The sequence below is a fragment of the Quyinboa mangrovi genome (assembly GCF_042219825.1).
Taxonomy (GTDB): Bacteria; Bacteroidota; Bacteroidia; order Bacteroidales; family UBA5342; genus JBHJHP01.
The window spans coordinates 57,672-115,342 of the sequence record NZ_JBHJHQ010000005.1 but is presented as its reverse complement, the minus strand read 5'-3'; the positions used below and the strand labels follow the sequence as shown (position 1 = coordinate 115,342).

38 protein-coding genes and 1 tRNA gene (2 of these 39 cut by a window edge) are annotated in these 57,671 nt (G+C 38.1%); 22 read left to right on the top strand and 17 right to left on the bottom strand.

Annotated features, from left to right (window positions below; translation table 11 throughout):
- Window positions 1-560, bottom strand: the start of a protein-coding gene (pnp, locus tag ACE1ET_RS11790; RefSeq protein ID WP_375728612.1) for a polyribonucleotide nucleotidyltransferase. Its footprint begins 1,585 nt before the window's first position; only the first 560 of its 2,145 coding nucleotides appear in the window; the start codon lies at window positions 558-560; its stop codon lies beyond the left edge, outside the window.
- 382 nt (window positions 561-942) lie between these two features.
- Here pnp and ACE1ET_RS11785 point away from each other — a divergent pair, with 382 nt between their 5' ends.
- A complete protein-coding gene (locus ACE1ET_RS11785; protein ID WP_375728611.1) occupies window positions 943-1,392 on the top strand; it encodes a hypothetical protein in 450 nt (149 codons plus the stop codon).
- A gap of 139 nt (window positions 1,393-1,531) precedes the next feature.
- Complete coding sequence (locus ACE1ET_RS11780) at window positions 1,532-2,038, top strand: DUF4494 domain-containing protein (protein ID WP_375728610.1); 507 nt, start codon at window positions 1,532-1,534, stop codon at window positions 2,036-2,038.
- A gap of 6 nt (window positions 2,039-2,044) precedes the next feature.
- Here ACE1ET_RS11780 and ACE1ET_RS11775 read toward each other — a convergent pair whose 3' ends face one another.
- The 7 genes from ACE1ET_RS11775 to prmA are packed head-to-tail and all read right to left on the bottom strand — an operon-like array spanning window position 2,045 to window position 7,264.
- Window positions 2,045-3,031 (bottom strand): hypothetical protein, encoded by a 987-nt coding sequence (locus ACE1ET_RS11775; protein ID WP_375728609.1) that lies wholly within the window; start codon window positions 3,029-3,031, stop codon window positions 2,045-2,047.
- A 60-nt stretch (window positions 3,032-3,091) separates the two neighbouring features.
- Window positions 3,092-3,958 carry a nucleoside phosphorylase gene (locus tag ACE1ET_RS11770; RefSeq protein WP_375728608.1) on the bottom strand — a complete coding sequence of 289 codons (867 nt, stop codon included), beginning with the start codon at window positions 3,956-3,958 and terminating at the stop codon, window positions 3,092-3,094.
- Window positions 3,955-4,524 (bottom strand): nicotinate (nicotinamide) nucleotide adenylyltransferase, encoded by a 570-nt coding sequence (gene nadD, locus ACE1ET_RS11765; RefSeq protein ID WP_375728607.1) that lies wholly within the window; start codon window positions 4,522-4,524, stop codon window positions 3,955-3,957. The genes ACE1ET_RS11770 and nadD overlap by 4 nt, the downstream gene beginning before the upstream one ends.
- Before the next feature lie 11 nt (window positions 4,525-4,535).
- Complete coding sequence (gene gmk / locus ACE1ET_RS11760; protein ID WP_375728606.1) at window positions 4,536-5,102, bottom strand: guanylate kinase; 567 nt, start codon at window positions 5,100-5,102, stop codon at window positions 4,536-4,538.
- A 1-nt stretch (window position 5,103) separates the two neighbouring features.
- Window positions 5,104-5,979, bottom strand: a complete 876-nt coding sequence (locus ACE1ET_RS11755) for a YicC/YloC family endoribonuclease (RefSeq protein WP_375728605.1) — start codon at window positions 5,977-5,979, stop codon at window positions 5,104-5,106.
- 53 nt (window positions 5,980-6,032) lie between these two features.
- On the bottom strand, window positions 6,033-6,419 hold the full coding sequence (locus ACE1ET_RS11750) for a (deoxy)nucleoside triphosphate pyrophosphohydrolase (protein WP_375728604.1): 387 nt from the start codon (window positions 6,417-6,419) through the stop codon (window positions 6,033-6,035).
- 5 nt (window positions 6,420-6,424) lie between these two features.
- A complete protein-coding gene (gene prmA / locus ACE1ET_RS11745; protein WP_375728603.1) occupies window positions 6,425-7,264 on the bottom strand; it encodes a 50S ribosomal protein L11 methyltransferase in 840 nt (279 codons plus the stop codon).
- A 59-nt stretch (window positions 7,265-7,323) separates the two neighbouring features.
- Between prmA and ACE1ET_RS11740 the strand changes: the two genes are divergently transcribed.
- The 3 genes from ACE1ET_RS11740 to mgrA are packed head-to-tail and all read left to right on the top strand — an operon-like array spanning window position 7,324 to window position 12,145.
- On the top strand, window positions 7,324-10,314 hold the full coding sequence (locus ACE1ET_RS11740) for a serine hydrolase domain-containing protein (RefSeq protein WP_375728602.1): 2,991 nt from the start codon (window positions 7,324-7,326) through the stop codon (window positions 10,312-10,314).
- Window positions 10,311-11,117, top strand: a complete 807-nt coding sequence (gene pgeF / locus ACE1ET_RS11735; protein WP_375728601.1) for a peptidoglycan editing factor PgeF — start codon at window positions 10,311-10,313, stop codon at window positions 11,115-11,117. Before ACE1ET_RS11740 ends, pgeF begins: the two co-directional genes overlap by 4 nt.
- An 11-nt stretch (window positions 11,118-11,128) precedes the next feature.
- The gene (gene mgrA / locus ACE1ET_RS11730; protein WP_375728600.1) at window positions 11,129-12,145 is read left to right on the top strand and encodes an L-glyceraldehyde 3-phosphate reductase; all 1,017 of its coding nucleotides are present in this window, start codon (window positions 11,129-11,131) and stop codon (window positions 12,143-12,145) included.
- Between the two features lie 125 nt (window positions 12,146-12,270).
- Here mgrA and ACE1ET_RS11725 read toward each other — a convergent pair whose 3' ends face one another.
- The 5 genes from ACE1ET_RS11725 to ACE1ET_RS11705 all read right to left on the bottom strand — a co-directional run bounded on the left by ACE1ET_RS11725 (window position 12,271) and on the right by ACE1ET_RS11705 (window position 18,340).
- Entirely contained in the window at window positions 12,271-14,925 is a 2,655-nt protein-coding gene (locus ACE1ET_RS11725) for a cytochrome ubiquinol oxidase subunit I (RefSeq protein ID WP_375728599.1), read from the bottom strand.
- A complete protein-coding gene (locus tag ACE1ET_RS11720) occupies window positions 14,922-15,974 on the bottom strand; it encodes a hypothetical protein (RefSeq protein WP_375728598.1) in 1,053 nt (350 codons plus the stop codon). The genes ACE1ET_RS11725 and ACE1ET_RS11720 overlap by 4 nt, the downstream gene beginning before the upstream one ends.
- Before the next feature lie 108 nt (window positions 15,975-16,082).
- Window positions 16,083-17,198, bottom strand: a complete 1,116-nt coding sequence (locus ACE1ET_RS11715; RefSeq protein ID WP_375728597.1) for a glycoside hydrolase family 53 protein — start codon at window positions 17,196-17,198, stop codon at window positions 16,083-16,085.
- 140 nt (window positions 17,199-17,338) lie between these two features.
- Window positions 17,339-18,028, bottom strand: coding sequence for a PKD domain-containing protein (locus ACE1ET_RS11710; protein WP_375728596.1), 690 nt, complete (start codon window positions 18,026-18,028; stop codon window positions 17,339-17,341).
- A gap of 227 nt (window positions 18,029-18,255) precedes the next feature.
- Window positions 18,256-18,340: transfer RNA gene (locus ACE1ET_RS11705), tRNA-Ser, on the bottom strand.
- Window positions 18,341-18,749: 409 nt separating this feature from the next.
- Between ACE1ET_RS11705 and ACE1ET_RS11700 the strand changes: the two genes are divergently transcribed.
- Together ACE1ET_RS11700 and ACE1ET_RS11695 are read left to right on the top strand one after the other, a co-directional pair.
- Window positions 18,750-19,070: an RNA recognition motif domain-containing protein gene (locus ACE1ET_RS11700; protein WP_375728595.1), complete on the top strand. Its 321-nt coding sequence runs from the start codon at window positions 18,750-18,752 to the stop codon at window positions 19,068-19,070.
- Between the two features lie 161 nt (window positions 19,071-19,231).
- On the top strand, window positions 19,232-19,831 hold the full coding sequence (locus tag ACE1ET_RS11695) for an acyl carrier protein phosphodiesterase (RefSeq protein WP_375728594.1): 600 nt from the start codon (window positions 19,232-19,234) through the stop codon (window positions 19,829-19,831).
- Here ACE1ET_RS11695 and ACE1ET_RS11690 read toward each other — a convergent pair.
- Window positions 19,828-21,321, bottom strand: a complete 1,494-nt coding sequence (locus ACE1ET_RS11690) for a sensor histidine kinase (RefSeq protein WP_375728593.1) — start codon at window positions 21,319-21,321, stop codon at window positions 19,828-19,830. The two genes, ACE1ET_RS11695 and ACE1ET_RS11690, sit on opposite strands and share 4 nt — an antisense overlap.
- A 318-nt stretch (window positions 21,322-21,639) precedes the next feature.
- On the opposite strand from ACE1ET_RS11690, the gene ACE1ET_RS11685 reads away from it, so the two are divergent.
- From ACE1ET_RS11685 to ACE1ET_RS11620, 14 genes are all read left to right on the top strand, one after another.
- On the top strand, window positions 21,640-22,350 hold the full coding sequence (locus tag ACE1ET_RS11685) for a succinate dehydrogenase cytochrome b subunit (RefSeq protein ID WP_375728592.1): 711 nt from the start codon (window positions 21,640-21,642) through the stop codon (window positions 22,348-22,350).
- Between the two features lie 21 nt (window positions 22,351-22,371).
- Entirely contained in the window at window positions 22,372-24,315 is a 1,944-nt protein-coding gene (locus ACE1ET_RS11680) for a fumarate reductase/succinate dehydrogenase flavoprotein subunit (protein ID WP_375728591.1), read from the top strand.
- Between the two features lie 16 nt (window positions 24,316-24,331).
- Window positions 24,332-25,087, top strand: a complete 756-nt coding sequence (locus ACE1ET_RS11675) for a succinate dehydrogenase/fumarate reductase iron-sulfur subunit (RefSeq protein WP_375728590.1) — start codon at window positions 24,332-24,334, stop codon at window positions 25,085-25,087.
- A 571-nt stretch (window positions 25,088-25,658) separates the two neighbouring features.
- Window positions 25,659-28,277, top strand: coding sequence for a hypothetical protein (locus ACE1ET_RS11670; RefSeq protein ID WP_375728589.1), 2,619 nt, complete (start codon window positions 25,659-25,661; stop codon window positions 28,275-28,277).
- A 1-nt stretch (window position 28,278) separates the two neighbouring features.
- Window positions 28,279-31,545, top strand: coding sequence for a SusC/RagA family TonB-linked outer membrane protein (locus ACE1ET_RS11665; protein WP_375728588.1), 3,267 nt, complete (start codon window positions 28,279-28,281; stop codon window positions 31,543-31,545).
- 12 nt (window positions 31,546-31,557) lie between these two features.
- Entirely contained in the window at window positions 31,558-33,150 is a 1,593-nt protein-coding gene (locus tag ACE1ET_RS11660; RefSeq protein WP_375728587.1) for a RagB/SusD family nutrient uptake outer membrane protein, read from the top strand.
- A gap of 41 nt (window positions 33,151-33,191) precedes the next feature.
- Window positions 33,192-35,078 carry a fasciclin domain-containing protein gene (locus ACE1ET_RS11655; protein ID WP_375728586.1) on the top strand — a complete coding sequence of 629 codons (1,887 nt, stop codon included), beginning with the start codon at window positions 33,192-33,194 and terminating at the stop codon, window positions 35,076-35,078.
- Window positions 35,079-35,112: 34 nt separating this feature from the next.
- Window positions 35,113-36,678 (top strand): fasciclin domain-containing protein, encoded by a 1,566-nt coding sequence (locus tag ACE1ET_RS11650; RefSeq protein WP_375728585.1) that lies wholly within the window; start codon window positions 35,113-35,115, stop codon window positions 36,676-36,678.
- 21 nt (window positions 36,679-36,699) lie between these two features.
- On the top strand, window positions 36,700-39,912 hold the full coding sequence (locus ACE1ET_RS11645; RefSeq protein WP_375728584.1) for a SusC/RagA family TonB-linked outer membrane protein: 3,213 nt from the start codon (window positions 36,700-36,702) through the stop codon (window positions 39,910-39,912).
- Window positions 39,913-39,949: 37 nt separating this feature from the next.
- Window positions 39,950-41,620 (top strand): RagB/SusD family nutrient uptake outer membrane protein, encoded by a 1,671-nt coding sequence (locus tag ACE1ET_RS11640; protein ID WP_375728583.1) that lies wholly within the window; start codon window positions 39,950-39,952, stop codon window positions 41,618-41,620.
- Between the two features lie 349 nt (window positions 41,621-41,969).
- Window positions 41,970-45,341 carry a LamG-like jellyroll fold domain-containing protein gene (locus ACE1ET_RS11635; RefSeq protein WP_375728582.1) on the top strand — a complete coding sequence of 1,124 codons (3,372 nt, stop codon included), beginning with the start codon at window positions 41,970-41,972 and terminating at the stop codon, window positions 45,339-45,341.
- 158 nt (window positions 45,342-45,499) lie between these two features.
- Window positions 45,500-48,565 (top strand): LamG-like jellyroll fold domain-containing protein, encoded by a 3,066-nt coding sequence (locus ACE1ET_RS11630; protein WP_375728581.1) that lies wholly within the window; start codon window positions 45,500-45,502, stop codon window positions 48,563-48,565.
- A 225-nt stretch (window positions 48,566-48,790) separates the two neighbouring features.
- Entirely contained in the window at window positions 48,791-51,841 is a 3,051-nt protein-coding gene (locus tag ACE1ET_RS11625) for a LamG-like jellyroll fold domain-containing protein (RefSeq protein WP_375728580.1), read from the top strand.
- 181 nt (window positions 51,842-52,022) lie between these two features.
- Window positions 52,023-52,610 (top strand): YqgE/AlgH family protein, encoded by a 588-nt coding sequence (locus tag ACE1ET_RS11620; protein ID WP_375728579.1) that lies wholly within the window; start codon window positions 52,023-52,025, stop codon window positions 52,608-52,610.
- On the opposite strand, the gene ACE1ET_RS11615 is transcribed toward ACE1ET_RS11620, so the two are convergent.
- Genes ACE1ET_RS11615 through ACE1ET_RS11605 form a run of 3 tightly spaced genes read right to left on the bottom strand, consistent with a single transcriptional unit; the run spans window position 52,607 to window position 56,738 of the window.
- A complete protein-coding gene (locus ACE1ET_RS11615; protein WP_375728578.1) occupies window positions 52,607-54,055 on the bottom strand; it encodes an aminoacyl-histidine dipeptidase in 1,449 nt (482 codons plus the stop codon). The genes ACE1ET_RS11620 and ACE1ET_RS11615 overlap by 4 nt on opposite strands.
- A gap of 54 nt (window positions 54,056-54,109) precedes the next feature.
- Window positions 54,110-55,210, bottom strand: coding sequence for a DUF4831 family protein (locus ACE1ET_RS11610; RefSeq protein ID WP_375728577.1), 1,101 nt, complete (start codon window positions 55,208-55,210; stop codon window positions 54,110-54,112).
- Window position 55,211: 1 nt separating this feature from the next.
- The gene (locus ACE1ET_RS11605; RefSeq protein WP_375728576.1) at window positions 55,212-56,738 is read right to left on the bottom strand and encodes an NAD(P)H-hydrate dehydratase; all 1,527 of its coding nucleotides are present in this window, start codon (window positions 56,736-56,738) and stop codon (window positions 55,212-55,214) included.
- Window positions 56,739-56,869: 131 nt separating this feature from the next.
- Here ACE1ET_RS11605 and ACE1ET_RS11600 point away from each other — a divergent pair, with 131 nt between their 5' ends.
- Window positions 56,870-57,671, top strand: the 5' portion of a protein-coding gene (locus ACE1ET_RS11600; RefSeq protein ID WP_375728575.1) for a lactate utilization protein B. Its footprint extends 578 nt past the window's final position; the window shows 802 of its 1,380 coding nt (coding positions 1-802); its start codon is at window positions 56,870-56,872; its stop codon lies off the right edge, out of view.

Sequence of the window (57,671 nt, the reverse complement as noted above, 5' to 3'; positions counted from 1 at the left end):
ATGTTGTCAATAGTAGCAGCAACCATGATATCAAGATCGGCTTTTTCAAGTTCTTCAAAGGTTGGGTTAATTTTCAGTTGGCCATCAATTCTGGCTACACGAACTTCTGAAATTGGTCCGTTGAATGGAATGTCTGATACAGCTAATGCAGCAGATGCTGCCAATCCGGCAAGCGCATCCGGCATATCAACACCGTCAGCTGAGATCAGGTTTACAGTAACAAAGGTTTCAGCATGAAAATCATCCGGGAAAAGCGGTCTTAACGCTCGGTCAACCAGACGGCTTGTCAGAATTTCTGCATCGGATGCACGGCCTTCTCTTTTAAGAAAACCACCGGGAAATCTGCCGAATGAAGCATACTTTTCTTTATAATCCACTGATAAGGGCATAAAGTCAACATCTTCACCTGCTTCCTGTGCTGCTACGGCAGTAGCCAAAAGCATTGTATTACCCATTCTGACAACAACAGAACCATCAGCCTGTTTGGCTAATTTTCCTGTTTCAATTGTGATGGTTCTTCCATCACTTAATTCAATTGTTTTCGTTTTTACTTGTAACATTTCTTTTTCTAATTACGCGTTACGTTTTTTAATATATCTCCTTTAAATCGTGGCAAATATACAATTTAATGCGGCAAGTTAATTGTTTTAAATCATTTTATAGGCGTCAAAATATATATAAACAAGATCATTTTCAGGTCTTTTATTTAAACCGTCAATTTTTTTAACAAATTTTAATTCAGTCTAAATTACAGAATTTGAAGTCTTTGTCTAAATATGTTTTAAAATCATGTTTTATAATTATGTTGTAAAACATATTTATTGTATCTTTGAACTGTCAAAAATAATGTTATGAGAATCTCGAAATAGCACAGATGGTGGAAGAAGTAGAAATTCGAGTAAGTTGTTTTTAGAATTAGGTTTATATTTAAACAGTAACATTATGAAAAAGAGAAGTTTATTTTTAGGTTTAAGCTTGCTGTTAGCAGTTTTACCTTTTGGAAGTATGAATGCGCAATTTGCAGGTAGTGACAACGATTTTTATCTGGCATCTAATATTGAAATCCAACCAATCGAAGTTAATGATTCCAAATCTTCATCTGTTGCCAGTGAAGAGAGCGAATCAGCACTCAGGTTAATAGAAGAGCCGGGAAAAATGGTTATGTATTATTCTGAGGATGTTCTTACTTTGAGCTATGTAAACAGTAGTAGGGAAAGGGTATTCTTTTCAGTAAACGATGAAGATGGAAACATGCTTTATTCAAAGTATTTCAGGGATGAACCAATGGTTCATAGTCGTGTACTGATGAATAAACTGCCTGGTGGAGAGTATGTTGCAGTGCTGAGGACAGACAAAGATCTGATCAGAAAGTCTTTTGTCATTAATCAGTAATGGTATTGGTCTTTACCATTACCTAAACTCTAACCTCCTTATTTACAATTAGAAAATTTATTAATATTCAGATAATTTAATAAAGGTTTTTCCCGCCGGGAAAAACCTTTATTTTTGCACGCTTAAATCAGAAATAATTATGAATTGGTTTGAAGTAAAAGTAAAGTATCAGAAAATTGATGAGCAGGGAAAGGAAAAGAAAATTTCTGAGCCCTACCTTGTAGATGCAGTTTCATTTACAGAAGCAGAATCACGGATATATGAAGAGTTAAAGCCTTATCTTGGTGAAGAATTTAACATTCTGAATATTAAAAGGGCGAACTATTCCGATTTATTTTTTTATGATTCAGGTGATCGTTGGTTTAAGTGTAAAGTTGTTTTTGTAACGCTTGATGAAGAAAAAGGTGTTGAAAAAAAGACATCCAACTATATGTTGGTTCAGGCAACGAACATTGATGAAGCTCTGTCGAACTTAACTGAATCTATGAAGGATTGTACAGTAGACTATAGTGTTCAGTCGGTTCAGGAAACACCCATTATGGATGTATTTCCTTACTTTAAAGATGATAATGGAACAGAAGACATTGCCGGCTTAACACCGGTGAGTGATCTTGAGCCAAATAAAGAGTTTGATTCTGAGGTATAGTCAGAATCAAACTTTATCAGCATATTTTGAGTAATTCTTTTTAAAGACGTAAATCAGCAGTAAAATAACATAGCCCAGTAAGGCAACTTTTATTACTGATATGATGATATCCATTAAACTTGATTCCATTTTTGTTGTCACAATAGGGAAGTTGTCAATTATTGTTACAGGATCAGTATACAAATTAAGTTCAGTAACAAACGGTTTCTTTTGGTTTTCTAATCGTAATTTATAAATGTGAAAAAGTTGTTGCCTGTTTTCACCTAATATTAGTCCCTGGCGGTTGCTGAACTGTAATTGCTGTAAATCTGTTGAGCCGTTAAAATAACTGAAATTTTGCAGACTGTCCAATAACCGAATTTCATGATTAAATGAAGCAACTTTATAATTAACTTCCTTTAGTCTGTAATCGTTAATTCGGATTATTGATGGTTTATTATTAAGGTAAGTGACAATTTTTTCTCCAAGAACTTCAAATAGTGCAGGATCTTGCACCCTAGCTTCTATGCACATGTAGGTTGAATCAAGGACGTTTAAAGTGTCCCGGGTAGAATGGTTATCTTTAATATCCAGTTCATCTATAATACCGTCCCCCCAATAATCAATATAAAAATGAGGCTTTACGGCAGTGATTTTACTTATCTCTGACGAATCTGAGTTTAAATTTTTTTCAAGAATTGGGTAAGTAAAACTATTTTTATTACTAATGTAAGTATTTATTTCAGAGATAAATGGTTTAAGATCCCTCGTTGTCATAGCATTCGATCGGATTTTCATAAAGGACTGATAAACATCTTTTGAATTCATCGTAGAATATATTCCCCAACCCAAGCCAATGATAACAAAGATGATCATGAAAATGTAGTTTTTTACTCCAAAAACTATAAACCACCACATGGCATTATATAGAAAAATAAAGAATTTAGCAATTGATCTTCCAATGGATTGAAGCAGATCGAGCAAATCAATCTCTTTTGTTTTGTCCTCTTTCATATGTGTTGAGATAATAATTTATTAAAGCAAAAATATATTTTAAATCTTAATTCTGAAAACTTATATCAGTTCCAATACATGTTCAATTAATTGACTGATTACTATCTTATAGTCTTTGCTGTATTTTTTTGTTACCCTGTTGGCAATTATGGCACACAAAGTAACAGCATTGTGACCGAGTAATTTTGATAGTCCTGCAATTGCAGAGCTTTCCATTTCGTAATTAGCTATAATAGATCCGTTAAAATTAAACGATTCAATTATTTTATTTATTTCCCGGTTTGAGGTCTTGAGCCGGAGTTCTCGGCCTTGAGGCCCATAAAATCCAGGTGCAGAAATTGTGCAGCCTTTTATAATATGCTCACTATCCAGCCTTTTAATAAGTTCTTCGGATGCATGAACCACGTAGGGTGAAGCCAGTTCCGGAAGCCATTTCAATTCCTTTTTTAAATATGATTCAAATTTCAAATCCGAAATTTCATTTCTTCCTTCATAAAAATTCAGCAGCCCATCAAATCCAATGGATCTTTCCGACATGACGATGCTATCAACCGGAATATCTTTATGAAGTCCTCCCGACGTTCCAATACGAACGATATCAAGTGATGTAAGATTTGACTTTATTTCGCGGGTCTCAAAATCAATATTGACAAGGGCATCCAGTTCATTCACCACAATATCGATGTTATCTGTTCCAATTCCTGTAGAAAGAACAGTAATATGTTTCCCTTTATAGTAACCTGTTTTAGATACAAATTCCCTGTTTTCTGCTTCTGATTCTATGCTGTCAAAATGTTTCGTAATAGTTTCTACTCTTCCCGGATCGCCAACTAAAATTACTTTTTCTGCAAGTTCTCCAGGTTTAATATGTAAATGAAATGCTGATCCGTCGACATTAATAATTAATTCTGATTCAGGTATTCTCATGACTGGTACAATTTGTTTTTGGTTATAAATTTAAGGACTTTGCTGTCAATTCTGGTATCCTTAGACGCATTGTTCTGTAAGTTTTCTCGTATCTCTGTACTTGAGTAGTTAAGTAATGGCGCTTTAATTAATTTGATATTGAGGCTTTTATCTGTATCAGTGGTCTGGTTTCGGGGATATGCCCAAACCTCATATTCAGATAATATTTTTTCATAATTTCCCCATTTTCGGAATTCCGCAAGGTTGTCTCCGCCAATGAGTAAAACAAAGTTATTATCAGGATATTTAGAGCTTAAATACCGTAAGGATTGGTATGTATAAGATGGTTTTGCAAGTTGTTCCTCAAAGTTTGTAGCTCTGAATCCCGTTTTATTCTCAATGGCAAGCTGAACCATTTTAAGTCTTATTTCGGACGATGGTTTCTTTTGTTCTGTTTTCCATGGATTTTCAGGTGATACCACAAACCAGATTTCCTCCAGATCGCTGTTTTTTAAAATAAATTCTGCGATTTCAACATGTCCTTTATGAATTGGATTAAATGAGCCGAAGAATAAACCGGTTTTCAAATGGTACTTTTTTATTTTAAAAAATCTGTCAGAAGCTTTTCCGCTTTTGCTTTAGCCTGTTTCAGGTCGTCGTTCACAATAATAACGTCAAATTTATCGGCGTATTTTAATTCCTGTGCTGCCTTGGCAACACGTTTTTCAATGGTTTCCGCATCATCTGTAGCTCTTGCTTTCAGTCGGTTTTCAAGTTCTTTTACCGAAGGAGGCTGAACAAAAATTGCCAGTGCCCTGTCGCCATAAAAGGATTTTATATTTAATCCGCCTACTACGTCAACATCGAAAATAACATTGTTGCCGCTTTCCGTAATGCGCTCAACTTCTGATTTCAATGTGCCGTAACAGATATCTTTATAAACTTCTTCCCATTCCAAAAATGCGCCCGATTCAATTTTTGTCCTGAACTCTTCCGGACTTAAAAAATAGTAATCTTTCCCGTGTTTTTCCGTTCCTCTTGGTTTTCTGCTTGTGGCTGAAATTGAAAATTCCAGTTTGAAATTCTGGTTCAATAAGTGTTTGATAATGGTTGTTTTGCCTGAACCCGAGGGAGCAGAAAAAATGATCAGTTTGCCGTTTTGCATTCTATAACACGTTTAATACCTGTTCTTTAATTTGTTCCAGCTCGTCTTTCATTTGAACCACCAGTTTCTGAATATCGTGGTGATTTGCCTTGGATCCTAAGGTATTTATTTCCCGGCCGATTTCCTGAGAAATAAACCCCAGTTTTTTACCCGAAGATTCTTTAAGATTCAGTGTTTCAATAAAATAATTCAGATGATTTTCCAGTCTCACTTTCTCTTCACTGATATCGAGCTTTTCGATATAGTAGATCATTTCCTGCTCAAAACGATTCGGATCAAATTCCATGGATGATTTCAGATCATTCAGGTTGTCTGTAATTCGCGCACGTACTCTTTCAATTCTTTCTTTTTCATATTGGGGTACTTCTTTGTGCAATGACCTGATGTTTTCAATTTTTTCAATCAGATGTTCTTCCAGTGATTTTCCTTCCTGAATTCTGAACGCAATCATCTGTTTCAGTGCTTCCTGAAGAGCGGCTAAAATTGTATTCCATTCTTCGTCATCAATTTCTTCAATTTCCGTTTTCAAGGCATCCGGAAGACGTAATATGGTTGAAAACAGATCCTCAGGAACCGGTACGTTGCAGGTTTTTGAAATTTCCTGTATCTGTTTTTTGTAGTTTTCAAAAATATTGGGATTAATGACAGTAGATGTATCATTTCCCAGATTTTCAACATACAAAAACATATCAACCTTACCTCTCTGAAGTGTTTTTGAGATGGTGGATCTGATCTCAACATCCTTATCCTTATATATACCTGGAATTCGGGTGTTGATATCCATCTGCTTGCTGTTAAGCGATTTTATCTCAATGGTTATGTTTTTGTCTTTTAATTCACAAACGGCTTTCCCGTAACCGGTCATCGATTGAATCATATATCTCTTTTTTCGTGATGTGCAAATGTACTAAAATAATGTTTGCGGGGCGATTAACCTAATAAATCAGGGTTTTTCAACAAGTATTCATAAAGCAGAACGTCCGGTGAAGTAAAATCGTAATTTCCAAATTCTTCAGGATGACAAAACCGGTAATCAGCATGCTCATTTAATAAAATCTTTCCGTCATAACCGCTGCATATAAAAGGTATCAGCTCTATGGTTGAACCGTAAACAAAATGCCGGATTTGTTTCCATGGTTCGATGCTTATGTTTAGTTCTTCCTGAATTTCCCGTATAATGCACTCCTCTTCAGTTTCTTCCGGTTTTATTTTTCCCCCTGGAAATTCCCACTTACCAGGATTGTTCATTTGTGGTCCTCGTTTACAAATTAGGACTCTATTATCATTTACAATAATGGCGCACGTTACCCTGATCATACATTTCAGGCTTTATAGAAGACCGCCATAGTCCAGTCCGATTTGGTGTGATGATGATGGTAAACCAGATTATTTTTTTCGGCTTCTTCCTTGATAATATCAAGATCAGAAAGGTAAAATCCGCTAAACAGTATCTTTCCTCCGGACTTTAATACAAGCGAATAGTACTTCATATCTTCCAATAGGATGTTGCGATTGATATTTGCAATAATCACATCAAACTGCCTGTTCCCAAGTTTTTCTGCTCCACCAAGTACTACTTTAATTCCATCAACATTGTTAATGGCAATATTTTCTTTAGTGTTATTATAAGCCCACTCGTCAATATCAATGGCTGTAAGATCCGAACTGCCTCGCATAGCTGCAAGAATAGCCAGGATTCCGGTTCCGCAACCCATGTCCAGCACAACTTTGTTTTGCAGATCAGTTTCCAGGAGTTCCTCAATCATAAGGTATGTTGTGGCATGGTGTCCGGTTCCAAATGACATTTTCGGATCAACCAGGATTTCATATTCCGCTTTTCCCTGAACAGGATGAAAGCTGCTTCTAATTAAACACTTATCGCCAATTCTGATCGGTTGAAAAAAGTTTTTCTCCCATTCCTCGTTCCAGTTCTTTTCTTCCAGCTTTGAAATTTCGAAACTTAATTTTTCTTCAACGGACAAGGCATTTATGACGTCCGTAATCTCGTTTTTTGTTGCTTTATCATCGGAAATAAAAGCTCTGAGTTGTCTGTCTTCTTCAATGAAACCATCAAAACCGTAATCAGACAATAACGCGATCAAAATTTCTGTTAATGCATTGTTAGTAACAGGTATGTTAATTTTTACATCAAAATTTCCCATGCTGCAAAGTATATCTTAATTTCGTTGCAAAATTAGACAATACAATTGTTTTCTGGCAGATGTTGAGACAAATTCGTGAATTAATCATACTATTTTTAATCCTTTTTTCGGTCCAAAAATTTAATGCGCAGCAAAATTTTCCACTTCATCCGGTTGAAAATTCTGATCGGATAGACTCGCTTATTTCAACTCTTAGCCTTGAGCAGAAAATAGGACAATTGTTTTTTATTGATGTGCAGAGTACTTCATCGGAAAGGGGAAGACAGCAACTTATTAAACGGGTTGAAAAGTATCATCCTGGAGGAATACTGTTCATGCAGGGCGCACCATCAGAACAGTTAAATTTGATGCGGGACCTGAACGGTATTTCCCAAATTCCACTGTTTTATTCTATAGATGGAGAATGGGGAGTCTCCATGCGGCTGGATTCTGTAACATGGTTTCCAAAACACATGATGCTGGGAGCCATACGTGATAACCGTATTGTGAAGGAAGTTGGTTACGCCATCGGACAGCAGTGTCGTGGTGTTGGGATCAATATAAATTTTGCTCCTGTTCTTGATGTGAACAGTAATTCAGCAAACCCGGTGATCAACATACGCTCTTTTGGAGAAAATCCATATCGTGTGGCAGATAAAGGATATGCTTATTTTTCGGGAATGCAAAATGCCGGTGTGATGGCTGTAGGGAAGCACTTTCCAGGACATGGTGATACAAACCTCGATTCGCATCATGATCTTCCTGTAATTAATAAATCGTTACAGCAATTATCCCAAAATGAATTAATTCCGTTTAAAAAGGCAATTAATCTGGGAATTGAAGGGATTATGGCCGGCCATCTTTTGGTCCCTGCACTGGATTCAACAGGATTACCTGTTTCGCTTTCTAAAGAGGCGCTGGATTATTTGAGACACGAACTTCATTTCGGAGGACTGATTTTTTCTGATGCATTGAATATGCGTTCGGTAGATGACAGATTTGATCAACATTATTTAAAGGCTTTTATGGCAGGGAATGATGTGCTTTTATTTCCTGCTGACATAGAAAAAGCGGTAAATGAAATAAAGGCTGGCGTTTCAGATAGTATTATAACAGAACAGGAAATTAATGCACGGGTCAAACGAATTCTCATCGATAAAAATAAATATCTTATTGATTCGGTACCAGATATGTATGGTGAAAAACAGGATTATCTGCAATTCCGAAATATTTTGGATAAGGCGGTCAGGCATGCCGTTACATTAGTAAAGAATGATAACCGGATGCTTCCGTTTTCTACTGATAACCACAGGCAGGCTCTGTTAGTTACTATTGGCGGGACATTTGATAAATTTGGTGATATGTTGAATCGTTACAGGCAGTTTGATCAGGTTAATCTTGATATAAACAGCCCTGAGCAAATCAATAAGGTTTTGTTGAAAGCTTCAGGCTACGATGACATAGTGGTGGCATATACAGGAAATATTTTTTCAGTAGCAACAAATTACGGATTTAATAATAAAGTTCAGGATATACTGCTGAAACTGCCATCGCAAAAAAATATTTCCTTGGTATTGTTTTCAAATCCCTATCTTTTAAAAGGTCTTAAGGAATCCTTACTCAAACGGTTTGGGTCAATTCTGGTAGCATATGAGGATAAACCTGAAATAGAAAAGGTAACAGCGCAGATTATTATGGGTGGTTTGCCGGCAATGGGAATGCTTCCTGTATCAGCGGGGCTGAAATTTCCTGAAGGAACGGGTTTATATACTACAAAAATACGCCTGAATTACGGGTTTCCTGAAAATGAAAAACTTAATAATGACACCCTTGACCTGATTGATTCGCTGGTTTACAGTGCCATTGAAGACAAAGCGATGCCTGGTTGTCAGGTGCTGATTGCAAAAAACGGAGAGATTGTTTTTGATAAATCGTATGGATATCAAACATATAAGGAAAAGGATACTGTTGTTTGGAGTGATTTGTATGATTTGGCATCAGTAACAAAAATAGCTGCCACTTTACCGGTGGTGATGCACTTAAATGAAACCGGAAAGCTGAACCTTGACATGAAACTCAGGGAATTTGATCATCTGTGTACGGATACCTTCAAAAGCGATATTTCTATACGCGAATTACTGTTGCATCAGTCTGGTCTGAAGCCTTACATCCCTTTTCATTATATGATTGTTAATACCGATAATTTAAAGGATGGACTTTTTAGCCGGCGGAAAACATCGGTTTTTAATATACAGGTAGGTGAAGGTGTTTACGTGAATCGTTATGCAAAATTCAAGGATGGATTTGTGAGTAAAAGAAAGGATGCAGATCATTCTATAGAAGTGGTTCCGGAGATGTATATGTTCGATGCCATTAAGGATTCAATCTATACATGGATCGACACAAGTGATGTAGATTCTACACGTAGTTACCGCTATAGTGATCTGAATTTCTATTACCTTGAAAAGGTTGTGGATTTTGTAACACACTCCACACTTGATGTCCTGGCCGATTCTATGTATTACAATACGCTTGGAATGAATAACACGATGTTCAGACCAATACAGCAGGTTGATCTGAAAAGAATTGTCCCAACCGAAGATGATCATTTTTTTCGTAAACGTTTATTAAGAGGTTATGTCCACGATCAGGCTGCGGCAATGGTAGGCGGTGTGGCCGGTCATGCAGGTCTTTTCTCCAATGCCACTGATATAGCCAAATATGGCCAAATGCTTTTGAATGATGGCTGGTATGGAAATACGCACTATTTTAAATCTTCAACCATAGATTATTATACACAAACCGGTAACCAGCTTAACCGGCGTGGATTAGGATTCGATAAGCCAGAGCCGGATACATCAAAAGTTAGTCCGGCGTGTTTGTCGGCATCTTTAAAAAGTTTTGGTCATTCGGGATTCACAGGAACTTATGTATGGATCGATCCCCAATATCAGATTGTATATGTGTTTTTGTCAAACAGGGTAAATCCTGATGCATACAATAATAAGCTGGTAGATGAAAACGTACGGACCAATATTCAGCAAAAAATCTATAATGCCATGTTGCCATGATCCAAAAGAAGCTGCAACATATCATGGTATATCAGCATGAGATCTTCAATGATTTTCCTGAGTTGATTCAGATAACTACATCCAGGGTGGGAGGTTACAGCTCACCTCCGTTTGATGCATTAAATCTTGGCGAAAATACGGCTGATGATACGGAGCTGATAGAAAGCAATATTGAATTGGTAAAGTCAGATATTTCTTTTTTAGCAGGATTGGATCAATTTATTTTACCGGTTCAGGTTCATGGGAATAATATTGTAACGATAAATGAAGATTTTCTGAATAAGGATCAGGAGCAAAAGGAATTACTTCTATCATCCTGTGATGCATTGATAACATCTTTACCGGCTGTTTTCGTTGGTATAAGAACTGCGGACTGTGTGCCGGTTACGGTTTACAACAAACCTTCCGGAATTATAGGTGTAATTCATGCGGGTTGGCGTGGTATTGCCAACGGAATAATTGGGAAAACCTTAAAAATGATGGGCGTTGAACATTCGCCTGAAAATCTCTTTTGTGGTATTGGCCCTTGTATTGAAGGTGATAAGTATGAAGTAGGGCAGGAGGTGATTGATGAAATTGAGAAGGTCTTGCCTGGAGAATCAGTCTGGTTCATACAAAACGGAAGCTTTTATTTTGATTTAAAGAAAGCGGCACGAATTCAATTAGAACAGTCAGGTGTTTCGGGATCAAATATAGAGAGTTGTACATTTTGCACATGGAAGAACAATACTGAGTTTTATTCGTATAGAATGGAAAATGGAAATACAGGTAGGTTTTTGACCGGTATGATGATAAAATCTTAAAATCGATAACAATGGATTATACTCCTGACAAAACAAGGTATGAGAATATGGTTTATAACCGAAGTGGCAAAAGTGGTGTGTTGCTGCCTGCTGTTTCGCTCGGGTTATGGCATAATTTCGGTGGGGTGAATAACTATAGTAATGCAAAAGATATTATCCGTACAGCTTTTGACAGAGGGATAACGCATTTTGATCTGGCTAATAATTACGGTCCTCCATACGGTTCGGCGGAAGAAACATTTGGAAGAATTTTAAAAGAAGATTTTCATCATCATCGGGATGAATTGTTTATTTCATCTAAAGCCGGTTTTGATATGTGGGACGGGCCTTACGGAAACTGGGGCTCCAGAAAATACCTTATGGCCAGTCTGGATCAGAGCCTGAAACGTATGGGGCTGGATTATGTGGATGTATTTTACCATCATCGGCCCGATCCGGAAACTCCGCTGGAAGAAACTATGCAGGCTTTAACAGACATTGTTCGTTCTGGCAAAGCATTGTATGCTGCCATATCCAATTATCCGGCAGAACAAGCCGCAAAGGCCTTTGAAATTTTAAAGGAGAATAAAACACCCTGTCTGTTGCATCAGGCTAAATACAATATGTTTGTGCGATGGGTAGAGGAAGATCTACTGGATGCGGTTGAAGCGCACGGTGTTGGGTGTATCGTCTTTTCTCCTCTGGCTGAAGGTTTGTTAACTAATAAATATATTACTGGTATTCCGGAAGGATCGCGGGCATCAAAAAATTACGGCCATTTGCAGAAGGAATGGATTACGGAAGAACGGATTAAAAAAGTAATTAAATTAAATGAACTGGCTACCAGCCGGGATCAGTCGCTTGCGCAGATGGCTTTAGCCTGGTTACTGAAAGATCACAGAGTCACCTCTGTTTTAATCGGAGCAAGTTCTGTTAGTCAGTTGGAGGATAATCTTGCGGCACTTAATAACCTCAGTTTTTCTGCCGATGAACTGGAACTTATAGAATCTGTTTTGGATAATAAAAACGAATATTCAAAGAATTTATAAAATTGTCCACCTTTGAAAAAGGGGGTGCGGAGCTGGGGTTTTGAAACAAATAAAAAGAAGATTTAATAGATAACAAACGAGGGCTTCTCTTTAAGAGAAACCCTCGCTCATATTTGTCTGAATTATTACTTAACAATAGCTACATTATCTTTTCTGTTCACCATATTCCGGTGATGGCCATTTACATCCATAGCCTTTATATGACAAACTGCACAATTATTATGGGTGCCTATTGTTCCTGCCATATCCTGATACTGCAAAGGCTGCATATTATCCCTTTGTTTTTCATAAATGTTTTGCGCCCCATACACTGCATGGGTTGAGCCGTGGCAGGAAATACACATCACGCCATTATTGTCCGTGCGGTTGCGATACAGATCGTTAAAGCTGGCAGCCCACTTGTTAAAGGCGGTTCCGGTATAACCGTCCTGGTTAATGTTGAAGTTAGTATGGCAACCTTTACAATCCGGTTCGTTCAACCAGGGCGTACGAGGGTTAATGCTGGCTTTGTCAGCAGCAAAATATGGCTCCAGGTTTTTAGCAAGGACTTCTGCCTGCTTAATGTTTTTCTGTGCTGCCAAAAGACTTAAGGCATGATCCTCAATCCTTCCGTGACAATTTGTGCAATTTATGCCCGTTTCGGTATGTCTTCCCCGGTAACAGTTTGTGTTTCCTGTTGTAGCTGACGGGTGACACATATTACACGACGTGTTGTCCATATTGGCTAAATAATTGGCATGGAAACCGTGTACGGCAGACGAAAAGTTTAGAATGCCATCCTGTCCTTTTGCGCCCACTGCCGGGTCGGCGTGGCAGGATTGACAAAGTTTTGGATGACCGTTTTCTGCGTCAGCCAGTAAGGTTGTTCCATTATATCTGTCGTGAGCAGCAAGAATATTTCGTGATGTTTCATTTGATACACCTGATATTCCGTTCCATGCAAAATCGCCACCATGGCAGTTTTTACATCCCATTTCTGTGGACGTCGGCGTAACCGCTTTTGTTGTCACCAGTAATTCACCGGTATTTTTGTCGATTGCCCGTATGGTGAACATCGGGTAAGGGCTGTAGATATTATCCTCACGGTATGGAACCACCGGGATGAAATCTGCTGCAAAGTGGTTGCCATGAACATCCATGGTATCTTTAACGGTCTTTCCGGCTAAGCCTTTGCCTAAAGGAATATCCACTCCGAAAATTTCTTTCGAGTATTCCCAGAATGAAGGATGCGTTTTCTCGGGATGCGCATGCATAGGTTCTGCCTCGTACAGCAGTTCAACACCTTCTGTAACAACCTGTGGTACAGCACCACGTTTAAAAAGTTGTGCATTCAGTGTGTTAGCGGGAGGAAGGAATGAAAAATATTTTTCATCATCAGAGATACAGTGCATGCCGAGGTCATTCCATACTAACAATACATAGTCATCCTTTTTGGGGTCAAAGGGAGGTACTTCTGTTGTGAGTGGAGTGGGTATGTACGGTTTTGAAACTGAAGTTGTTTTGCCCTGGATATCCTCATAAATATAAGCCGCTAATGCATCTTTTTCCTTTTCTGTTCCTACAAACGGAGGCATGTATGTGTTTACTTTTCCCATCCCTGTTAATTGTGCAACAAGACCGCGTTCCGTTAAACGGTTTGTCCTGGATTTGATTCCATTATAATTATCAATGGTATGACAGGACATACACTGAATGCGGTAAATTTCGGCACCGGCCTGAAGTTTATTGTCATTGGTAACTTTTTTTATTTTGGACCATTTAGCAGAAGCTAAAAAGCCGGTCTCATTTATTATTGGAATATCCTCAGGATGAATGCCATTGGAATACATATAATCATATAGTACATAGGGTTTTCGCGCTATTTCGCGCATGTATTCAAACCCGGACATCCAGCCCAGACTAATTATTACCAATGCAAATGCCAGGAGCTTTTGAAGAAAACTATTCATCTTTACGATAGTCAGTAAGCCAAGTCCGAATAAAGCTATGGAAGCATAAATGAGAAGGCTGATGAAGACGCGGCTTTCAGGATTAACATGAAACAGATTTCTGAATGATTCTTCACTGATTACGGTTGAATAATAAAATCCGGTTAATGCCAGAACCACCAACGGAATGTACATCCATTTTGCGCTATACCGGAATACGCGGGTTCTTAACTCCTTGTCTTTTAAAAATGATCCGGTTACCAATGCAAAGACACCGGCAAATGTTACCGCTATAGCTGTTCTGAATAACAGACCGGGTAAAAAGCTGGGATTGAAGAATCCTAGCCAGAAATTTCCGGTTTCAATCCATCTTCCGGGTGTTAGCATGAATCCGAGGATGCCATTGATGATAAATAAACTTAACCATGCAAAAATGAAATAAAGCCATCCGATGATCATATGGTTTTTAGGATTCATTTTATCGAACCGGTAGTGATAAATAAGCAGCGCCACAATTTCCCCAATAAAAAATACCCATTCTATAGCCCAGCCGAACACAAAATTATGGATCAGGGCCGATGTAGCACCCGGATTTACCAATGAGATGATGAACCAAATGCCAACTCCGGAAACACCTCCAAACACCATGGTCAGCAGCATGAAGAAAGACGTATGTTTTTTAACGTATTGCAACATACCAGAATCATTTGATTTTATGGCTTTGCGTTCAGTCATTACCAGGAATAAACCGCCGCCAACGGCAAGATGGGCTACAACTACATGTAATATTGCAATGATTGCGATGAGCAGACCACCGCCAATATTTGGGAGATACCAAATTGGATAATTCATGATTTTTTGATTTTAGGTTCAACAGCAAGCTTGTACATATAGAATAACAGGAACAAACCCAGAATAAAAACAAGCAAAAATGCAATAAGCGGAGTGCTTTGGTGTACATTTTCAAGTTGTGATGGTTTAAAAATTCCGTCGAGGTAAGTATAGCGGGCTATCTCCCGCACAACGGCCATCAGTATCACCTGAAACAATCCCTGAATTAAAGAAGGAATCAGTTTCCCGCGCATCGCGAAAATGATGATAAGTACTGCTGATACTAATACCAACATCATGAGGATGGTGGCAATAATGTTCTGTCCCATGAATGCCATGGTAACATCTTTAGGCAATGCCAGCCAAAACCAGATGCCAAAAATAAACTGTATCATGGTAGTAAATCCGAAGATTCTCAAATTCTTTTTTATGCCTTGTTCTTTTTCCTCGGGGTCTGCTTTTTTAAAGAACCGTATCCAGATAGCTTTTCCTAAACCGGCAATTGCTACTGCAGCTGTTATAAAATGCAGGTAACGCGGCCAGAACGATGGATCACGAAGGTTCAGCAGGGTTCCTCCCGGATTGTCGTTGTAGGCACTCCATTTGTCCGGTTGAATAGAAAAGGTGGAGTTGTTGACAAACATGAACCCGATATACAGAATGAGCAATGTGGACAAGATGAGCATTGCTTTTCCAAAGGTAGAATTGGTGTCCATTCTTCTTGAAAAGATATAGGCACCGTAATAAGCCAGAATTAAAATCGGAATAATCATGATCCAGTAAACCGACATCATGACCGAACTGGAATAAAAGAAGTTTCCGAACAGCACCTGCACAAACAGTAGTGGAGGTACCCCTAAGTTGATTGTAAGTGCAATCAATGTAGGAATGTGTTGGGATTCCTTGTCAATACTCTTCCCTCGTACCAAATCGCCAATGGCCAGAAGACTTCCTCCTAAAACCAGGTTCATCAGTAACAAATGAAGTACAAATGTAAACGTTAACAAAATCTGAAACCAGACCCAATGTACGGGTAAGGTATCCGGGGTGGGGATAACATCATTTAACATAGTGAGAGATCTAATTGATTGGATTAAAATTAGTGAAATAAAACTTCTGAACCAAACAAATTTATCTCATTTTGAGACTGATAGGTGTGAATCCTGTATGGTAGGTACTTATTTGAAAGCTGTAATGCCTTTTAATGCATTGCCATCTTTGTCGAAAAGGCTTCTTCCAATGAACCAGACCTTAGAGTCAGGAATGTACAGGCCATCCGGTTTCCAGTAAAAAATTCCCTTAACCTTTGGATAGAGGTGCGCAATACTATCCAGCGTGACAAGAAAATCATACTGCCCTTGTTCTGTCGGCGGGAAGGGTTGAACATCCATCACCCATTCCTGTGATTCCGGGTAATGCCCGTTGGCATAGTATGCTGTTTCAACAATTACTATATCGTGTTCGTCATTATTCGATAACCACGTGAGGTTTTCCTCAAGGTCTTGAAAAGTGCCGTGCCACCATGGGTAATAACTTAGTCCGATGAGGTCAAATTCAATTCCGTGTGCTTTAAGGTTGTCAAAAAAGTATTTTGTTTCGGCCTGATCCCCTCCGCGATCAATGTGGATCATAATTGGAATTTTCGTGTCTCCGCTGGCATCTTTTATTCCACTTATTCCGGCAGCTAACAAGGTGCAAAAACTGTCCCAGTCTTCTGCGGAATCCTTATAAATTTTCCCGTCCGGCCAGATCATACCGTAGGTTATTTCGTTTCCGGGTTGAACCATATCCGGCATTACACCAGCTTCTTTCATTGCCAGAATAACTTTTTTACTGTACGTATAAACGCTGTCGGTCAGGATATTGAATGGCAGTTCTTTCCAGGCTTTTGGTTTGTATTGTTTTTGAGGATCAGCCCATGTGTCGGAGTAGTGAAAATCCAGCAACAATTTCATTCCTGATGCTTTAATCTTTTTTGAAAGTGCAATGGTGTAGTCCTGGGAATTGCAAACAGGTCCTTCCATGTTTGGCGTATGAAATATCCTGACGCGACCATAGTTGTAACCGTTTTGTCTAAAAAGTGCTAGGGCATCTACCGGCTTACCGTTATATTTATACACACCACCAAGATCTTCCATTTTCTTCAGGATGGAGAAATCCCCTCCGTACATGAACGCATCAGCTTGTTGTTTTGGTTCAGATGTACAACCTGCAAAGACAATTGCAATTAAGAATATACTGATTAAAGATTTTGATGTTTTCATAGCCTGTAAATTATAAGAAGGTTTTTTCATAAAGTACTGTTTATCTTCAGAGATTAATTCAAAACATAAATTCCTTATTCAATATTTGTCAATTTAAATTTAGCATTTCGCTTTGTTTTATATTTTATAATAAACAGAGTTTAAAAAGCACATGAGAAAAAGCGAATGATTTATTCCCATACTACATGTACGGTAAAACTATACTCGTTCAATATCATGTCAAAAGAATCGGGATATCCATTATTTCTGTGGTATTCCATGGATCCTTTTAATCCTCCTACAAATTCATAACTGGCAGCGTCAATGTCGTATATATTCACAAAGAACCCTTTATCGAATTTGGTAAACGTGTACTCAATGTCAAAAGAGTAAGTTTTGCCACTGACAGCATCGTCATGAAAATTGCTGCTTTGGGCAAACTCTGAATCTCCTTCTGTACCTGCAATGACAAAAATATCAGGATTTGATCCGGGATCATTATCCCAGGTTTTTCCTTCTGCATTTGTTGCCGGAAAGTTATTGACGTCTATGCTTGTTACCTTCATTTTTGTTGCCTTGCCGGGAATGTTGATTGTTTTGGTGTTTCTGGTTTCACCACCGGCTCCTGAAGCAGTCAGTGTGACAGTATGGAGGCCTTCTGTTAATGTTTTGGTGACGGTTTTCCCTGACATAATTTGATTATAGCCAAAATCCCAGGAATAGGTCTCAGCGTCAGTATAATCTGCTATAAAGGTGACTTCAACTGGTGAAAAGTTTTGAGACAACGTATATGTGAAATCTCCGGCAGGTTCCTGTGTCTTTTCGCAACTCAACAGTGAAAGGGAAAATAATAGAGGAAGCAGGATTTTAGTTTTTTTCATAACAAGGGTTTTAAGATCTTAAACAGGGCGTGAATATAGTGAAATTATGAATATAGTCAATTAGGATTACCTCCCTTCGGTTGGTGATCCCCTGGAGTGGGAGATATTCAAAACAATAGCCTTTAAGGCATAGCCTTAAATCCATTTTCATTTTAACCTTCCCTCAAACAAGTTTGATGAAGTCTAAAATAAAAAAGCCCAGGCATTTTGCCAGGGCTTTTGTTTTGCGGAGAGAGAGGGATTCGAACCCCCGGTACCTCGCGGTACAACGGTTTTCAAGACCGCCGCATTCGACCACTCTGCCATCTCTCCAAAAATTAATAAGAATAGATTTAAGTATCGTTCCTGATTTTTACAGGAACACCAACTTAGCTATTTCTTAATCACAATAATTATACTATCCCGCTTAAATAGCGGTGCAAAAATAGAAGAAAAATCAGTATGCGCAAAACTAAAATTCTAAATTTTTTTCTGTGATTCTTATTTATAAATAAGTAATCGATTTGTTATGCGGACGTAAAAGTTTTTTAATATTGATTATCAGTAGATTAATAATGTTATTTTAATAATATACTTTTTTGTTTTTTGTTAAAAAAATGCCGTATCTTCGTGTCAGTTATTTAATAGAAGTTCTTAGTCCGATTTCCTCTTTTATACAGAATGAAAACCCGTACTATCCTGTCTATTAGTTTTTTCAATTATTTTATTTTTTATTTTTTTTATGATGAATATTTTTATTGCAAAGTTAAATCCTCAAACAACCGGAGAGGATTTAAATGAAGTTTTTAGCGAGTATGGTGAAGTAATCTCTGCTAAAGTTGTTATGGACCGCGAAACCGGAAATTCTAAATGTTATGGTTTTGTAGAAATGGCTAATGATGATGAAGCAACAACAGCTATTGACCAGTTAAATGAAGCTACTCTGAACGGAAACGAAATTGTAGTTAAAAAAGCTAAGCCAAGAGAAGAGAGAAATGATCGGAGAGGTGGTGGTCAGAGAAGAGACCAGAAAAGGTCTTTCAGACCATACAACAGAAACTAAAACATTTAAGCGGGCGCTGCCCGCTTTTTTTATGTCTTTCATGAAAGTAGTTCTTTCCAGTGTATCTGTTATATTTTCATATTCCCTATATAAAATCTTTGGAGATGCTACGGACCTTAAGGCTAATCTGAAAGTCTGAATTGGTTTACTTATATTTACACATGAATTTTTTAGCGCATCTTTTTCTGTCTTATCCTAATCCGGAAGAAATGACCGGTAATTTTATGGGAGATTTTGTGAAAGGGAGGAATTATTTGAATTACCCCATGGAGATTAGGAATGGTATTCTGATTCACAGGGCTATTGATCATTACACCGATCAGCACGGAGAAGCAAAGAAACTTGTTACCGCACTTAGGCCAATATATAAAAGATATGCCGGTGTAGTATCTGATATTGTGTTTGATCATATTCTGGCAAGGGACTTTAATTACTGGTCAGAACTGGATTTAAACAGATTTTCGCACTACACTTATAATATTCTTTCAGATAACAGGAATGTTTTGCCTGAAAGAGTATCTTCTATTTTAGACAGAATACGCGAATCCCGCCGATTGCAAATGTACGCGTCACTGGATGGAATAAGGAATTCTTTAGATATTATGTCGAGCCGGACTTCGCTTCCGGATCATACTGAAGCATTGATCCGATTCATGAGGGAGAATGACACATTTATTACAGAAACTTTTAATGCTTTTTTCCCTGAACTTAAACGCTGGGTAGAGATAAAAAGGAAGGAACTGGATGGCAAAGACAGTTAAGAAGCAGATGGGAAGGTAAGTGTAAAGGTGCTGCCTTTGCCTTTTTTGCTGGAAACTTTTATGCTTCCTTTGTTTTTGGTGACGAACTCTTTGCAGATAATCATTCCAAGGCCGGTCCCGGACTCATTTTCTGTTCCGGGCGTGCTGAAACCCTTGTTTAAACTAAACAGCAGAGCAGTCTTTTCTTCATCCATCCCAACACCATTATCTTTTACAATAATATTGATCTTGTTGCCTGAAATATTTGAATTCAATTCAACTTTCCCTCCCGGAAATGTATATTTAATGGCGTTTGAGATAAGATTTCTAAGGGATGTCTTTAACATATCCTCATCGGCAAAAATGTACATGTCTGATTTGCAGCTGGATATAAATTGGATTTTTTTCTTTTCGTAAACCGGTCTGAAAATATCTTCCATAAGTTTAATAAGATCACAGACTTTTATTTTTACAGGATTATAAACAATTTTATTCATTTGCGACCTGGTCCAGATCAGAAGGTTTTCTATAAACTGATAGGTTTGTTCCCCAGATCTTTTAATTGTTTTTATGTAGTTTCTTCTGGTTTCATCGTTCAGTTCAAAATATTCATCATATAATAGTTCCGAAAAACCAAGAATTGCTGTAAACGGCGTTCGGATGTCATGTGCAATAATTGAAAAAAAACGATTTTTTTCTTCATTAATGGTCGATAGCTCCTTGTTTTTTTTCAGCAGTTTTGTTTCGTATTTTATAATATCATCAATGTTCTCAATGATGCCGAACATCTTAAACGGTTCACCGTCGGAGTCCCTCTCGAGGTCGGCAACAAACTTAACCCATCCCTTTCTGGCAGAATGAGATGCAATGTGCAGCGTTTGATTTAGTTTACGGTCACTTTTAAAACATTTATCCAGTTCTGACTTTAACTCATCAATTCCATCGGTGTCGAATAGTTTCATAAAAGAGTCAAACTTTCCGTCAAAACTATGCTTTCCAATGTGGAGTATTTCTGTTACATGATCGGAAATATATATATCACCTGTTTTTATATTCCATTCCCAGATGCCAAAATTTGCAGCTTGTTCAGCAAGTCTTAAACGTTTCGCATTCTGGTTGGTATGTGCCTGATCCCAGCGCGTTTGGTTTATCTTTTCCAGACATATAATACCGGATGTTTTGTTGTTATGATACGCAATCGTCCCTGATGCCTCAAGAAATACCTTTGTGGTGCTTCTGTGCTGAAGACATATTTGGTAGCTGTTGAAAATAAGTTTTTTTACGTGCCTTATCAGCCTGTAGGTCTTTTGTATCTCTGTTCTGTGAGCTGGATGTATAAATTCCAGAAAAGGTCTGTTGGTGATTTCAGAAGAACTGTAGCCTAGGTATTCAGCAATTTGTTCTGTAACGAAAAGTACTTTCCCATTTTCCTCCATTAAAATATCTAATCCGTTTTCCTCAAAAAAGGATTTTGAAATAGTATCGTTGTTATGGTCGGTAATTTCGGGCATAAATTAAAGTTTCAGCTTATCAAATTTAAAAAAATTAATCGACATTAGTTTGATATTCAGTTTGGCACGTATCAGTTAAAACGAAAAACCTTCATCATATATTTGTTATGTAACATTTTTCGTAAATCTATTTGTTAAAAAGCTGGCAAAAAACAATCTATCTGTTATTTTTGTAGGCATTTGACAAAAAACTGGAATTTCTTTTTATATCCGTTTTAAATAAGGAAAAATTTCATTAATATATTGCCAGTAATTATGTTTCATGTAATTTTGCGATCTGTTCATTAAAAACGATAATAATTCTAAAAATTGATATGTATGGCTAATGTTTTTAGTTCTTCAATCGGAAGAAAATTTCTGATGAGTATATCAGGTCTTTTTCTTATTTTGTTTCTGATTGTGCATTTAACAGCGAACTCGTTTCTGATTCTGGACTGGGCTTTCGGAACAGAAATAGGACAGATGTTTAATGCGGCTTCACATTTTATGGCTACAAATCCGTTAATTAAGGTTGTTGAGCCTGTTTTAGCGCTTGGGTTTGCTGTTCATATAATCTATTCTCTGATTATTTCATTCCAAAACATGAGAGCCCGTGGAAACCAGAAGTACCAGTCGGGTAATAATACAGAGGGAGTAGAGTGGGCATCAAAAAATATGCTGGTGTTGGGCATCGCAATATTTGCGTTCCTGCTTGTTCACTTGTATGACTTTTACCTGAAAATGAAAGGCTATTTACCGTGGCATGCGGCAGAAGTGGAGTTTCCTTTCTTCGGACTAACAGCAACCGGTGAAAATGCATATTCGTTGGTAAACGCTACATTTAGCCAGCTTTGGGTTGTTATTGTATACGTTATTGGATCAATTGCTCTGGCCTTTCATATGGCACACGGATTTTGGTCTGCTTTCCAGACTATCGGTTGGAATAATACTTTATGGCTGAAAAGATTACGCGTGATCAGTCTTGTGGTAGCATGGATCATAGGTGGTGGGTTTAGTGTAATTGCAGTTGTTCAATACTTATTCTTTTAGTAATCAGAAAAATTAGTTGCTATGGCAAAAAAGATAGATTCAAAAATTCCACAGGGGCCATTGGCTCAGAAATGGAGTAATTATAAAGCACATCAAAAGCTGGTTAATCCTGCCAATAAAAGAAAGCTTGATGTTATTGTGGTTGGTACAGGTCTGGCTGGCTCTTCTGCAGCGGCTTCGCTTGGTGAGATGGGGTTTCAGGTTAAAAACTTTTGCATTCAGGATTCGCCAAGACGGGCTCACTCAATTGCTGCGCAGGGAGGTATTAATGCTGCCAAAAACTATCCAAACGATGGGGACTCAGTTTACCGGTTGTTTTATGATACGGTAAAAGGTGGTGACTACAGGGCCAGGGAGGCTAATGTTTACAGACTTGCTGAAGTAAGTAACAGCATTATTGACCAGTGTGTAGCGCAGGGTGTTCCTTTTGCACGTGAATATGGAGGTTATCTGGATAACCGATCATTTGGTGGAGCTCAGGTAAGCCGTACATTCTACGCAAAAGGGCAGACAGGACAACAGCTTTTGCTTGGGGCCTATTCTGCATTAATGCGTCAGGTAAATGCAGGAACCGTAACAATGCACACCCGTTCAGAAATGGTGGAGCTTGTAATTATTGATGGTAAAGCAAGAGGTATTATAACCCGGAATCTTGTGACAGGGAAGCTGGAACGTCATTTTGCTCATGCAGTGGTAATAGCAACAGGAGGATACGGTAATACTTTTTTCCTCTCAACCAATGCGATGGGATCCAATGGTTCTGCAGCCTGGATATGTTATAAAAAGGGTGCATATTTTGCAAACCCTTGTTTTGCGCAAATCCATCCAACCTGTATTCCTGTTCACGGACATTTTCAAAGTAAACTGACGCTGATGTCTGAATCGTTGCGTAACGACGGACGAATTTGGGTTCCAAAGAAAAAGGAAGATGCAGAAGCTGTACGTGCCGGAAAACTGAAGCCGGTTGATATAAAAGAGGAAGATCGGGATTATTATCTGGAAAGAAGATATCCTGCATTTGGTAATCTGGTTCCCCGGGATGTAGCTTCAAGGGCCGCAAAAGAACGTTGCGATGCCGGTTATGGTGTTGGTTCAACCGGATTGGCAGTTTATCTCGATTTTAAATCTGCCATTGAGCGATTAGGTGAGGATACAATAAAAGCAAGATATGGCAATCTTTTCCAGATGTATGAAAAGATTGTGGATGATAATCCATATGAAACGCCGATGATGATATATCCTGCCATTCACTATACTATGGGTGGTATCTGGGTTGACTATGAATTAATGACATCTATTCCGGGACTTTTCTCAATTGGTGAGGCAAACTTCTCAGATCACGGTGCTAACCGTCTTGGTGCTTCCGCATTGATGCAGGGTCTGGCTGATGGATACTTTGTTTTACCATTCACTATTCAGAATTATCTGGCCGATGAGATTCACGTTCCACGAATGTCTACGGATCTACCTGAATTTGTAGAGGCAGAGAAATCAATCAACGAGCGTATTGAAAAACTGATGAATATTAAAGGTAAAAAATCAGTTGATACTATACATAAGGAACTTGGTTTGGTAATGTGGGATTTCGTTGGGATGGCCAGAAATAAGAATGGCCTTGAGGAAGCCATTAAAGATATCCAGGAAATTAAAAAGGAATTCTGGACAAACGTCAGAATTCCGGGTGATGTTGAAGACTTCAATACTGAACTTGAGAAGGCAAATCGTTTAGCTGATTTCATAGAAATTGGGGAGCTTATGGCTCGCGATGCTCTGAACAGAGAGGAGTCTTGTGGAGGACATTTCAGAGAGGAATACCAGACTGAAGAAGGTGAAGCGTTAAGACAGGATGATAAATATAAATATGTTTCTTGTTGGAATTATAAAGGAGATGATAAAGAACCGGAATTGCTGAAAGAAGATCTGGTTTATGAGGAAGTGGAAGTAAAAACAAGAAACTACAAATAATTTAAGTTGATACGTAATGGAGAAGACAATTAACTTAACACTGAAAGTATGGCGTCAGAAAAACGCCAAAACCAAGGGTAAATTTGAAACATTTCAGTTAACCGGAATTTCAACGGACAGCTCATTCCTTGAAATGATGGATATATTGAATGAACAAATCATAAACGATGGTGGAGAACCCGTTGCATTTGATCATGACTGTCGTGAGGGAATATGTGGGATGTGCTCGCTTTATATAAACGGCCGTCCACATGGACCTGATGATGATGTAACAACCTGTCAGTTGCACATGCGTAAATTTAAAGATGGTGAGACAATTACGGTTGAACCCTGGCGTTCAGCAGGATTTCCTGTAATTAAAGATCTTGTTGTTGACAGATCAGCATTTGATAAGATTATAGCAGCCGGTGGTTATGTATCTGTAAGTACTGGTGGTGTGCCTGATGCGAATGCTATTCCTATTTCAAAAATTGATGCAGATGAGGCTATGGATTCCGCTTCATGTATTGGATGTGGAGCGTGTGTGGCAGCTTGTAAAAATGGTTCAGCTATGTTGTTCCTATCCGCTAAAGTCAGCCAGTTTGCCTTACTGCCACAGGGTAAGGTTGAGGCTAAAAGAAGAGCTAAGGCTATGGTGGCTAAAATGGATGAGCTTGGATTTGGAAATTGTACAAATACGGGTGCTTGTGAAGTGGAATGTCCAAAAAATATTTCAATTTCAAACATTGCCCGTTTAAACAGGGAATTCCTTAAAGCAAAATTCAGAGATTAAGAAATATATAAATTTTTTTATAAAGGTCGATCATTTTTTTTGATCGACCTTTTTTGTTTTTAATATAGTCCGTATTTTAACTTTTAAACAACATGTATTAAAAGGAATTTGAATTTTAACATAATTCATGTTTTAATCAGACAATTTTATTTAAAATTGGAACGTTATTGGAGTGAAAATTAATAATACTTTTTCTGCAAAGAGTGTATATTTTTTTAAAAATAGATTGATAATAGGAGGGATAGGATGAGGAGAAAAGTTAAAAAATATTTCAAAAACCCAAATTGCAAGCCTGAAAACGGCTATTTTCAATATGTTTATTAACATTTTTAACAAATTATAATACTTTGTTACTTGTGTTGCATAAGAACTAATTTAGTCCTATATTTGTCCGTTGCAAATTTTAGTGTTTTATTTACACTCATCGAATTTGACAAAATAAATTGCAACTTTTTAACACAACACTAATTGAAAAATATGAAAAAACCCAAATTTACTCTTCTGTCGCATACGTCTTATGCGGTTTTTCCGAGATTTTAAATTGGGGCTTAAATTAAAATTTTATTATACGATGAAAAGAAATTTTAAGAATCATCTTTTTCGGTATCTGATATTAATATCTGTATTAGTATCCGGATCTTTGGGTTTCATGTCGTGCAAAGATCCATACATATATGATAATAAGGAACCGGATTGGCTTGGAGCAAGTATCTATGATTATTTAAAAGAGAATGGTAATTACACTAATTATGTGAAAATTATCGAGGATGTAGGGTATACAGAGGTTTTGAGAAAAACCGGTAGTAAAACGTTGTTCGTTGCTGATGATGATGCTTTTGCTCGTTTCTATCAGAATAATGAGTGGGGGGTTACAAGCTATGCTGATTTGAGTCATACACAAAAAAAGCTTATTCTTAATTTCAGTATGATTAACAATGCATATCTCATCGAAACATTATCAAATTATTACAACGGGGAACTCAATAAGGGGCAGGCCATTAGAAGAGAAACTGCACTTACCGCTCTGGATACTGTATATTTTGATAAGGGTGATGATTTGCCGGATACTAAGCAATGGACTGCCTATAAGACACGAGGAATACATTTGTTTAAAGATAATACGACATCTCCTTTAGTTCACTTTCTGGAAAAACAATTAAGCTATGCAGCTATAACTAATGAGGATTTCTTTTTAATTACGGGAAAAGAAAGACAGACCAATGATGCATTTATTTTCGATAAAAAAGTTATTGAAAGGGATATAACCTGTAAGAATGGTTATATAAATGTTCTGGAAGATGTATTGGTTCCTCCTGTTAATATGGCTGAGTTTTTAATGAAGGAACCCAGAACTTCTGAATTTTCAACGCTGCTTGAGAGGTTTTCTGCGCCTTATTATGATGGTGAGAACACCGATCGATTCAATAATATTGATTATAACGAACAGAATAATATACATATTGATTCCATCTATGTCAAGGAATACTTTTCTGAAAATGGAGGAACCTTAAGATATCCGAATGGCCGATTGATTAATACAGATCTGCTTCTTCCTTACAATCCGGGATGGAACAGCTATAACGATATGATTAACGGAACATCATTGCAGGCAGATATGGGAGCAATATTTGCTCCAACTGATGAGGCTATGGATCACTACTTTAATGTTGGTGCAGGTAAAATTCTGAAAGACCGTTTTGGAAGCTGGGCTAACGTTCCGGATGATATAACTGTATTATTTCTTCAAAGGCATCTGAGAACTTCTTTACTGGCTTCAACTCCAAGCCGTTTTGATAAAATGACAGATACAGAAAACTCGGTTATATATGCCGGGAAAGATGATATTGTAGATACATATGTTGGTGTTAACGGCGTAGTTTATTTAATGAACAACGTATATCCCCCGGATGATTATATTTCTGTTTATGCACCGGTTTTATTCAGCGAAAAAACAAAAGTTTTCAACTGGGCGATCCGCCAGAACGACTTTAGGTTATACCTCAATTCTTTGATCAGCCGATACAGCTTTTTTGTACCTACAGATGAATATCTTAAGAACTATATTGATCCGGTAGCATTTGCAAAAGATAAAAAAGGAGCACTGCAGTTCCGGTATGACGAAGAGGAACAAACTGTTTTAGCCACAGTATATGCTTATGATGCTGCGACTAATACTGTAGGTGATTCTATAGCATCAATTGAGGATCCTGATTTCATTTCTAACAGGTTACTCGACATGTTGAATACCAATATTGTGGTTAACGGTGTTGAAGATGCTGATGGATACTACCTTACAAAAGGTGGTAATGTGATAAAGGTTGAAGGAGCCGGCTCTGGTTTGAATATGGTTGTTCAGGGAGGTGGTGATATCGAACGCAATGATGAGGTGAATATTGTAGACAATTTTGAAGTGGAAAACGGTTATACCTATTTTATAGATAAACCAATTCAAACACCTACCAATTCAGTGTACAAAACGCTAAGTGAAACGCCTGAGTTCAGTGCTTTTTTTGAATTGCTTTCTGGTTTTCCTGAAACTTCAAACTCTGTGTTTTTTGTAAAAAGAACCAATTATTTCGGTATCGACTTCACTGTAAAATTCTTAAATACGTTTAACTATACCATTTACGTACCAACAAATGATGCTATTGCTAAAGCAATTCAGGATAGCATTATTCAGCCGTGGGATGACTATGTCGTAGCTTCCGGTGATACAATAATGGGTATAAATTCTATTGAGGGGACAGCAGACAGAAATGCGGCAATTGTTAAACTGGAACGTTTTCTGAGATATCACTTCCAGGATAATTCTGTATTCATCGGTGGAAAATCTGTGGATGAAGTTTATCAGTCATCTACCATTAAACTGAACGGTGGTTACTCCTTGTACAATACCTATAAAAATAAATATTATAAAATCGGTGTTGTGGGTGACGGATCTTATTTGAATTTAACAACAGAAAGTGAAGCTGCGAGGGGAACAGTTAGTGCGTCGGTTATTGTGCAACCTGGTTTGTATAACTTACTTGCAAGAGATTATATTTTTAACGCAGATCCTCAGACATTAAAAGAGGTAGATGGTACAGGTGCTTCAGGAGCAGCCTTTTCAACATCGCAGATATATACTTCTGCAACTGCTGTAATTCATCAGATTGATAACGTATTGAGATTTGAAACAAATGAAAATTAATATGAAATCTAAATTAGAAATACTAGTATTAGCTTTATTCCTTCTGTTGCCGTTTTTTTCATTTGGACAATCAACAGGTGATGTTATAATTCAGGGAACTGTAACATCTAAAGCTGATGGAGAGACCTTAATCGCCGTTGCAGTAACAGAGGTTGACGAAAATAACAGGATCGTCAATTCAGCTATTACGGATTTCAATGGTCATTATGTTATTAAAGTTAAAGATACCTCCAATAAACTGAACTTCCGTTTTATAGGTTTCAAGGATCAGTCATTTGAGATTGGCAGCAACAGGGAGATCAATGTTGAAATGGTTGAGGATGTTAAGGTACTTGGTGAGTTTACTGCAGAAGCTGAAAGAACACATAGCGAAGGAAACTTTAAAATTCCTGAGCGTGAAATTTCAACTGCCGTTCAAACCATTGACACCAAGAAATTTGAAGGTGTACAGGTCACAACAATCGATGATGCGTTACAAGGACGTATTGCCGGTTTAGACATTGTGGCTAATTCAGGTGACCCGGGTGCCGGTTCTTCCATGCGTATAAGGGGTACATCATCTATTAATGCAAACACGGAGCCGTTAATTGTTTTGAATGGTATACCATATGAGGTAAATATTGACCCGAACTTCGACTTCGCGAATGCCAATACAGAACAGTATGCCAATATGTTGAGTATTAACCCTGATGACATTCAGGAAATTACAGTACTTAAGGATGCTGCATCAACAGCTGTATGGGGCTCTAAAGGTGCAAATGGGGTACTGTTAATCACGACTAAAAAAGGGGTTTCTGGTCCAACACGTATTCAATATACGCTAAGAACAACAGCAGCCCGTCAGCCTAAGGGAATTAAAATGTTAACAGGTGACGACTACACCATGTTAATGAAGCAGGCTTATTTTAATCCTTATCAGAATGAGGCTGCGTCTGACGTGGATGAATTTAATTATGATCCTACATTTTCAGAATATCAAAATTTCAATAACAACACCGACTGGATTGACGAAGTAATTCAAACAGGTTTTACACAGGACCACTATTTAACTGTCTCCGGTGGTGGCGACAGAGCACTTTACAGGGTATCAGGTGGTTTTTATAAGCAACGCGGTACAATTATCGGACAGGTATTGAACAGGGTTTCATCCCGTGCATACCTGGATTATATGGTTTCAGACAGGTTAAGGTTCATTTCTGAATTTTCATTTACATATTCTGATAATCAAAGAAATTATAGCAACTTGTTAGGAATCGCATACAGAAAGATGCCTAACGTAAGTGTTTACAAACAGGATATTTTTGGTAGAAATACGGATGAATTCTATAATATTAGAAGAGATTCACGGTTAAACGGAGCACAAAGGGATTTATATAATCCTGTTGCACTAGCTTATCTTGCAACTAATAATTTAAAGACTTACAGGATTTTACCAACCTTCCGTTTAAATTATGATATACTGGATCCCGATGTTCAGTATCTTCGCTACAGTGTATATGTTTCGTTTGATATTAACAACAACAAAACAACAAGTTTTCTCCCTGCCGAAGCAACCAATGCATATTGGGATAATTCCAATGTAAACCGTTCTGTAAGTGGGGACTCTGAAAGTATGACTGTTCAGACAGACAATAATATTACTTGGCAACCAAAATTTTCAAATCCGGCACATACACTTACCTTGTATGGTTCGTTTCAGTTAAGGACCGGTAATTCACAAAGTCAGGGAAATTCAATTTATGGGGTTCCGTTTTATAGTGATGCATCAGTAGATGCCTATCTGGACGGGATTAATACAAGTCGTTTTGCCTGGCGTTCAATGGGTATGCTTGCAAGAATGCATTATGCATATAAGGGAAGATACATTATGGGAGCAAGTATCAGAAGAGATGGTAGTACTAAATTTGGTAACGACCGTAAATTTGGAAATTTCCCGGGTATCTCATTTAAATGGATTATTTCTGATGAACCTTTCATGAAATCTACTCAGAACTGGTTGAGTATGCTGGCCATCCGTCCCAGTTGGGGTGTTACCGGTAACCCACCGGATGAAGAATATCTGCATTTCAGCCGTTACGGAAATTATGGTAGTTACGCCGGAATTCCGGCGACCCGTCCAACGTCCCTGCAGCTATCGGATCTGCGATGGGAAAGGACCTCTTCATTTAACTACGGTGCCGATCTGGGATTCTTTAATGATAAGTATATTATGGATTTTAACTTCTATCAGAAAAGAACAGATGACCAGTTATTTAAGAATCTGTCGATCCCTTCTACATCCGGAGCATCAAGTTATTCATATCAGAACGTTGGAACGATGGATAACAACGGTTGGGAGCTTAACTTTAATGCCAACAGGATAATTAAGAAGGGTGATTTCAGTGCAGACTTTAATTTCAACCTTGCCAATAATGTGAATAAAATTGTTCATCTTATTCCTGCAGTGTTGAATACCTTTAATGGTGAATACGATTATACAAACGGATCGTATCTGACACGCATACAGGAAGGTAACTCTTTTGGCTCCATTTATGGGTTTAAATACAAAGGCGTTTATCAATACAGTGAATATGTGCCTGGAACACAGGAAAATGCTCCTGTCGCAAGAGACGAACTGAAAAACGTAATTGTAGATGAAAACGGGGATCCCCTACCAATGGTATTCGCCTACGGAAAATCATCTGAATATGAATTTCAGGGTGGTGATGCCATTTATGAGGATATTAATCATGATGGCAGTATTGATGAGCTCGATATTGTTTACCTGGGAAATTCAAACCCTAAAGTGAACGGTGGATTTGGTTCATTGATCAGGTATAAAAATTTATCCTGTAATATGTTCTTTAACTTCAGATATGGAAATAAGATTGTAAATGCAGCCAGAATGAATGCTGAAAATATGTATGGAAATGATAATCAGAGCATCGCTGTGAACTGGCGTTGGAGAAAGGATGGTGATATTACCAATATGCCCCGGGCACTTTACCAGTATGGATTTAACTGGTTGGGGAGTGACCGCTATGTTGAGGATGGTTCATTTCTTAGGTTCAAGTATTTAACATTCAATTATGCTGTACCATCCAAAGCATTGAAAAAGTATAATTTAAAGCAGTTAAACTTTTATCTGACCTTTAATAATGTATTGGTATTTACAAAATACTCAGGAGTGGATCCTGAAGTTGGTTACGGTGGATTTAACGTGAGTACGGATAATTCAAGAACTCCACGTTCGAAGGATGTGACACTGGGTATTACAATTTCACTTTAAAAGTTCATTAAAATGTTGAAAAGTAAAATTATAACAATTGTATTTAGTGGTCTGGTACTATTCTCTTTTTCAGGCTGTAGAGACTGGCTTGATGTAAGACCTGAAAGTGAAACAATCCTTGAAGAATACTGGAAAACCGAGTCTCAGGCTGAGGCCGTTCTGATGTCATGTTACAGGTATTTTACAGAATCTTCTAATATTGAAAGAATGATTGTATGGGGAGAGCTAAGATCTGACAATTTAATAAAGGGTATTGGAACAAATGAACCTGCCAGTAAGGTTATTGATGTGGATATAACTTCAGCTAATACATTCTGCCATTGGGGAAGCATGTACACGGTTATCAATTACTGCAATACATTTATGCACTTTGCCCCGCAGGTACTGGATTATGATCAGACCTTTACTGAAGGTAAATTAAAAACCATGGAAGCTGAGGTTCTTACCCTTCGTTCTCTGGCATATTTTTATCTGGTTAGGGCTTTCAGGGATATTCCATGGATTACTGAGCCAAGTATTGATGATACTCAAAATTATGATGTTTACCAAACCACTGAAAGGGCGGTGCTTGACAGTATTATATCCGATCTTTTATATGCAGAGAAATTTGCACCGGATAATTATGATACTGAGGAAATGTCAAAAGTGAGAATTACAAAAAATGCTGTAAAAGCGCTTTTAGCTGACGTTTATTTATGGGATCAACAATATGATCGTGTTGTTCAGAAGTGTGATGAAATCCTTCAGGATCCCAAACTGGAATTTGTCGATGCAGAAGATTTTCTATATAACGTTTTTTACGTTGGGGCATCTAAGGAATCAATATTTGAATTCAGTTTTGATGACGACGAAATTTCAAATACTGTTGTGAGAGGTGCGTATGGGTATCTGGGTAACGGAGGGGAAGGTCAGCTTTCTATGCCGTTATTTCTGACTGATGTGAATGGGGAACATAGCATTTTCCATCACAAAGTATCCAGTTCCCTTATAGAAAGTGATGAAGATGAAGATATAAGATATAAAGACTTTATCAATCAGAATAAAGCAGCTGGTGGTTATAACTTCATATTCAAATATGCAGGTTTACAACGTACCGAGAATAATGAAGGTTACAGCAGTTATACTTATGCTTCTAAATCGCCCAATTGGATTGTATACCGTTTAGCAGATGTTACTCTTATGAAAGCTGAAGCACTTGTTCAACTAAACAGGGGTGAGGCTGATCTTCAGGGGGCTATGGATATGGTTAACCGGACTTATCTCAGAGCAAATCCTGAGCTGAGCGGTGATTCTTTGCAGGTGGCTGATTATAATTCTCAGGATGAAATGGAAAAACTTGTACTCAGGGAACGTCAGCGTGAACTGATGTTCGAGGGTAAAAGATGGTATGATTTAATGCGTTTAGCCAGACGCGATGGAAATCCAGTCCGTCTTTTGAATTATGTAGTTTATAAATTTACAGGTGATCAGGCATTACAGTACAGTAAGATGTCTGTAATGGATGCACTTTATTTCCCGATATCACAAAGTGAAATCAATGCGAATCCTAATTTAAAGCAAAATCCGTTTTACGAGATAACGGGTAGTAGCTCAACAACTGAATAGGATATAATATTACTAAGGGAGTAAATCTAAAGAGTTAGATCATGAAGAGATTAAGAATAAATTTTATCGGTAGTCTGATGGTACTGGCTGTTCTTTTTACAGCAGGATTATCATCCTGTAACAGCGATAAGATTTCACAGGAAAGTTATTATACATTTACTGGGGATATGCTTGGGGAATACCTGGCTAAATACCCGGATGAATATTCAGAATTTACAAAACTTCTGGATACTACAAAAGTTATGGGGTTGTTGGATGCTTATGGGGAATATACATGCTTTGCCCCAACCAATGAAGCGATGCGCAATTTCTACAATTCAATGGGAAGAAGTTCTATTGAGGAATTTCCGTATGATTCAATTGTGAAAATTGTTTATGATCATATTATTAACGGATACGTAGTTACAACAGATGATTTTGTTGAAGGACGTTTAAGTCAGAAGTCTATGAGTGATAGATACTTTTCTGTATCCTACGGCAGCTTTTCTTCAGGTGACTTAACTATCAGGGTTAATACTTCTTCTCCGATCCTGGAACCAAACATTGAAGTACACAACGGGGTGATACATAAAATTGGTGAAGTGTTAAGACCATCTGAAAAATTAATTATAGAAGCCATTGCGGATGATCCGAAGTTTACAATGTTCTATAACGCATTGATTCAGACCAAACTTTACGAGAAAATGATGTTGGTAGAGGATGAGGATTATAATCCCAGTCTCGGGGAATACAAGTTTCAGCAAAATAACGGTAACGACGAGATTTTTCCGCCACACAGAAAGTATGGATACACAGCTTTAATGGAGTCCGATTCAACGTTTATAGCTAATGGCTTGACCAGTCTGGATGCAATAAAGGCTTATGCAAAAGAGGTATACGATAAAGTATATCCTGAAGATGCTGGTATAACAGATATTACAGATCCGAAAAACAGCTTCAACAGGTTTATTGCTTATCACCTTATTAATAAAAACCTGTCGAAAACGAAATTCGTTGAAGATTATTTCAATACAGGTCATCAGATAAAAAGTTATGATATGTATGAATACATTGAAATGATGGCTCCTCATACATTACTTGAGGCAAGAACCAATGTGAGTACCAATGAGTACACTTTATTGAACACATTGAATGATGACCCATCAACTGCCGTAAGAATAGTTGAAACAAACTACGATAATGATGCTCTTAATGGCGTTTACCATGAAATTGACAAAATTCTGACGTATAATTTTGATGTTGCATCCATGCTTTCCAGTAAAAGACTGAGAATGGATGTTGCTTCGTTTTTCCCTGAAATAGCAAACAATAACATGCGTGCTCCCGGTAAGATTATACCTTATATTATACCTTATAACTATTTGGATCGTCTTGAATTCTCAGAAGGAACAATTCTGAGTTATCTTAATGCAGACGGACGTTACGAGGATTATCAGGGTGATGAGCTCTTCTCAAGGGAGTGTTTATACGATTTTACAATAACCACACCTTCTGTTCCTGCCGGCACATATGAAGTGAGATTCAGCTGGCAGCCTACTGCATGGAGGGGAGCAGCACAACTGTATTTTGACGGTATTCCCTGTGGTATTCCATTGGATCTGAGTCTGGATGCCAATGACCCTGCAATCGGTCATGAAGTTCCCGGATCGGTACCCAGTGATCCTTACGGATATGAAAATGATAAATTAATGCGCAACAGGGGATACATGAAAGGAGCTGCCAGTTACAGTGCTGTTGATCATGTATGGTATCCGGCAGCAAACGCAAGAGCTAGTGTAAAAAGTGCAAGAAAGATATTAGGCATCTATACATTTCCGGAACCTTCTGAGCATACATTCCATGTTAAGGCAGCCCGTGCGGGGCAGTTTATGATGGACTTTCTGGAATTTGTTCCTGTAGAAGTGCTTGAATACGAAGGGATTGATTAACCGGTAAATTGTTAAGAAGATAAAAGTTTTAAATATGAAAAAGTTTAATTGTAAATGGTTTTATCTGTTAATGTTTCTACCGCTGCTGTTTTCATGTAACGAGTCAGATACATGGATTAATCATTATGAACAAACAGCACAGGAAAGAACAGATCTGAGATTAGCAGATTTTATTAACAGTCAGGAAGATCTGAGCAAGTTCTATCAAATGTTACAGATATCCGGTTATGATACCTTACTGAATGCATCCCAGTCCTTTACGGTTTGGGTACCTCAAAATGCAGCTCTGGAAGGTGTTGATCTGGGCGATAAGGATAAAGTGACAGAGATAGTTAAAAATCATATTGCCCGTTTTACCATCAGTTCTTCCGGTATTGAAAGTAAACGCGTTTTTATGATAGATGCTAAGTTCATAAACTTCACTAAATCTACAGGAAATTTAACTTTTGGCAATAAAAGCGTGGTACGTCCTGATATTCTGGCGAATAATGGAATTATTCATGTTATTGATGGTTATGTGCCTTATATCAACAATATATGGGAGCACATTATTTCCGCTGACGGACTTGATTCTTTGAGCGACTATATGAAATCCAAAACGAAACTTATTTTCAATCCACTTTTAAGTACCATTATTACCTATAATGATGACGGAACTCCAATTTACGACTCTGCATCTGGATTTGTTTACAGTAATGAGATTTTGAATGTTATTGGTGCGCTTGATAATGAAGATAGCTTATATACAGTATTATTACCCGATAATGAAGCATGGAAATCTTCATATAGCTATATGGAGTGCTTTTATAAAGTACTTCCTGAAGAAGGTGGAGCAAAACAACAAAAAAAGTATATCAGGAATAATATCGTTCAGAACATGGTATTCAGGGAAAAAGTTTTAGTGCCTTCTGAATATGATTCATTAACAACAACCACTGGTAATGTATTTCATGATCCTGCTACAATTTTCGAAGGTGCTTCTTTTACAGAACAGAGTAATGGCTGGTCATATATTACGGATTCATTAAAGTACAAGCCTACTGAAACTTTCCTTACAGAAATAAGAGTGGAAGCTGAAAATCCGGATACCCGTACCTTATATCAGTCTACTGTTTCACAACGATCCAGTGCAGGTACAGGTTTTAATCTGTCTGGTGACAAATATATCCTTGTTAATCCTTCAACAGCAAGAAATATTACCGGTGTGATTTTCAAAATACCGAATACTTTATCTGCAAAATATAAGATATATGTAGTTTTTGCACCATTATCGGTAACTGGAAGTGCAGATACCTTAGTGAGTAATCTGGCTTATGCGTTATATTACAATGACTTAAATAAAGCGGGAACAAAGGGTGAACAGAAGTTTATTAATATTACGAATCCTGATTTTGTGACTGATCCTCATGGTGTAACTAAAATGTATGTTACGGATTTCGAGTTTCCGTATTCGAATATAATTGACCTTGAAGACAAGGAAACGGTTGAAAATAATACTACTGTAACATTATGGGTAGTAAATATGAATACCAAGGAAACCACAAAACTTACGCGTAGAATGTGTATTGACTGTATAATCTTAGAACCTGTTCTAGAATAGGTAACAAACATTTGAATGAGAATGAAAAACTTAAAGTATATATTCAGAATGAGAAGTACATCCAGACTAACTAAATATTTCTCTGCACTCATTTTTGTGTCAGCATGTTTTGCAACTGAAATTGCTACGGCCCAGAAGTCAGGTAATGATAACGATGCATCTTTCGTAGTAACAGGGGTTGTCAGGGATGCACATTCCAATGAACCATTGGCAGCAGTCCAGATTCAATCGATGAAATATCCTGCATCAGCAACTTCGGATGAAGACGGTAAGTTTACCATAAATCTGCCAGATGGTAATGATGTGTTGAGGGTTACAGCATTTGATTATGACGTTAGAGAATTCCCGTTAAGAGGCAAGAATGATGTCATTATTGATCTGTATCCGGAGTCATTTACTGATCAGTATAAAACCATTGAGACACAAACTGGTATGGTAAAGAACTCCTATCTCGTAAATTCTGCACAGAGTATAGATGATGTCTCCGATAATTTTGCGTTAACCGCTGATGACCTTATTCAGACTAAACTAGGTGGTAATGTACGATCAATAAGCCGGTCGGGTACTGCTGCTATGGGGGCTTCAATATTTATAAGGGGTTTAAACTCAGTGATGGCTAATGCTCAGCCTCTTTATGTGATTGATGGCGTGATCTGGAACAACATGAATGATGTTAATTCTATTCATCAGGGTTTCTTTTCAAATCCCTTGGCAAATATTAATGTGATTGATATTGAAAGCATTACTGTGCTCAAGGACGGTACCTCAATATATGGAAGTAAAGCGGCAAATGGAGTTATTCTCATTAATACAAAGAGAGGTAAAGGGGTTGTAACTAAAATTAATGCCAATGCAACATATGGTGTTACCTCAGAACCAGGTTCAATACCCATGATGAATGCAGATGATCACCGGATTTACATCAGTGAAATGTTGGGAACTGATCCAAGTGTTAGTCCTAAAAATGTAGGTAGCCTGGAATTTCTTGATACTGATCCAACCACAACGTATTATAAAAAATATCACAATTCTACTAACTGGAATGATCAGATTTATCAGTTGGGTAGAACACAAAGTTACAGTATTGATGTTAACGGAGGTGATGACAGGGCATTGTATTATTTTTCACTGGGCTATACCAACAATAAGGGAATTATAAAAACAACAGATCTGGAACGCCTGAGTACCAGATTTAATGCCGATTTTAAAATGTCGGAACTGTTTTCGCTGGGATTGAATGTCGGATACTCCAATATCGACAGAAGATTACTGGATGACGGTGTTAATTTCAGAACATCACCAACTTATCTGGCAAAGATAAAATCTCCATTTTTAAGTCCGTTTGTATATACCAACAGTGGACTGATAACAAAGGATTATGAAGATGCAGATGTCTTTAATGTTGGTAATCCTGTTGCCATTATTAACAGGGCACTGAATACTTCAAAACATTACAGGTTCAATATCGGGGCAATTCCAACATTTAACTTTACAAAAAGTCTGTCATTGAGTTCGCAGTTTGACTACAGCCTTGATAAAACAAAAGAATCTCATTTTACTCCGATGTTAGGGATGGGGACATTTGTTTACAATGCCAGCTTAACCAATACCGGTATTATTAAAAACCGGGTGGCAAACCAACAGATGAGGAATATTGCGGTTTATGATGATACCCGCCTGAAATATGTTTATACAAAGGATAATCACTCCATTGATGCAGTATTAGGTTGGAGATACCTGGATAACTTTTTTGAATCTGATGAGGTTCTCGGTTATAATACAGGAACAGATGATACAAGAAACTTTACCGGGAATCTTGATTTTCAGTCCGTGACTGGTATCAATAATCATTTACGATCCATATCTAATTATCTGAATGTCGCTTACAATAATCAGAATAAGTATTTTCTGAATTTATCTGCTGCTCTTGACGGTTCTTCACGCTTTGGATCAGAAACGGAAGGCGGTATTCAGTTATTTGGTCACAGCTGGGGCTTTTTCCCCTCACTTTCGGGTGCCTGGCTTATTTCCTCAGAAAATTTCATGAAGAATGTAAATGCCATAAATTTCATGAAATTAAGAGCTGGATATGGTTATACCGGTAATGATGATATACAGGATTATGTCAATCTTGCGTATTTTATGTCTGAACGATTTATTCAAAGAACTTCAGGGGTTTATCTTGCCAACCTGGCAAATAATCAGATTCAGTGGGAAACCACAGCACGCCTGAATGCAGGTCTTGATATGAGCCTTTTTAATGAAAGAATTTCATTGTCACTTGATGCATACACAAGTCATACCAGTAACTTACTTACATATCAAATTTCACCTGACGTAGCTGGTTTTAAGAGCTATCTTACTAATTCAGGAGAACTTACCAATACCGGTTATGAGGTGAATGCGAATATTAAAATGTTAAATCTGAATACTTTCAGATGGGAACTGGGGTTAAGTGTAGGGCATTATAAAAACGAAATCACTGCATTGCCTGAAGGCGATTTTGTTACACCGGTATATGATGCATTCGTTCAAACCAAAGTTGGACAGGCAGCCGGTGTCTTCTATGGATACAAAACAGATGGAGTGTTTCCTACACAGACTGAGGCCGATGCTTCGGGGCTGAAAATTCAGGAAGAGAACGGAACTCTGACTTATTTTGGAGCTGGTGACATGAGGTTCGTCGATAAAAGTGGCGATGGTATCATCAGTAGCAGCGATATGCAGGTTATCGGTGATCCAAATCCGGATATCTATGGTTCATTTACCAGTAAATTTACAGTTAAAAATTTTACGCTTGATGCGTTGTTTACATATTCATATGGCAATGATGTGTATAATTATTTGCGTCATAAGCTTGAGTCCGGTAATGATTATTACAATCAAACAACGATAATGCTGACCAGATGGACATCTGAAGGGCAGATTACAGACCAGCCAAGGGCTGTATTCAATGATCCTATGGGGAATGCAAGGTTTTCTGACAGATGGATTGAGGATGGTTCCTATCTGAAATTAAAATCACTTAAGTTATCATATAATGTTCCTCTTTCAGGCGGTTTTATTGAAGGTCTGAATATCTGGGTATCTGCTGATAACTTATGGACACTTACAAATTATCTGGGACTTGATCCTGAGTTTTCTCCTCGAAATTCAGTTTTATCCCAGGGAATTGATGCCGGTTTAATCCCGTTAACAAAGAGTTATTTTGTCGGTTTACGATTGAACCTGTAATAATATAAACATCCGTTAAAGAAATAAATAAAATAATATGAAGCGCATAAATCAACTGATAGTATCATTATTTGCAGTTTCTCTTTTATTGATGAGTTGCGACTCACTGTTAGATGTGGACTCTGATCGTTTTATTACAGATGAAAATTACAGGGTAAATTCTCCTTCAGATTCACTGTATTCTATGATAGGAGTTTTAACGCAGTTACAAAAGCTTTCTGACAGCTATGTTTTGTTAGGAGAACTTCGTGGCGACTTGCTGGATGTTACTGAAAATGCAGATGTTAGTCTGAAAGAATTGAATAATTTCAATATTACTACTGATAATCCGTATGTTAATGTGGCAGACTATTACAGCATCATCAATAATTGCAACTACATTATAAGGTATATTGATACAACGTACGAAAGTGAAGGTGAGAGAATTCTGGTCAGTCAGTTTGTTCAGGCCAAAACAATCAGAGCATGGACCTATCTGCAGTTGGTTCTGAATTTTGGATCAGCATTATATTATGAGGAACCTATATTATCCATTGATGAAGCTAAGGCTGATTATCCTGAATACGATTTGTATCAACTTGCGGATGTTTTGATAAAGGACCTTTCACCTTGGAAGAATGTTACAAAACCCAGATTGGGATCAGTAATGGATTACAGCCTTGGGTATTCATTTTTTCCTGTTAGGATGGTTCTTGGGGATTTGTATCTATGGACCGGCGACTATCTGAATGCCGCAACAGAATATCATGATCTGTTATATGATAACAACTATACAGTAAGCGAAAATTATCAGTCATTTTGGGTTGTTGAAAACGACGTGTTGACTGATAATCAGCTTTCAATTAGCTGGATGATGCTTTTTCAATCCAGCTCAGTAGCAGAACGAATTACAGATATTGCTACTTCCTCGCGTTATGGTCATGCTTCAGAACTTGATAATATGTCCTCTGATATTTCCAACCAGATGATAGTTCCATCGCAGGTAGCATTAAACAACTGGAACAAGGACCTGTTTTTCAAGGATGATTTTGACATTGATCATGACCTGAGAGGTAAGTTCGGATCAATCAGTACTATGCAGATCATTGATAATGAAGGTAATATAGATGCTTATGATCGAATAATCAAGTACAGTCCGGTATTAGGTGAAACTGACGAAAATGTATATGAAACCAGGATTTACCGTAACTCTTTAGTGTATCTGCGTTATGCCGAGGCTGTAAATCAGCTGAACAAACCAAACATGGCATTTGCTGTGCTGAAGAATGGATTAAATAACAGAACGATGACTAATCCGGATCTGATTCCGGCAAGTGAAATTGGTGATGTCATACCTTCGTATATGGACTTTACTGATTTACGCTTTAATAGCAACATTGGTACTGTGATGAGAGGTCAGGGGGTAAGAAAAAATGTAAATGATGTTTGGGTAGACGCCCGTGATCCGCTTACTGATTCAACATTTGTTATTCCGGCTTTACCAACGCTGGATGATTCTGTAAGTTATGTTGATGATCTTCTTATAAAAGAATTGGCTTTGGAAACTGCATTCGAGGGTAACCGTTTTCAGGACCTGATGCGTTTTGCATTACGTAGAAGTGATCCGGATTTTCTTGCGGACCGGGTGGCTGAAAAGCATACTACAAATAAGGAAGCCATAAGAACTTTACTCCGTAATACCGATAACTGGTACTTACCAAGAAAATAATAAAAAGGGAATATTTTTTCCCTTTTTATTCAATAAATCTGAAAAGTAATCCACCACTTTAGGTTTTATTTTTGTCATTTTGATTTTATTCAGGTAATATATTTAGTCTTTATACTAAGGTATGTATGTTGTATAACAACAATAATTAGTGTAAAAATGACAATTAAAATTTGGTGAAATCTTCTAATTGGATTACCTTTAAAAATTATAATTTAAGTGAAAAACTTTTAATAGAGTAGTAATTGATATGTTTTATTAAAGTGTCATAACTAATGTATTTATGAAACTTATAATGCATTTAAGTGAATTTATTTAGTACCTAATGTTAATTGATTTAAACAATTTTGTTATGAAAAGAAATCTTTATGCAACAAGGCGTTGGCTGAACAGAATGTTGTTTCTTTCAGTAAGTTTTTTAATGGGATCGATGCTTTTTGCCCAGGATATAACAGATGGGCTTCAGTATCAGTTTAAGTTCGATAATGAAGATGCAGGAGTAACTTCTGATGCAATTCAAAATGCTGGCGGTATATTGCAGAATAGTGCTACACTGGGAGTTATAGATGGTTTGAATGCACTGGAATTAGTTGGTGGGGCACATGATGTTGGTCCATATATGGAATTTGATCCTGCTATTATTCAAAATTTTCAAACGTATCCAAATTTCACAGTTTCTATGTGGGTTAAGATTAATACGCTAGTTACCTGGTCCAGATTGTTTGACTTTGGAACCGGAACGACAGTAAATATGTTCCTAACACCACGTAACTCAGTAACTGGTACTGCCCGTTTTGCAATAACAGTAGGCGGTGGAGGTGCGGCTGAGGAAGTTATCAATGCCAGTCAACCTTTAACCGAGGGAGTATGGACGCATATCGCAGTAACTGTTGATGGTGCTGTTGGAACAATATATATAGATGGTTATCAGTCCGGTGATCAGAATACGAGCATGACTCTGAATCCTACCAATATGGGAGTAGCTTTGACACAATGTTATATTGGAAGATCTCAATATACCGCTGATGGTAACCTTGATGCATCTGTTTCTGATTTCAGAATTTACAATCGCGCGTTATCTGCTTCAGAAGTTGAGCAAATCGGTAGCGACCCGGTACTGGCAAGTCTGAGTCAGACTTTTGAATTGACGGATGTTCCTGAAAATGCAGGTATAGATGTTAATGCTTTAGATCAGGATATTACCCTTCCTACATCATTTGATAACGACGTAACTGCAGAATGGACGATTGGTGATACTACATATATCGATTCTACGGGACATTTAAAGGATGTAACTCCTCAATTATACCCGGTTCCTGTAAGTTTGAGAGTAACATTTTACCATACTGTAGGAACAATTACCCGTTCCAAAACGAAGGATTTTGCAGTTTATATTCAACCAACCGGTGGGCTTGGACCTGAGCTTATTGCACAATGGGATTTTTCCAGGGAAAAAATGGAAGAAGATGGGGTAAGTATTGATGATATTTCAGGAAATGGATTGGTAGGTACCCTAAAGAATGATGCATGGATCCGTACAATTGGAGAAACTACTCAGTATGATGTGCTTGACATGGGGAAAGGTACAGGATATTTTGATATGAGTGCGGAAGTAGGAGATTATATTTATCATTTGGGTGAGTACACTATCAGTGTATTTTTCCGCGTTCATGAAGATTATACCAATATAGGTAGTTACGGTAACTTCTTCTGGTCATTCTGTAACACTGAAGATATTTATGCTGGTGGTGGTGCCATGTATTTCATTGGAAGAGACATGGAAGCAGATATTATGAGAACAGATTATACTACTCAACAAAGTACGGGCTCACAAGGAAATGCGCCTCAGGGAGCATGGCATCATTTAGCGTATGTTCAGGAAGGAACTACAGGTACAGTATATCTGGACGGTGAAATTTTATCACAACAGCCGATTACATATTATCCGGTAAGTACTGTTAATAAAGATAGTGTCAATGGCGTAGCTTTAACAGGTACACCATTTAACTGGTTAGGACGTTCTCCATATCCAAGTGATGCTTATCTGCAGAATACAGCGATGTACGATTTCAGGTTATATTCCATACCACTTTCTCAGGATGAGATAAGGCTCAGTAATCCGTTTGGAATTGGTCTTGACGTACTGACTACCGTTGATGACCTGAATGCAGCTTGGCAGGAGAATGATAATGCGGGTTTCCCTGAAGAACTCAATACAGAAAAAGATGCTTTGACATTAGGTGATTTAAGTGCTGTAACTTCAGATATTTCATTGCCAGCACAGGGAAGTATTGATAATTCCATTTCCATTACATGGTCTGTAGCACCAGCCTTAATTACATCAGAGGGTGTCGTGACAAGGCCGGATTATCTGGATACAGATGTAAAATTAACAGCTACTTTGTCTAAGGATGGTTACAGGGTTGATACTACCTTTACTGCAACTGTTTTAGCGAATGAGGCTACTAAATATACTTCTGACCTTCTAGTTCATTTCAACTTTAATCCTGAAAATGTTGAAGGTAATTTTGTAACAGATTTATCTGAAAAACATTTTGTAGGTGAATTGTTACGAGGTGCCTGTATTGATACTATGCGTGGAGTAATGGAGAATTACGGATTATTAAAATTATCAGGTGATTCATCTTATTTTGACATGGGAGATGAGATGGGAAAAGTAATATATGGATTAAAGGATGCCTTTTCAATCAGTGTATATTATTACATAAACTCAACTAAAACCAATATTGCCAGCAATGGTAACTTCCTGTATGCATTATCCAACAGCGATTCATCAGCGTCATACAGGAATGGTTATATATTTGGTCGTGCCAGCTATACTACTTATGCCATTTCACCCAAGCGTTGGGATGATGGTCAGGTTGGAACAGCCGGAGGTGCGGAAACAAGTTTGGGAACATGGCATCATTATGCTTATGTACAGAATGATACATTAGGTATTACTTATCTGGATGGTCAGGTTGTGGATTCAGCAACAATTAAATTATTACCCAATGCAACACTTCCTAAATCGGGTATGCTTGGTACAACCTATAATTTCCTTGGCCGATCCAACTTCGAGGGAGACGTTTACCTTGCCGGGGCAAAGATGTATGATTTCCAGATCTTCAATAAATCGCTTTCACCTGAAGAGGTTGGAGCCATGGCTGATCTGTCTGCTTCCGGGGAAGGAGATTTATCTATTGCCTACTTGTTGGCTGATGCAGATGGTTATATTAATCGTTATTCACCTGTTCCTACCGGGGATGCAGTACAGTATGTTTATAAAGGCAGTACACTTGATTCATTAGTTGTTGAAGGAGATTCTGTAGCGCTTCTGACAGAAGATGTGAGGTTTAAATGGTACAGTTCTTCTAATGGTGTTGACTCATTAGAAATGAATGAGGAAATTGTGCCGAATACTGTATATTATGCAAGTCAGGTTATCAACAATTATGAAGGAACAGAACGATTGCCGGTATTGGTAAAAACAAAATGGCACACAGGTATTGACAGGAAGGTTACAGCTGGTGACGACCTTAGAATAGATACTTCTAAACCAGGTCTGATCAGAATCCTGGATCTGAAAGGTGACGAAAATGTTCATGTATACAACCTTGTTGGACGTCAGATCTCGGTTAAAAATGCTGAAAGCATTTCGGTTGATCGCGGCATTTACATTGTTAAAGTTAATTCTCAGGTTAAAAAGGTTTTTGTAAAATAATAAAACAACATAGTAATTTAATAAGGCTGTTGATACTCAACAGCCTTATTTTATATAATACATGTTTTAATTTTGGGACACGAATAGTCAATTTTGATTTTAATAATTAAATTTGGGTATTTTAGATTTTCTGATTAACTAAATTCAATATTTTATTTATGAAAAAACACTTAATACAAAGCCATCATTCGCTGTTTAGAATGTTGTTTCTTGCAGTTGGATTATTAATGGGTACTTTCTTAAATGCCCAGGATCTGACATCCGGTCTGGATTACCAATTTACATTTGAGTCAGAGGACGCAGGTGTAGTGACAGATGTAGTTGCAGGTGCGGGTGGTACGCTTACAGATGGTGCCGTAATCGGCGTAAAGGACGGCTTAAATGTGCTGACTCTCTCCGGTGGTGCTGCTAATACAAATTCACCTTATTTCAGCTTTGAACAGGCTGTTGGTGATAAAATTCACTCTTATACCGATTTTTCGATTTCATGCTGGGCTTATTTGAATTCCAAAGCAACATGGGCCCGTATTTTTGATTTTGGTTCAAGTACAGATTATTACATGTTCTTCACTGTTTCAAATGGAAGTTCACCAAGGTTTTCTTTTAAAAATGGTGCCGGTACGCAGGAACAGCAGATTAATGCGGCCACTCCGCTTCCTCTGGATACATGGGTTCACCTGGTTGTAACTCTTGAAGGCTCCGTAGGAAAAATATACGTAAACGGTGTTGTGGATGGACAGAGTAATGCATTTACATTGAATCCGTCTTTAATTACAGAAGCATTTACACAGAACTACATTGGTAAATCCATGTGGCCTGATCCATTCCTGGATGGAAGTGTGGCCGATTTCAGGGTATACAACAGGGCATTGACAGATGAAGAGGTATTGAGCCTTGCGTGGAGCCGTCTGCCTGAAGAGCTGACAACAGCTTATCAGAATCTTACAGTGGAAGGAATTGAAGAGGTAAGCGGTAATCTTACTTTGCCTCTTGCCGATGGAAATGTAACCATTGACTGGGCTTCATCAGATACTACAATTATTGATAGTCTGGGGAATGTAACACCTCCTGAAAAATACGATATAACTGTTATTCTAACAGCTACTCTTTCCATGGAGCAGGATGGTATTGTGTATACCATGACAAAACGCTTTGATGCCTTTGTGCCGGCAAGTACCGAAGCTGCCGATTTAATAGCACAATGGGACTTTGCAGAAGAAGATCTGGATTTTAGCAATCCTGATTCCATAAAAGTGACAGATGTTTCTGATAACGGTTTTGTGGGACGCCTTTACAACGACGCAAAAATCAGAACTATAGGTAATACAACACAGTATAATGTACTGGATCTTGGTAACGGAACAGGTTACTTTGATATGGGACAGGATTTCGGTAAAGAGATATATTTACTGGGAGACTATACCATATCAGCTTACTATCTGGTGCAGGAAGAAAATACGGATATAAGCTCAAATGGTAACTTTATATGGTGTATATCGAATACGGATGATATTGATGTAGACAGAAATGGTGCAATGATTGAGCGCCTTCTGGATCACAGGTTCTCGATTACTCCTACGATTTACGGTGGTGATCAGCAGCAGATTAATCCTGGTGTGAGCCCGGCTAATACTGCAGGATGGAAAGAAAAGTGGCATCATGTACTGTACGTGCAGAATGGGTCTGTTGGAACCGTTTATATTGACGGAAATGTTGCAGTGACCGGTTCAATAACAAACCTTCCTTCAACCTCTTTAAAAAAGGCAGGTAGAGAAGGAACTTGGTTTAACTGGATTGGCCGTTCCTGTTATACTGCTGATGTATATCTGAAGAATACACTGGTGTATGATTTCAGACTTTATGGTAAGGGATTGTCTGAAGGTGAAATACAGTTGTCTTCACCGTTTGGTATTGGCCTTGATGTGTATAATGTTTTGGATGAATTGAACAATGCATATGATGAGAATAAAAATGCCGGTTTCCCTGAAGAGCTGAATACCGAAAAAGATGCATTATCATTGGGTGACTTAAGTGCCGTAACATCTGATCTTACACTTCCTGCAGAGGGTATTTTAGATAATACCATTAAAATCAGATGGTCATCTGCACCAGCTTTAATTTCGGAGGAAGGTGTAGTAACAAGGCCGGATTATCTTGATACTGATGTACGTTTAACAGCTACCCTGATTAAGGGACGTTTCAGAACGGATACGACTTTTGTAGCCACTGTATTGGCTAAGGAAGCCACAAAATATACTTCAGATCTGTTAATCCATTTTAACTTTGATGATGCTAATGTCAGTGGTTCAACCGTAACAGATCTCTCGGAACAACACTTCCAGGGAACATTAATGAATGGCGCCGGTAACAGAACGCTTAAAGGAGTAGGTACAAGCTTTGGTGTATTAAACCTGGCCGGTGATTCATCCTATTTTGATATGGGTGATGAAGTGGGTAAAGTTATTTATGCTTTGAAAGGACACTTCTCAATAAGCACCTATTTCATGGTAGATGCGGCAAAAACAAACCTGGCAGATAACGGAAACTTCCTTTATGCATTTTCAAACAGCGACTCCTCATCGGAAAAACGCAATGGATATATCTTCGGTCGTGCATCGTATAAAACCTATAACATTGCTGCCGATTACTGGGGAGGTGATCAGATCGGAACAGCGGGAGGTGAATTGTCAACCCAGGGAGAATGGCATCATTATGCTTATACACAGGATGATACTTTGGGTATTGTGTATTTCGACGGTGTGGCGATTGATACAGCTACAATTAAAAAGTGGCCCAATACTGATGTGGCCAAGGCCGGATTACTGGGAACAAACTATAACTTCCTGGGACGTTCAAACTTCTGGAGCGATGCCTATCTTGCAAAAGCTATGATGTATGACTTCCAGCTGTATAATAAAACACTGAGTCCGTCAGATATTGAAACAATGGCTTCCCTGGTAGACATTGATAATTCTGATGGAATAGCCCTGGCCTATATGTTATCAGTGCCGGTTAAAGAAACAAGTGTGGAATCTGACCTGAGAGTTGATACATCAACTCCCGGTTTGATCAGAATTCTTGATCTCAAGGGTAATGAATCAGTGCATGTATATAACCTGGTTGGACGTCAGATGACAGTAAGAAATGCAGAAAGTATTTCTGTTAATCCTGGTATATATATTGTTAAAGTAGATTCTCAGGTCAAAAAAGTTCTTGTAAAATAGATGATGTAATTTAGCTATATGAAAGGCTGTCCGTTTCGGGCAGCCTTTCTTTTTTTAAAAAAGTGCCACTTTCGGGTCAATTATGTAATATTTAAAAATCCGGTCATTCGTATTATCCATTTATGATTAGCATATGTTGAAAAATTAATATTTAAGCGCTGGGTATTCTGTTATTTTTGAGATGTTTTAAAACTCCGATTAATTATTTTTCAAAACATTTTATTTATGAAACAATATGTATACTCTTTGAAACTTCTTCGAAGTTTGAGTTTAGTGGTGGCATTCATAATGGGCAATTACGTGTTTGCGCAAACCCTGGAGAATGGTCTGAAAGTTCACTATACTTTTGAATCAGCCACTGATGGTGTGGTTCCTGATGCATCGGGAAACAGTAATGATGGCATTTTAAATAATAATGCCACTGTAGGTGTTTCGGATGATGGGAGAAATGTGCTTGTCCTTAATCAGGATTCAGGTTATGTTGAGATTGATCCGGCATACGGATCGGATTTTGCAACCTATTCTGATTTCACGGTTGCTACCTGGGTATATCTTGATGAACAAGGGTATAATGCCCGTTTGCTCGATATTGGGACAGGTCGTTATAATAATGCAGCCTTAACGCCATGGTTTTATGGTAACCAGGTTTGTCAGTTGAAAATCAGAAATGAAGATATTCCTGATGCGGATGTGGTAGCTGCAAACTCTGCAGTTCCCGTAAATGAATGGACTCATGTAGTGTTTACATTGCAGGGAACAACCGGAACCATTTATATGAATGGCGTAGCTGTTGGAGTTAATGAGAGTGTTACCGTTAATCCTTCAACCATGGGGATAAATACATCTAATTTTGCTGCCTGGATTGGAAAATCGCAGTGGGTTGGTAACGGCGATTCATTCTTAAAAGGTGAACTATCTGATTTCAGGATTTATAACCGTGCATTGTCTCAATCTGAAATTTTAAATCTTGCCGGACTTCCTGAAGAATTGACTACAGCATTTGATAATCTTAATCCCGCCGGTCTTGACGAGGTGACTTCAAACCTTACTTTGCCTGAAGCAGACGGAAATGTTACAATTAAATGGTCCTCTTCAGATACAACAATCATCGATAGTGTTGGTAATGTAACCCGTCCTGAAAAATTTGATATTACAGTAATCCTAACGGCAACACTTTCCATGGAAAGCAATGGTAAAACGTATACAATGACCAAGAAATTTGATGCCTATGTTCTGGCACTTTCAGAGGCAGAAGATCTGGTCGCCCAGTGGGATTTTGCAGAAGATGACATTGATTTTAGTAATCCGGATGCTATAACCGTAACAGATGTTTCTAATAGTGGTTTTACCGGAACATTACATAATGATGCCAAAATACGGACAATCGGAAATACAAATCAGTATAATGTGCTGGATCTTGGCAATGGAACAGGATATTTTGACATGGGAACCGATATTGGAAAGGATATTTATCAGTTGGGGGACTATACAATATCAGCATACTACCTGGTAGAAGAGGAAAATACAGATATCGGTTCAAACGGTAACTTTATCTGGTGTATCTCCAATACCGATGACATTGATGCGGACAGAAACGGAGCGATGATCGAACGCTTAACGGATCACCGGTTCTCCATAACGCCAACTATTTATGGTGGAGATCAACAGGCCGTAAATCCTGGTGTTAATCCTGCTTCGACAGACGGCTGGAAAGGTAAATGGCATCATGTTCTTTATGTACAGAGTGGTTCTGTAGGAACTGTTTACATTGATGGTGATGTCGCCGCAACAGGAACAGTGACAAATCTTCCGTCTACCTCTCTTAAAAAAGCCGGAATGGAAGGTACATTATTTAACTGGATCGGTCGTTCATGTTACACTGCAGATGTATATCTTAAAAATACGCTGGTTTACGATTTCAGATTATACGGTAAGGCCCTTTCCGAAGGTGAGATTCAGTTATCATCACCATTTGGAATAGGTTTGGACGTTTATAGTGTGTTGGATGATCTGAATACTGCTTATGCAGAAAACAAAGACGCCAGCTATCCGGATGAACTGGATGCAGAATACGAAAATCTGGATTTAGGTGATTTGAGTAATCTGACCACAAACCTGACATTGCCATCACAGGGTGTTCTGGATAACTCCATAACAATTACATGGTCTTCCGCACCGGGATTAATCAGTGCTGATGGTGTTGTAACCCGTCCGGATTACCTGGATACAGACGTTAAATTGACAGCTGTACTATCTAAACGAGGATATAAACTAACGAAAGAGTTTATAGCTACAATACCAGCGGCGGAAGCAACTAAATACACATCTGACATGTTGATCCACTTTAACTTTGACCCTTCAAATGTAAATGGTGATGTAGTTACAGATTTGTCTGAACAGCATTTTAAGGGTTCTCTGATGAAAGGTGCAGGTAGCAGGGTGCTTAAGGGAACTACGGATTTTGGTGTGCTTAATCTGGCAGGCGATTCATCCTATTTTGATATGGGTGACGAAGTAGGTAAAGTAATTTACGCTTTAAAGGATGGATTTTCAATCAGTGTTTATTATTTTATTGATCCGACTAAAGATAATTTTACCAGCAATGGTAACTTCCTGTATGCCTTTTCAAACAGTGATTCATCAGCTGCATATAAAAATGGTTATTTGTTTGGTCGGGCCAGTTATAATACCTATGCTATTTCGCCGTATCGTTGGGATAATGGTCAGGTTGGAACAACCGGTTTAGATGCAGCCGCAAGTCAGGGAGAATGGCATCATTATGCATATGTTCAGGATGATACTTTAGGCTATATTTACCAGGATGGAATTGCTATTGATACAGCTACGGTTAAGAAGTGGCCAAACACAACAATTCCTAAATCCGGAATGGTCGGAACTACTGCGAATTTCCTTGGTCGATCCAATTTTGAAGGGGATGTGTATCTGGCACAGGCTATGCTTTATGACTTCCAGCTGTTCAATAAAAAGTTGACACCGGAAGAGATTAGTACAATGAGCAGTGTTTCGGATGATCTTTATACTGCATATCTCTTGTCTGTACCTGTAAAAGATGTAAAAGTCGACGATTCTTACAGGGTTGATACTTCAATTCCTGGATTGATAAGGATATATGATTTGAAAGGAGATGAGAAAGTGAGTGTCTATAATATAACCGGTCGTCTCGTTACTGTTAGAAATTCAGAAAATATTTATGTAGATCGTGGTATTTATATTGTAAAAGTTAATTCTCAGGTTAAAAAGGTTTTTGTAAAATAACAAATAGGTATTAATTTAAAAAGCTGTCTGCGGATTTTTCCTGGACAGCTTTTTTGTTTGTCTATACACTCTAACCCCGTGTAATTTATATTATTTGACGTTTTATATCATTGACCTGGAATAAAAAATATGTTTTGTTTTATTCAATAAATTCTATATCTTGTAATTAAGATTTGGAATTTTGAAATTAGATATTGACATATTTAAGATTAAACAAAACAATGTAAAACCTAAAAAAGGGCGGGTTTTGATCTCTGAACCTTTTTTACAGGGGTATTATTTTTCACGTTCAATTGTACTGCTTACCGAACATGATGCTGAAGGCAGTATGGGATTGGTTCTGAATAAACCACTTGATTTGAAAATAGGATCGGTGTTGAAGGATGTATCATTTTCTGAGACTAAACTCATATGTGGTGGACCGGTTAGCCCGGATAAGTTGTTTTATATTCACAGTTTCAAAAACGTTCCCGGAGCCATAGAATTGATAAAAGGTCTCTTTTTTGGTGGTGATTTTGAGTATGTAAAAGATTTGCTGGCGATAAATCCGGCTCTCTTACATGATATACGTTTTTTTATTGGCTATGCAGGTTGGTCTCCCGGTCAGTTGGCTGATGAGTTAAAAGAATCTTCATGGCTTGTTACAGATCTTTCTGCAGAGCATATTTTGCATGCTCCTATTAACAAACTTTGGAGAAGCACAGTAGAATCACTGGGGGAAGATTATGCCCGCTGGACAAACTTCCCCAGTAATCCTGAAATGAATTAGATTTTTTCAAGGGTTAATACCAACCACTTCCAGAATTCATTAACAGTCTTAATCATGATTTTCTCGTCCGGAGAATGAGGAAATTTTATGGTTGGGCCAAAAGAGATCATATCCATTTCAGGATATTTTGAGCCAATAATACCACATTCAAGACCCGCATGAATAGCCTTTACTGCCGGTGTCTTACCCCAATTTTCTAAATAGATGTCCTTCATGGTTTTTAAGATCGCTGATTCAGGATTTGGATTCCAACCGGGATAATTGCCGTCTTTACTTATTTTGCACCCTGCCAATGATAAAACACTTTCAATTTCTGAAACCAGGGCTTCTTTTCTCGATTCAGAAAAGCTGCGGGCAAGATTCAGTATTTCAATTTTTTCATCATCCGATTTCACAATGGCCAGGTTGTTAGACGTTTCAACTGTTCCTGGCATTTCAGCACTCATGTGATGAACGCCGGTAGGACAGGCTGTAACAGCATTAATCAGGTCATCCTGAACCATTTCATTCATTACATAGGCGGCTTGTTCAGTTGCTTTGTGAACAGATATGTCAATATTGGGTTCTGTGGCCGAATATTCATTCTTAATTAACGCTTCGAAAGAAGAAACAGCGTTTTCAATATCCCCAACATGTCCGGGCTCTGCAAGAATTGTTGCAAATGCTTCCCTTGGTATAGCATTGCGCAGGCTACCTCCGTTTACAGAAACCATTCTTACGCCGTATTGTGCAACCAGGGTCTTTAGCAATCTGAACAGCACTTTGTTGGCATTGCCCCTTTCAAGATTTATATCCAGTCCCGAATGTCCTCCTTTAAAACCTTTTATTACAATGTCAAGAGTAGAATAATCATCCGGTACTTCTTCTTTAATCATTTGTAGAGTCCCTGTTACATTTATACCTCCTGCACAACCTACAAATAATTCCCCTTCATCTTCCGAGTCCAGATTTAACAGTATATCACCTCTAAGTACTTCAGGTTTTAAGCCGAAAGCACCTTCCATGCCAGCTTCTTCGTTAATGGTAAACAGGGCTTCAATGGGACCGTGTTTTAATTCTTCTGATTCAAGAACCGCAAGAGATGCTGCCACCCCAATACCGTTATCTGAACCAAGTGTAGTATCTTTTGCTGTTACCCAGTCGCCGTCAATATACACATTCAGCGGATCTGTCTCAAAATTATGCGTGATATGCGAATTTTTTTGTGGTACAATATCCAGGTGGCTCTGCAATGTAACAGTTTTGTGATTTTCAAGTCCGTTTGTTGCAGCTTTTCGGATCACAACATTCCCGGTTTCATCCACCAGATGTTCCAGATTATGTGATTTTGCAAATTCTGTAACGTATTCCCGGGCTTTTTCTTCGTGATGGGACGGACGTGGAATTTGTGTCAGATTATAAAAATGTTTCCAAAGAATCTGAGGTTCTAATTCGTAAATTTTCATTTGTGTGTATTTTGTGTTTGTCTTGTGTCTTATGTCTTGCCTCCTGATACTCGTTTATTGCTTGTCAATTGAATTTATCGCACCTGTTTCTTTGTAAAAACTGATGGAAATACCAGGAATCGTGCAAAGTGAAGCAGGTAGGCTCAGAACTGATCCGAACTGTGCGACAGTGGCATCACTGGTGAATAACGTATTTGTTCCATCTAAAAGTTTTACTGTAGCTTTTGCCGGAACCCTGTAGAAAAGTCCGTGATATGTTACCTTATTCAAGGTATCGTTTGTAATGAGATTATCCGTTTTTAATTGAACGGTCAGGTAATACGGGCTACCACTCAAATCTGTTTTATCAACCAAACCTTTAAATTGTGAAAACCTGAAAAATAATGCTTTACTGACTTCTGATTCCGGAAGATAATCGAGATTAAAAACAACTTCTTCTTTTACTTCTTTTCCTAAGAATAACGAAAGGAAATCTTTTTCCATTCTATCCATCTCATTAAGACTGATGGACAGGGCACTACCATCCGAAGGAAAATAATTCAGTTCCCCGGATACAAGTGAAGCACGGTTATCTCTGATACGGTATATGAAATTAGCTGCTTCCTCGGCCATTTTAGCAGTTGAATTTACCACCAGTTGGTCTTCCAGGTATGGAGTGTATTTAAACGATGTGTCCAAAGGCTCCTGATCTGTTAAAATTATTTCTTCTTCCTTTTCAATCATCACAGGATTAGTATTATATCCGGCAATACATCCGTCTTCGGTAAGACGCAGTGGCGGTATGAATCCTTTTCCTGAATATGAAACCTGGTAATACTGGTCCGGATCAGGTTCACTAACTGTTTCCAGTTCTATCGTTTTAATTTTATATGAGATCTCATCTTTAAGTATAACATCCTTTATCCCCAAAAAACGTTCCGAATAACGGTATAGCGGTCCGGTTTTCTTAATTATTTTCTCAGCTGTAATTTTAAATTTAAGCCTGGTCTGAGGTAAGGCGTATACAAGCGTACTGTCTTTTGCTACTTCCAGCTGATCAAGACGTGTAACCTGGATTGATGCTTCCGGTTCTACCGGCATATTTTGGTTGCTGTTACATCCGGTAATAAAAATTATCGCAATCAAAAACGGGATGATGTGTCTCATTCTGTCCATCTTAAAAATAGTTTTCTTTAGCGGAACCAATTAAATGTTCATGAATTGTTGTTCCTATTCCGTTAATTATATCTGTTGCAGTTAACGCTTCCATGCCCTGATTTAGTACAAACATATCAGCAGATTTTCCGTGAAGCCAGACGGCTAATTTTGCCGCTTCAAACGCAGGGTAACCCTGCGATAAAAAAGAAAGGATCATTCCTGTTAAAGCATCACCACTTCCGGCAGTTGCCATGCCGGGATTTCCGGTGGTATTAAAGTGACATTCTCCCTCGGGGTTTGTAACAGCCGTATGTGCTCCTTTTAAAACAATAATACAGTTGTATTGTTTTGACAATTCAATCTGCCTTTGCATCCGTTCAAAGCCATCTTTGTATGATCCGAATAATCGTGCAAATTCTCCGGGATGAGGAGTTAAGATAGTATGGGGAGGTAATTTTTCCAGCAGCTCCTTATTCTGGGACAATATATTCAATCCGTCCGCATCAATTACCATGTCTCCTGAATACTGTTCAAGCAGATCCTTCATTAACGAAACTGTATTGGGTTTGGTGCCGATGCCGGGCCCGATTGCTATAGCATTAAAGGGTGAAAGATCCGGTAGTCCTGATATCAGGTATTCTGAACGGTCAATACAGGCCATAGCTTCAGGAACGGCTGTCTGAAAAATATCGTATCCGCATTTTGGAACATGTGTTGTCAGCAATCCGACTCCGCTTTTCAGGCAGGCTTTTGATGAAAGGATGGCAGCACCCATTTTTCCGTAGCTGCCGGCGAGTAACAGTGCATGACCATAGGTTCCTTTATGCGAGAATTTTTTTCTTTTCTTTAGAGTGTAAGCAGCATCTGCTTTGTCAATGAGTTTGTAAGGTGAAGGCGTTTTATCCATAGCCTCTCTCATTAAACCGATATCCTCAACAATCACATGTCCTGTAAACTGCTCGTTTTCAGCAAAAAGGTAAGCCATTTTTGGCACCTGAAACGAAATGGTGTAATGCGCCTGAATAATTGATTCAGGATCGTTGTCCGAATTGGATTCACAAAATAACCCCGATGGAACATCAACCGAAATTACGGTACACTTGTTTTGGTTTATAAATTGTATAACCTTGCTATATGTTCCTTCTGCTTTTCGGGAAAGGCCTGATCCGAAAATAGCATCAATTACCACCTTGTTTTCAAGACCAGGAAGCTTTGTGGGATTAACGGTTTCCGGTTGAACGCCAATGGAAATAAGCCTGTCGTAATTTGTTTTACAATCGGGTGATAACTTGTCTGTCTTTGTAAAAAGGTAAACGGATACGGTATAATCATCATTTGTCAGTAACCGTGCCAGTGCAAGTCCGTCACCACCATTATTCCCCGGGCCGGCAAATACAGCAATTTCAGTGTCCTGTTTAAAAAGCTTTTTTATGACCCTGAATAATTTGCCCGATGCCCTTTCCATCAGATCGATTGAGCTTATGGGTTCGTTTTCTATCGTGTATTTATCGAGACTGCGTATTTGATCGGCTGTAAATAATTTCATGCAGAAGTTTTTGCTGTAAACAAAATTAGTCGAAAAAAGTGAGCCTTCAAAGGATAAAAAAATAAGACTGTTTATCCAGAGTGTGTGACGATTGTATTTAAAATCTTACTTTTGTTTCAACGGTATTATATATGAGTAAACGATATAAACAGTTCCTTAAAGATGCCGAAGCAAAAAGCTTTGATGCGAAACATCGTAAAACGTTGTCGTTTAATATCAACAGGTATGATGGAGCCGTAAAGCGAGGTTTGGATAATTATGCTGATCTTGAACTTGCAAGGAACAGGGCCGCATGGATTAAACGACATATGCTGGACAATTGGGCTGATTACCTTGTTCAGTTTGAAAAGAATGCCATTGCCAACGGAGCAGAAGTGCGATGGGCGCTTGACAAGGATGTAGCGATGCAGCATGTTAAGCAGGTGATGGAGGATGAGAACGCAAAACTCATCGTTAAAGGGAAATCGATGATAACCGAGGAGCTGCACTTTAACGAAACCGTTGAAGGCTGGGGATATGAAGCTTTAGAAACAGATCTTGGTGAGTTCATTGTTCAGGTAGCAGGAGAAAAACCGTATCATATTCTGACGCCCGCCATGCATAAGTCCAAAGAAGATGTGGCGGATTTATTCCATGAGAAATTTAATACAGACGAAAATTCCACTCCGGAAGAATTAACGGGATTTGTACGAGGCGTATTAAGGAAAAAATTCGTTCAGGCCGATGTCGGGATTACAGGTGCTAACTTTTTAGTTGCTGATAGTGGAAGCGTTTGCCTTACAGAAAACGAGGGTAACATTCTCTTATCGGCATCCATGCCTCAGACGCACATTGTTCTGGTCGGTATTGAAAAACTGATTCCTTCGCTGGAACATTTAAATACCATGTGGCCATTATTGGCTCATAAGGGAACCGGCCAAAAGGTTACAGCTT

Bases quoted from the DNA above. Each gene is read 5' to 3' on its own strand.
- ACE1ET_RS11785 (WP_375728611.1), top strand. From the start codon at position 943: ATGAAAAAGAGAAGTTTATTTTTAGGTTTAAGCTTGCTGTTAGCAGTT.
- ACE1ET_RS11780 (WP_375728610.1), top strand. From the start codon at position 1,532: ATGAATTGGTTTGAAGTAAAAGTAAAGTATCAGAAAATTGATGAGCAG.
- ACE1ET_RS11775 (WP_375728609.1), bottom strand. From the start codon at position 3,031: ATGAAAGAGGACAAAACAAAAGAGATTGATTTGCTCGATCTGCTTCAA.
- ACE1ET_RS11770 (WP_375728608.1), bottom strand. From the start codon at position 3,958: ATGAGAATACCTGAATCAGAATTAATTATTAATGTCGACGGATCAGCA.
- gmk (WP_375728606.1), bottom strand. From the start codon at position 5,102: ATGCAAAACGGCAAACTGATCATTTTTTCTGCTCCCTCGGGTTCAGGC.
- ACE1ET_RS11755 (WP_375728605.1), bottom strand. From the start codon at position 5,979: ATGATTCAATCGATGACCGGTTACGGGAAAGCCGTTTGTGAATTAAAA.
- ACE1ET_RS11750 (WP_375728604.1), bottom strand. From the start codon at position 6,419: ATGATCAGGGTAACGTGCGCCATTATTGTAAATGATAATAGAGTCCTA.
- prmA (WP_375728603.1), bottom strand. From the start codon at position 7,264: ATGGGAAATTTTGATGTAAAAATTAACATACCTGTTACTAACAATGCA.
- ACE1ET_RS11740 (WP_375728602.1), top strand. From the start codon at position 7,324: ATGTTGAGACAAATTCGTGAATTAATCATACTATTTTTAATCCTTTTT.
- pgeF (WP_375728601.1), top strand. From the start codon at position 10,311: ATGATCCAAAAGAAGCTGCAACATATCATGGTATATCAGCATGAGATC.
- mgrA (WP_375728600.1), top strand. From the start codon at position 11,129: ATGGATTATACTCCTGACAAAACAAGGTATGAGAATATGGTTTATAAC.
- ACE1ET_RS11725 (WP_375728599.1), bottom strand. From the start codon at position 14,925: ATGAATTATCCAATTTGGTATCTCCCAAATATTGGCGGTGGTCTGCTC.
- ACE1ET_RS11720 (WP_375728598.1), bottom strand. From the start codon at position 15,974: ATGTTAAATGATGTTATCCCCACCCCGGATACCTTACCCGTACATTGG.
- ACE1ET_RS11715 (WP_375728597.1), bottom strand. From the start codon at position 17,198: ATGAAAAAACCTTCTTATAATTTACAGGCTATGAAAACATCAAAATCT.
- ACE1ET_RS11710 (WP_375728596.1), bottom strand. From the start codon at position 18,028: ATGAAAAAAACTAAAATCCTGCTTCCTCTATTATTTTCCCTTTCACTG.
- ACE1ET_RS11700 (WP_375728595.1), top strand. From the start codon at position 18,750: ATGATGAATATTTTTATTGCAAAGTTAAATCCTCAAACAACCGGAGAG.
- ACE1ET_RS11695 (WP_375728594.1), top strand. From the start codon at position 19,232: ATGAATTTTTTAGCGCATCTTTTTCTGTCTTATCCTAATCCGGAAGAA.
- ACE1ET_RS11690 (WP_375728593.1), bottom strand. From the start codon at position 21,321: ATGCCCGAAATTACCGACCATAACAACGATACTATTTCAAAATCCTTT.
- ACE1ET_RS11685 (WP_375728592.1), top strand. From the start codon at position 21,640: ATGGCTAATGTTTTTAGTTCTTCAATCGGAAGAAAATTTCTGATGAGT.
- ACE1ET_RS11680 (WP_375728591.1), top strand. From the start codon at position 22,372: ATGGCAAAAAAGATAGATTCAAAAATTCCACAGGGGCCATTGGCTCAG.
- ACE1ET_RS11675 (WP_375728590.1), top strand. From the start codon at position 24,332: ATGGAGAAGACAATTAACTTAACACTGAAAGTATGGCGTCAGAAAAAC.
- ACE1ET_RS11670 (WP_375728589.1), top strand. From the start codon at position 25,659: ATGAAAAGAAATTTTAAGAATCATCTTTTTCGGTATCTGATATTAATA.
- ACE1ET_RS11665 (WP_375728588.1), top strand. From the start codon at position 28,279: ATGAAATCTAAATTAGAAATACTAGTATTAGCTTTATTCCTTCTGTTG.
- ACE1ET_RS11660 (WP_375728587.1), top strand. From the start codon at position 31,558: ATGTTGAAAAGTAAAATTATAACAATTGTATTTAGTGGTCTGGTACTA.
- ACE1ET_RS11655 (WP_375728586.1), top strand. From the start codon at position 33,192: ATGAAGAGATTAAGAATAAATTTTATCGGTAGTCTGATGGTACTGGCT.
- ACE1ET_RS11650 (WP_375728585.1), top strand. From the start codon at position 35,113: ATGAAAAAGTTTAATTGTAAATGGTTTTATCTGTTAATGTTTCTACCG.
- ACE1ET_RS11645 (WP_375728584.1), top strand. From the start codon at position 36,700: ATGAAAAACTTAAAGTATATATTCAGAATGAGAAGTACATCCAGACTA.
- ACE1ET_RS11640 (WP_375728583.1), top strand. From the start codon at position 39,950: ATGAAGCGCATAAATCAACTGATAGTATCATTATTTGCAGTTTCTCTT.
- ACE1ET_RS11635 (WP_375728582.1), top strand. From the start codon at position 41,970: ATGAAAAGAAATCTTTATGCAACAAGGCGTTGGCTGAACAGAATGTTG.
- ACE1ET_RS11630 (WP_375728581.1), top strand. From the start codon at position 45,500: ATGAAAAAACACTTAATACAAAGCCATCATTCGCTGTTTAGAATGTTG.
- ACE1ET_RS11625 (WP_375728580.1), top strand. From the start codon at position 48,791: ATGAAACAATATGTATACTCTTTGAAACTTCTTCGAAGTTTGAGTTTA.
- ACE1ET_RS11615 (WP_375728578.1), bottom strand. From the start codon at position 54,055: ATGAAAATTTACGAATTAGAACCTCAGATTCTTTGGAAACATTTTTAT.
- ACE1ET_RS11610 (WP_375728577.1), bottom strand. From the start codon at position 55,210: ATGGACAGAATGAGACACATCATCCCGTTTTTGATTGCGATAATTTTT.
- ACE1ET_RS11605 (WP_375728576.1), bottom strand. From the start codon at position 56,738: ATGAAATTATTTACAGCCGATCAAATACGCAGTCTCGATAAATACACG.